General features: G+C 37.0%; 64 protein-coding genes (2 of these 64 only partly in view). 50 read left to right on the top strand and 14 right to left on the bottom strand.

Features of this window, described 5'->3' with window-relative positions:
• The 4 genes from MKL38_RS04005 to MKL38_RS03990 all read left to right on the top strand — a co-directional run.
• Positions 1–391, top strand: partial view of an acetaldehyde dehydrogenase (acetylating) gene (locus MKL38_RS04005; RefSeq protein ID WP_127492073.1) — the 3' end only. It extends 515 nt beyond the left edge of the window; the window shows 391 of its 906 coding nt (coding positions 516–906); its start codon lies off the left edge, out of view; its stop codon occupies positions 389–391.
• A gap of 11 nt (positions 392–402) precedes the next feature.
• Positions 403–1,422 carry a 4-hydroxy-2-oxovalerate aldolase gene (dmpG, locus tag MKL38_RS04000; protein ID WP_005305792.1) on the top strand — a complete coding sequence of 340 codons (1,020 nt, stop codon included), beginning with the start codon at positions 403–405 and terminating at the stop codon, positions 1,420–1,422.
• A gap of 417 nt (positions 1,423–1,839) precedes the next feature.
• The gene (locus MKL38_RS03995; RefSeq protein WP_270902568.1) at positions 1,840–3,150 is read left to right on the top strand and encodes an OprD family outer membrane porin; all 1,311 of its coding nucleotides are present in this window, start codon (positions 1,840–1,842) and stop codon (positions 3,148–3,150) included.
• 185 nt (positions 3,151–3,335) lie between these two features.
• Positions 3,336–4,196 (top strand): alpha/beta fold hydrolase, encoded by an 861-nt coding sequence (locus MKL38_RS03990; RefSeq protein ID WP_005046825.1) that lies wholly within the window; start codon positions 3,336–3,338, stop codon positions 4,194–4,196.
• A 116-nt stretch (positions 4,197–4,312) separates the two neighbouring features.
• On the opposite strand, the gene hcaR is transcribed toward MKL38_RS03990, so the two are convergent.
• Positions 4,313–5,212 (bottom strand): DNA-binding transcriptional regulator HcaR, encoded by a 900-nt coding sequence (gene hcaR / locus MKL38_RS03985; RefSeq protein ID WP_151743713.1) that lies wholly within the window; start codon positions 5,210–5,212, stop codon positions 4,313–4,315.
• Between the two features lie 264 nt (positions 5,213–5,476).
• On the opposite strand from hcaR, the gene hcaE reads away from it, so the two are divergent.
• From hcaE to MKL38_RS03940, 9 genes are all read left to right on the top strand, one after another.
• On the top strand, positions 5,477–6,880 hold the full coding sequence (gene hcaE / locus MKL38_RS03980; protein WP_270902567.1) for a 3-phenylpropionate/cinnamic acid dioxygenase subunit alpha: 1,404 nt from the start codon (positions 5,477–5,479) through the stop codon (positions 6,878–6,880).
• Positions 6,877–7,437, top strand: a complete 561-nt coding sequence (hcaF, locus tag MKL38_RS03975; protein WP_270902566.1) for a 3-phenylpropionate/cinnamic acid dioxygenase subunit beta — start codon at positions 6,877–6,879, stop codon at positions 7,435–7,437. The genes hcaE and hcaF overlap by 4 nt, the downstream gene beginning before the upstream one ends.
• Positions 7,437–7,763: a 3-phenylpropionate/cinnamic acid dioxygenase ferredoxin subunit gene (gene hcaC, locus MKL38_RS03970; RefSeq protein ID WP_005046830.1), complete on the top strand. Its 327-nt coding sequence runs from the start codon at positions 7,437–7,439 to the stop codon at positions 7,761–7,763. The genes hcaF and hcaC overlap by 1 nt, the downstream gene beginning before the upstream one ends.
• Before the next feature lie 2 nt (positions 7,764–7,765).
• The gene (gene hcaB / locus MKL38_RS03965; RefSeq protein ID WP_151743715.1) at positions 7,766–8,581 is read left to right on the top strand and encodes a 3-phenylpropionate-dihydrodiol/cinnamic acid-dihydrodiol dehydrogenase; all 816 of its coding nucleotides are present in this window, start codon (positions 7,766–7,768) and stop codon (positions 8,579–8,581) included.
• A 62-nt stretch (positions 8,582–8,643) separates the two neighbouring features.
• On the top strand, positions 8,644–9,600 hold the full coding sequence (locus MKL38_RS03960) for a 3-carboxyethylcatechol 2,3-dioxygenase (protein ID WP_270902565.1): 957 nt from the start codon (positions 8,644–8,646) through the stop codon (positions 9,598–9,600).
• Between the two features lie 11 nt (positions 9,601–9,611).
• On the top strand, positions 9,612–10,832 hold the full coding sequence (gene hcaD, locus MKL38_RS03955; RefSeq protein WP_270902564.1) for a 3-phenylpropionate/cinnamic acid dioxygenase ferredoxin--NAD(+) reductase subunit: 1,221 nt from the start codon (positions 9,612–9,614) through the stop codon (positions 10,830–10,832).
• A gap of 408 nt (positions 10,833–11,240) precedes the next feature.
• Positions 11,241–12,446: a 3-(3-hydroxy-phenyl)propionate transporter MhpT gene (gene mhpT, locus MKL38_RS03950; protein ID WP_270902563.1), complete on the top strand. Its 1,206-nt coding sequence runs from the start codon at positions 11,241–11,243 to the stop codon at positions 12,444–12,446.
• A 169-nt stretch (positions 12,447–12,615) separates the two neighbouring features.
• Positions 12,616–13,806, top strand: a complete 1,191-nt coding sequence (locus tag MKL38_RS03945) for an MFS transporter (protein ID WP_270902562.1) — start codon at positions 12,616–12,618, stop codon at positions 13,804–13,806.
• A 1-nt stretch (position 13,807) separates the two neighbouring features.
• Positions 13,808–14,701 (top strand): LysR substrate-binding domain-containing protein, encoded by an 894-nt coding sequence (locus MKL38_RS03940; protein WP_045431602.1) that lies wholly within the window; start codon positions 13,808–13,810, stop codon positions 14,699–14,701.
• Positions 14,702–14,738: 37 nt separating this feature from the next.
• Here the strand turns inward: MKL38_RS03940 and MKL38_RS03935 are convergent, their stop codons facing one another.
• Together MKL38_RS03935 and MKL38_RS03930 are read right to left on the bottom strand one after the other, a co-directional pair.
• Complete coding sequence (locus MKL38_RS03935; RefSeq protein ID WP_209830864.1) at positions 14,739–16,349, bottom strand: bifunctional 3-(3-hydroxy-phenyl)propionate/3-hydroxycinnamic acid hydroxylase; 1,611 nt, start codon at positions 16,347–16,349, stop codon at positions 14,739–14,741.
• Positions 16,350–16,715: 366 nt separating this feature from the next.
• Positions 16,716–17,036 carry a pyrimidine/purine nucleoside phosphorylase gene (locus tag MKL38_RS03930; RefSeq protein ID WP_270902561.1) on the bottom strand — a complete coding sequence of 107 codons (321 nt, stop codon included), beginning with the start codon at positions 17,034–17,036 and terminating at the stop codon, positions 16,716–16,718.
• Positions 17,037–17,674: 638 nt separating this feature from the next.
• Between MKL38_RS03930 and MKL38_RS03925 the strand changes: the two genes are divergently transcribed.
• Positions 17,675–18,505 (top strand): alpha/beta fold hydrolase, encoded by an 831-nt coding sequence (locus MKL38_RS03925; RefSeq protein ID WP_270902560.1) that lies wholly within the window; start codon positions 17,675–17,677, stop codon positions 18,503–18,505.
• A 153-nt stretch (positions 18,506–18,658) separates the two neighbouring features.
• Positions 18,659–19,351: a type 1 glutamine amidotransferase domain-containing protein gene (locus MKL38_RS03920; protein WP_270902559.1), complete on the top strand. Its 693-nt coding sequence runs from the start codon at positions 18,659–18,661 to the stop codon at positions 19,349–19,351.
• 87 nt (positions 19,352–19,438) lie between these two features.
• On the opposite strand, the gene MKL38_RS03915 is transcribed toward MKL38_RS03920, so the two are convergent.
• Complete coding sequence (locus MKL38_RS03915) at positions 19,439–20,644, bottom strand: NAD(P)/FAD-dependent oxidoreductase (protein ID WP_270902558.1); 1,206 nt, start codon at positions 20,642–20,644, stop codon at positions 19,439–19,441.
• 157 nt (positions 20,645–20,801) lie between these two features.
• Entirely contained in the window at positions 20,802–21,350 is a 549-nt protein-coding gene (locus tag MKL38_RS03910; RefSeq protein ID WP_270902557.1) for an RrF2 family transcriptional regulator, read from the bottom strand.
• A gap of 406 nt (positions 21,351–21,756) precedes the next feature.
• Between MKL38_RS03910 and MKL38_RS03905 the strand changes: the two genes are divergently transcribed.
• On the top strand, positions 21,757–22,125 hold the full coding sequence (locus tag MKL38_RS03905; RefSeq protein WP_080028277.1) for a hypothetical protein: 369 nt from the start codon (positions 21,757–21,759) through the stop codon (positions 22,123–22,125).
• 57 nt (positions 22,126–22,182) lie between these two features.
• On the opposite strand, the gene MKL38_RS03900 is transcribed toward MKL38_RS03905, so the two are convergent.
• Positions 22,183–23,202, bottom strand: a complete 1,020-nt coding sequence (locus MKL38_RS03900) for an MBL fold metallo-hydrolase (protein ID WP_270902556.1) — start codon at positions 23,200–23,202, stop codon at positions 22,183–22,185.
• A 139-nt stretch (positions 23,203–23,341) separates the two neighbouring features.
• The gene (locus tag MKL38_RS03895) at positions 23,342–23,911 is read right to left on the bottom strand and encodes a TetR/AcrR family transcriptional regulator (protein WP_035360958.1); all 570 of its coding nucleotides are present in this window, start codon (positions 23,909–23,911) and stop codon (positions 23,342–23,344) included.
• Positions 23,912–24,658: 747 nt separating this feature from the next.
• On the opposite strand from MKL38_RS03895, the gene MKL38_RS03890 reads away from it, so the two are divergent.
• Together MKL38_RS03890 and MKL38_RS03885 are read left to right on the top strand one after the other, a co-directional pair.
• Positions 24,659–25,213 carry a TetR/AcrR family transcriptional regulator gene (locus MKL38_RS03890; RefSeq protein ID WP_270902591.1) on the top strand — a complete coding sequence of 185 codons (555 nt, stop codon included), beginning with the start codon at positions 24,659–24,661 and terminating at the stop codon, positions 25,211–25,213.
• Between the two features lie 227 nt (positions 25,214–25,440).
• The gene (locus MKL38_RS03885) at positions 25,441–25,650 is read left to right on the top strand and encodes a hypothetical protein (protein WP_270902555.1); all 210 of its coding nucleotides are present in this window, start codon (positions 25,441–25,443) and stop codon (positions 25,648–25,650) included.
• Between the two features lie 275 nt (positions 25,651–25,925).
• Here the strand turns inward: MKL38_RS03885 and MKL38_RS03880 are convergent, their stop codons facing one another.
• The gene (locus MKL38_RS03880; RefSeq protein ID WP_270902554.1) at positions 25,926–26,930 is read right to left on the bottom strand and encodes an NADP-dependent oxidoreductase; all 1,005 of its coding nucleotides are present in this window, start codon (positions 26,928–26,930) and stop codon (positions 25,926–25,928) included.
• A gap of 55 nt (positions 26,931–26,985) precedes the next feature.
• A complete protein-coding gene (locus tag MKL38_RS03875; protein ID WP_198078217.1) occupies positions 26,986–27,789 on the bottom strand; it encodes an oxidoreductase in 804 nt (267 codons plus the stop codon).
• 374 nt (positions 27,790–28,163) lie between these two features.
• On the opposite strand from MKL38_RS03875, the gene MKL38_RS03870 reads away from it, so the two are divergent.
• Positions 28,164–28,358 (top strand): hypothetical protein, encoded by a 195-nt coding sequence (locus MKL38_RS03870; protein WP_270902553.1) that lies wholly within the window; start codon positions 28,164–28,166, stop codon positions 28,356–28,358.
• A gap of 49 nt (positions 28,359–28,407) precedes the next feature.
• Here the strand turns inward: MKL38_RS03870 and MKL38_RS03865 are convergent, their stop codons facing one another.
• Positions 28,408–29,106, bottom strand: coding sequence for a TetR/AcrR family transcriptional regulator (locus tag MKL38_RS03865; protein ID WP_231763222.1), 699 nt, complete (start codon positions 29,104–29,106; stop codon positions 28,408–28,410).
• A gap of 147 nt (positions 29,107–29,253) precedes the next feature.
• Between MKL38_RS03865 and MKL38_RS03860 the strand changes: the two genes are divergently transcribed.
• From MKL38_RS03860 to MKL38_RS03825, 8 genes are all read left to right on the top strand, one after another.
• A complete protein-coding gene (locus tag MKL38_RS03860; RefSeq protein WP_005040279.1) occupies positions 29,254–30,360 on the top strand; it encodes an enoyl-CoA hydratase/isomerase family protein in 1,107 nt (368 codons plus the stop codon).
• Positions 30,357–31,274, top strand: a complete 918-nt coding sequence (locus tag MKL38_RS03855) for an alpha/beta hydrolase (RefSeq protein WP_270902552.1) — start codon at positions 30,357–30,359, stop codon at positions 31,272–31,274. Before MKL38_RS03860 ends, MKL38_RS03855 begins: the two co-directional genes overlap by 4 nt.
• Positions 31,275–31,312: 38 nt before the next feature.
• Complete coding sequence (locus MKL38_RS03850) at positions 31,313–32,773, top strand: class I adenylate-forming enzyme family protein (protein WP_270902551.1); 1,461 nt, start codon at positions 31,313–31,315, stop codon at positions 32,771–32,773.
• 80 nt (positions 32,774–32,853) lie between these two features.
• The gene (locus MKL38_RS03845; protein WP_270902550.1) at positions 32,854–34,458 is read left to right on the top strand and encodes a GMC oxidoreductase; all 1,605 of its coding nucleotides are present in this window, start codon (positions 32,854–32,856) and stop codon (positions 34,456–34,458) included.
• Positions 34,459–34,733: 275 nt separating this feature from the next.
• A complete protein-coding gene (locus tag MKL38_RS03840; RefSeq protein ID WP_080027185.1) occupies positions 34,734–35,747 on the top strand; it encodes an alpha/beta fold hydrolase in 1,014 nt (337 codons plus the stop codon).
• 24 nt (positions 35,748–35,771) lie between these two features.
• Positions 35,772–36,635, top strand: coding sequence for an alpha/beta fold hydrolase (locus MKL38_RS03835; protein WP_151744923.1), 864 nt, complete (start codon positions 35,772–35,774; stop codon positions 36,633–36,635).
• A gap of 47 nt (positions 36,636–36,682) precedes the next feature.
• Entirely contained in the window at positions 36,683–37,069 is a 387-nt protein-coding gene (locus tag MKL38_RS03830) for a hypothetical protein (RefSeq protein WP_004642957.1), read from the top strand.
• An 8-nt stretch (positions 37,070–37,077) separates the two neighbouring features.
• On the top strand, positions 37,078–38,328 hold the full coding sequence (locus tag MKL38_RS03825) for an NADH:flavin oxidoreductase/NADH oxidase family protein (RefSeq protein WP_270902549.1): 1,251 nt from the start codon (positions 37,078–37,080) through the stop codon (positions 38,326–38,328).
• 61 nt (positions 38,329–38,389) lie between these two features.
• Here the strand turns inward: MKL38_RS03825 and MKL38_RS03820 are convergent, their stop codons facing one another.
• Together MKL38_RS03820 and MKL38_RS03815 are read right to left on the bottom strand one after the other, a co-directional pair.
• The gene (locus MKL38_RS03820; RefSeq protein ID WP_005040300.1) at positions 38,390–38,830 is read right to left on the bottom strand and encodes a winged helix-turn-helix transcriptional regulator; all 441 of its coding nucleotides are present in this window, start codon (positions 38,828–38,830) and stop codon (positions 38,390–38,392) included.
• Positions 38,831–38,936: 106 nt separating this feature from the next.
• Positions 38,937–39,296 carry a winged helix-turn-helix transcriptional regulator gene (locus MKL38_RS03815; protein ID WP_017390878.1) on the bottom strand — a complete coding sequence of 120 codons (360 nt, stop codon included), beginning with the start codon at positions 39,294–39,296 and terminating at the stop codon, positions 38,937–38,939.
• A gap of 127 nt (positions 39,297–39,423) precedes the next feature.
• On the opposite strand from MKL38_RS03815, the gene MKL38_RS03810 reads away from it, so the two are divergent.
• The gene (locus MKL38_RS03810) at positions 39,424–40,281 is read left to right on the top strand and encodes an SDR family oxidoreductase (RefSeq protein WP_270902548.1); all 858 of its coding nucleotides are present in this window, start codon (positions 39,424–39,426) and stop codon (positions 40,279–40,281) included.
• A 183-nt stretch (positions 40,282–40,464) separates the two neighbouring features.
• On the opposite strand, the gene MKL38_RS03805 is transcribed toward MKL38_RS03810, so the two are convergent.
• Positions 40,465–41,514 (bottom strand): AraC family transcriptional regulator, encoded by a 1,050-nt coding sequence (locus MKL38_RS03805; protein ID WP_270902547.1) that lies wholly within the window; start codon positions 41,512–41,514, stop codon positions 40,465–40,467.
• Positions 41,515–41,622: 108 nt separating this feature from the next.
• On the opposite strand from MKL38_RS03805, the gene MKL38_RS03800 reads away from it, so the two are divergent.
• The 17 genes from MKL38_RS03800 to MKL38_RS03720 all read left to right on the top strand — a co-directional run bounded on the left by MKL38_RS03800 (position 41,623) and on the right by MKL38_RS03720 (position 54,426).
• Positions 41,623–42,426 (top strand): SDR family NAD(P)-dependent oxidoreductase, encoded by an 804-nt coding sequence (locus MKL38_RS03800; RefSeq protein ID WP_205469162.1) that lies wholly within the window; start codon positions 41,623–41,625, stop codon positions 42,424–42,426.
• Positions 42,423–43,169, top strand: coding sequence for an acetoacetate decarboxylase family protein (locus tag MKL38_RS03795; protein ID WP_270902546.1), 747 nt, complete (start codon positions 42,423–42,425; stop codon positions 43,167–43,169). The genes MKL38_RS03800 and MKL38_RS03795 overlap by 4 nt, the downstream gene beginning before the upstream one ends.
• Before the next feature lie 13 nt (positions 43,170–43,182).
• Positions 43,183–44,052 carry a metal-dependent hydrolase gene (locus MKL38_RS03790; protein WP_270902545.1) on the top strand — a complete coding sequence of 290 codons (870 nt, stop codon included), beginning with the start codon at positions 43,183–43,185 and terminating at the stop codon, positions 44,050–44,052.
• Positions 44,053–44,109: 57 nt separating this feature from the next.
• Positions 44,110–45,339 (top strand): NADH:flavin oxidoreductase/NADH oxidase family protein, encoded by a 1,230-nt coding sequence (locus MKL38_RS03785; protein WP_270902544.1) that lies wholly within the window; start codon positions 44,110–44,112, stop codon positions 45,337–45,339.
• Positions 45,340–45,374: 35 nt separating this feature from the next.
• On the top strand, positions 45,375–46,241 hold the full coding sequence (locus MKL38_RS03780; RefSeq protein ID WP_270902543.1) for a metal-dependent hydrolase: 867 nt from the start codon (positions 45,375–45,377) through the stop codon (positions 46,239–46,241).
• 637 nt (positions 46,242–46,878) lie between these two features.
• The gene (locus MKL38_RS03775) at positions 46,879–47,424 is read left to right on the top strand and encodes a TetR/AcrR family transcriptional regulator (RefSeq protein WP_270902542.1); all 546 of its coding nucleotides are present in this window, start codon (positions 46,879–46,881) and stop codon (positions 47,422–47,424) included.
• A 105-nt stretch (positions 47,425–47,529) separates the two neighbouring features.
• Positions 47,530–47,820, top strand: a complete 291-nt coding sequence (locus MKL38_RS03770; protein WP_270902541.1) for a hypothetical protein — start codon at positions 47,530–47,532, stop codon at positions 47,818–47,820.
• 143 nt (positions 47,821–47,963) lie between these two features.
• Positions 47,964–48,479, top strand: a complete 516-nt coding sequence (locus tag MKL38_RS03765; protein WP_270902540.1) for a hypothetical protein — start codon at positions 47,964–47,966, stop codon at positions 48,477–48,479.
• A gap of 79 nt (positions 48,480–48,558) precedes the next feature.
• The gene (locus MKL38_RS03760) at positions 48,559–49,137 is read left to right on the top strand and encodes an SMI1/KNR4 family protein (RefSeq protein WP_270902539.1); all 579 of its coding nucleotides are present in this window, start codon (positions 48,559–48,561) and stop codon (positions 49,135–49,137) included.
• An 86-nt stretch (positions 49,138–49,223) separates the two neighbouring features.
• Entirely contained in the window at positions 49,224–50,066 is an 843-nt protein-coding gene (locus MKL38_RS03755) for a hypothetical protein (RefSeq protein ID WP_270902538.1), read from the top strand.
• Positions 50,067–50,204: 138 nt separating this feature from the next.
• Positions 50,205–50,924, top strand: a complete 720-nt coding sequence (locus MKL38_RS03750; RefSeq protein WP_437118785.1) for a hypothetical protein — start codon at positions 50,205–50,207, stop codon at positions 50,922–50,924.
• Positions 50,925–50,951: 27 nt separating this feature from the next.
• The gene (locus tag MKL38_RS03745; RefSeq protein ID WP_270902537.1) at positions 50,952–51,431 is read left to right on the top strand and encodes a hypothetical protein; all 480 of its coding nucleotides are present in this window, start codon (positions 50,952–50,954) and stop codon (positions 51,429–51,431) included.
• A gap of 89 nt (positions 51,432–51,520) precedes the next feature.
• On the top strand, positions 51,521–52,027 hold the full coding sequence (locus MKL38_RS03740) for a DUF2247 family protein (protein ID WP_270902536.1): 507 nt from the start codon (positions 51,521–51,523) through the stop codon (positions 52,025–52,027).
• 66 nt (positions 52,028–52,093) lie between these two features.
• On the top strand, positions 52,094–52,573 hold the full coding sequence (locus MKL38_RS03735; RefSeq protein WP_270902535.1) for an SMI1/KNR4 family protein: 480 nt from the start codon (positions 52,094–52,096) through the stop codon (positions 52,571–52,573).
• 115 nt (positions 52,574–52,688) lie between these two features.
• On the top strand, positions 52,689–53,150 hold the full coding sequence (locus tag MKL38_RS03730; RefSeq protein ID WP_270902534.1) for a hypothetical protein: 462 nt from the start codon (positions 52,689–52,691) through the stop codon (positions 53,148–53,150).
• A gap of 66 nt (positions 53,151–53,216) precedes the next feature.
• Positions 53,217–54,074, top strand: coding sequence for an Imm49 family immunity protein (locus tag MKL38_RS03725; RefSeq protein WP_270902533.1), 858 nt, complete (start codon positions 53,217–53,219; stop codon positions 54,072–54,074).
• 211 nt (positions 54,075–54,285) lie between these two features.
• Positions 54,286–54,426, top strand: a complete 141-nt coding sequence (locus MKL38_RS03720) for a hypothetical protein (protein WP_270902532.1) — start codon at positions 54,286–54,288, stop codon at positions 54,424–54,426.
• A gap of 97 nt (positions 54,427–54,523) precedes the next feature.
• On the opposite strand, the gene MKL38_RS03715 is transcribed toward MKL38_RS03720, so the two are convergent.
• On the bottom strand, positions 54,524–54,787 hold the full coding sequence (locus MKL38_RS03715; protein WP_270902531.1) for an Arc family DNA-binding protein: 264 nt from the start codon (positions 54,785–54,787) through the stop codon (positions 54,524–54,526).
• A 205-nt stretch (positions 54,788–54,992) separates the two neighbouring features.
• On the opposite strand from MKL38_RS03715, the gene MKL38_RS03710 reads away from it, so the two are divergent.
• The 5 genes from MKL38_RS03710 to MKL38_RS03690 all read left to right on the top strand — a co-directional run.
• Positions 54,993–55,289: a hypothetical protein gene (locus MKL38_RS03710; RefSeq protein ID WP_270902530.1), complete on the top strand. Its 297-nt coding sequence runs from the start codon at positions 54,993–54,995 to the stop codon at positions 55,287–55,289.
• A gap of 174 nt (positions 55,290–55,463) precedes the next feature.
• Positions 55,464–55,886: a hypothetical protein gene (locus tag MKL38_RS03705; RefSeq protein ID WP_205469182.1), complete on the top strand. Its 423-nt coding sequence runs from the start codon at positions 55,464–55,466 to the stop codon at positions 55,884–55,886.
• Between the two features lie 189 nt (positions 55,887–56,075).
• Positions 56,076–56,435, top strand: coding sequence for a hypothetical protein (locus MKL38_RS03700; RefSeq protein ID WP_333724259.1), 360 nt, complete (start codon positions 56,076–56,078; stop codon positions 56,433–56,435).
• 198 nt (positions 56,436–56,633) lie between these two features.
• Entirely contained in the window at positions 56,634–57,254 is a 621-nt protein-coding gene (locus MKL38_RS03695; RefSeq protein WP_270902528.1) for a hypothetical protein, read from the top strand.
• Between the two features lie 105 nt (positions 57,255–57,359).
• Positions 57,360–57,509, top strand: partial view of a hypothetical protein gene (locus MKL38_RS03690; protein WP_005046928.1) — the beginning only. Its footprint extends 159 nt past the window's final position; 150 of the gene's 309 nt are visible here — the first part of the coding sequence; it begins with the start codon at positions 57,360–57,362; the stop codon falls past the right edge of the window.

Genomic DNA, 57,509 nt, shown 5'->3' with positions numbered 1-57,509 from the left:
TGAATTTACCCGTACAACTGCTGGAGCAATTGAAAAAGTTGGTGGTGCCAAACAAGGTAAAGCCATCATTATTATTAACCCGGCTGAACCACCACTAATGATGCGCGACACAGTACATTGTTTAGTTGATGGAGAACCTGACCAAGTTGCAATTACGGAATCAGTCAATGCCATGATCAAAGAGGTACAAAAGTACGTACCCGGCTACAAACTGGTGAATGGACCTGTATTTGATGGTAATCGTGTTTCTATGTTTCTTGAAGTAGAAGGCCTAGGCGATTATTTACCGAAATATGCAGGTAATCTTGACATTATGACTGCGGCAGCTGCACGTACTGCAGAAATGTTTGCAGAACGCGTTTTATCTAATCAAAAAGCTGAAGTTGTTTAAGGAGAAACCGTATGTCTAAGATTATTGTGCATGATATGACTTTACGTGATGGTATGCATCCACAACGTCATCAAACTACAGTTGAGCAAATGATTGCCATTTCAACCGCGTTAGACGAAGCGGGTGTGCCATTAATTGAAGTGACTCATGGTGATGGCTTAGGGGGTAGTTCCGTTAATTACGGTTTCGCTGCTGCAACAGATGAAGAATATTTATCTGCTGTTGTGCCACGCATGAAAAATGCCAAAGTGTCAGCGTTGTTATTGCCTGGCATTGGAACAGTTGATCATTTGAAAATGGCACATGAGATTGGTGTTTCAACCATTCGTGTTGCAACACACTGTACAGAAGCAGACGTGTCTGAACAGCATATTACTGCCGCACGAAAATTGGGAATGGACACAGTTGGCTTTCTAATGTTGGCACATATGGCATCGCCACAACATTTGCTAGAAGAAGCAAAAAAAATGGTGTCTTACGGTGCTAACTGTATTTATGTCACTGACTCTGCTGGTTATATGTTGCCACAAGATGTTACCGATCGGGTTGGGTTACTTCGTCAAGAACTTGATAGCAGTATTGAGTTAGGTTTCCATGGTCACCATAACTTGGGTATGGGCGTTGCCAATACTGTTGCTGCGGTTGACGCTGGCGCAATTCGGGTCGACTTGGCGGCAGCTGGTCTAGGAGCTGGAGCAGGCAATACGCCGCTTGAATTATTTATTGCTGTTGCAAATCGTATGCAAATAGAAACAGGCGTAGACTTGTTTAAAGTACAGGATATTGCAGAAGATCTTGTGATTCCAATGATGCTAAACCCAATTCGTGCCGATCGTGATGCAGCAACGTTAGGTTATGCAGGTGTATATTCATCTTTCTTGTTGTTTGCAAAACGTGCCGAAGCTAAATATGGCGTCTCTGCACGTGAAATTTTATTAGAGCTTGGTCGCCGTGGTACGGTTGGGGGACAGGAGGATATGATTGAAGATCTTGCCTTGACCATGTCAAAAGCGAAAGTAATGAGCGCATAAGTTTTTTTAAAAATGAAAAAGAGCACTCCACGAGAGTGCTTTTTTATATCTAATGATTTGATCTAGATGAAATAACTTGGATATAAGCGTTATTTTCTATAAATGGATAGATATTATTTTTGATTGGATGTGTTTCTATTTAAATAAAAAAACGATTAGAAAATTAAAAATAGCGAATTAAAATAAAGCCATTTTAATAAAAAATAGATATATAACAAATGCTTATTCTGGTTTTTAGGAGATGATTAATCGTTTTTAGTGATCTGTTAAAAATCCTCATTACTGGAAAAGTAACATTTTTTTAAAGCATTGAGTTTAAAAAGAAAAATATCTTAATACTCTAGTCGAATTTTTCATAAAAATAGAGTTGAGCATGATAGGGCTTGGTTTCATGGATTGATTGAAAGGAAGTACGCAATGCGTCGTCAAACGTTATGGATCGCAATGGCTTGCGCAATAGCAACAATAGGGGCTACTGGCACACATGCTGGTTTTGTTGAAGATAGTCAGGTTCAGCTTAAATTTAAAAACTTCTATTTAGATCGTCAGTATGATGATACCCCTGCAAAAAATTGGGGGAGTTGGTCGCAAGCTGTGACACTGGATGCAAAATCGGGCTATGCAGAGTTTGGGGCGTTACAACTCGGTGTTGATGTGTTAGCACAGTACGCTGTGCGTCTGGATGGTCGTGACCGTAATGCCGATTGGGTTCTGCCGTATAGTGGAATTTCTGGTACAGGCGCAGGAAAACAAGAGCGCCAGTTTGGAAAAATAGGAGCAACTCTTAAAGCGAAAATCAGCCAAACTGAATTACGAATTGGTGAAATTTTACCTGTAACACCAGTAATTCATTTTGATCCATCACGTCAATTATTGACCACTTATAATGGGGTATGGCTAGAATCAAAAGATCTTAAAAACATCAAATTAACGTTAGGTTATTTGGATAGTATCAATGCCCGTTATGAAAATCAGCCAATGGATTTTGGTCTATGGCCTAAAGCATTAAATAATGATGGTAAAACTGATGGGATGTATGTTGCGGGCATAGATTACCAATTAAATAAAAACTGGTCTGCAAGTTACTTTTATGGCGATGTGACGAATATCTATCGTCAAAATTACTTGGGTGTGAACTATAAAAACAATTATGACAAGTTAAAAGTCGATTCACACATACGTTTTTTCGACAATGTAGAGTCGGGAGATGCCTTGTATGGTGATATTGATAATCAGGCATTGTCTATAGGCTCAACCTTAACTTATGGCTCACACAGCGTAGGTTTATCTTATCAGCAAATGTTTGGTGACCATGGTAGCAACCCGAGTGCAGCAACTGGCGCACCATATTTCCCATCCCTCGCAGGTTGGGTACCTCAGCCTTATTTGGATAACTGGTCAGTTGCGAGCTTTATCCGTAAAGATGAAAAATCGGTGGGTGTGGCTTATAGCTATGATTTTAGTGATCTTGGCATTAAAGGTTTAAAAACCACTGCAAAATATTGGCATGGTTGGGGCATTGATTCAGCTTATGAATCAAGTGCATTAACAGGCAAAGGAAAAGAAGATGAATTCAACTTTATTCTGAATTACGTAGTGCCAGAAGGGAAGTTAAAAGGCTTGGGTTTTCAGTGGATGTATATCGATGTGAACTTCGACAATATTGCAGGCCAAGCAAGCGATTTGCAGGAACATCGTATTGCAACGACATACACCTATAAATTTTAAATACTTTTAAATATTTGTTTAAATAACAAATGGTTATTAATATTTTTTTTGTATCATATCATCGTAAACAAGTATCAGTTTAGGCGCTGTGAACAGGTAAGATGGGTGAGTAAAACATTTAAAATTTGGCCTACTAAAAGCAGCTTAATCTTGAGTTGAGCTGTATAAATTGTAAGAGGAATGACATGGGCACAGTACAAATCCCCGAATATAAAACAGATCCATTTTTTGGTTTGGAAGACAAATGGATTGAAACAGCAGCAGGCGAGCTTACTCATTATCATGAGCTTGGAGAAGGTACTCCAATTTTATTTTTACATGGTTCGGGTACTGGTGTTTCAGCAGCAGCAAACTGGTGGTTGAACTTACCACAAATTGCTGAGCAGGCACGCTGTATTGCTATTGATTCGATTGGTTATGGACAAACTGTTGTTGCAGAAGGCACAGCTTACGGTATCCGTGCATGGGTAGATCATGCAGTCCGTGTATTAGATGCTTTAGGAATTGAAAAAACCTGGTTAGTAGGTAATTCTTTAGGTGGTTGGTTAGCATTCCAGTTTATATTGGATTACCCTGAGCGTGTACTGGGTATTGTATCAATGGGAACGGGTGGTGCTAAACAGACGGCAGCACTTAAAGCACATGCTAATCCTGAATTGACAGAAGCTGGTATCCGTAAAACTTTAGAAATGTTTGTGGTCGATAAGTCTTTAGTCACAGATGAATTGGTTAAAGTTCGTTTTGACTCAGCAAAAAATGACTACGCTTCGGATCGATTGATGGATGTTGTTGGTGCACGAGACCGTGACCGTTTTGAGTTCCCGCTTGATTTTGAAAAGATGAAAGAGATTCAAGTTCCTGTACTACTCATTCATGGTGTGCAAGATGTAGTTATTCCTGTATCTCGTACATGGGATATTTTGAATATTGTACCTTATGCTGATGCACATATTTTTAGTCAATGTGGTCATTGGTCGCAAGTTGAAAGAGCACAAGAATTTAACCAGATTATTAAACAATATTTAGCAGTACATGATGTTAAATAAAATATAAAAAATACAGGAAGGATAAATTATTATTCTTCCTGTATTTAAATTAAAAAATTTGGTTTTTTGCTGAGCCCTGTCATTTTATCTTAGACTTTTGTATTAAATAAGATAAGTTAGATCTGGTTAATATTTAAGTAAAAAACTTTACTTAATAAATCCATAAATTCTTTAACCCCAGAAGATTCTGCGTCTTTGCGATAGCTTACAAATAAATCTAAAAAAGGTAGATCGACATCAACAGGTCTAGTGACAATATTATTTAAAGTGAGCGGCTCTATATAGCTAGGCAAGATCCCGCAACCTAATCCCATCCCTATTGAATTAATGTTAAATAAAATATTATGAGCAGTTTGCACAATATTAAATTTAATTTTATGAAGTTCAGCAAAATTAAGAATTGTATTATGTAAAATCGACGACTGTTCTGACGATGGGATAATAAAATCAATATTATTTAAAAGCTTCACTGGAATACGCTCGTACTGAGCAAGTGGGTGATCTCGAGGAAGCAATAGCATCAGAGGTTCACGTAATACAAACTGACTCTGAATCTCATCGTTATTTAAGTTATCTCTCATAAAGGCAATGTCAATTTCACCTTTCTTTAAGGCTTCCATTTGTTCGGTATTATTCATGCTCCGTAATTCAATTTTTAAGTTTGGATTTTGTATGCGTAAACTCGGAAGAACACACGGGAAAACTTTCATTTCTACTACTGGAACAAAACCAATGGTCAGTTGTTGTTTTTTAAATTTTGAAACTTGACGAGCCATTGCAATTGCTTTGTCCGCCTGAGCTAAAGTCAGACGGGCTTGTTCAAGAAATACACTACCTTCTTCAGTGAGTTCAACTTTACGTTTAGTGCGATGTAGTAATGTAACGCCAACCTCATCCTCAAGGTCTTTAATTTGTTGACTTAATGATGGTTGAGCTGTGTAGAGGCGAAGTGCAGCTTTACTAAAGTTGAGTTCTTCAGCCACCATTACAAAGTAGCGTAAATGACGTAATTCCATATCAGTTGTGATCCCAAAATCCTATTATTAACGTTGGATAGTTAATAAAATATGCTAAATGCTTGAAAACCATAAATCCGTTTATAAAACCACTGATCAGTATCAGTCGAACTTAATTTTAATATTTAAAATCTATAATGAATAATTCATAAAAAGTCTAATTTGAAACAAATAAAATATTTCACTTAAAACAGTTAAAAAATCATTATCCATTCAAATTGAATTTTATGTTGTGCGTTTTTGGCGGCAGCAGGAGTGCTTCTCATGAATGGAAAAATTGAAGTGTGTGAAATCGATGCTTTAGTCGATGCACAAAATGGACGTATCTCGCCAACTATCTATACAGATCCACAATTATACGAACTAGAGTTAGAGCGTGTTTTTGGACGTTGTTGGTTATTTCTTTGTCACGAAAGCCAGATTCCAAAATCAGGCGACTTTTTCAATACGTATATGGGTGAGGACCCAATTATTGTTACGCGTCAAAAAGACGGTTCTATTAAAGCATTATTAAATCAATGTCGTCACCGTTCTATGCGGGTTAGCTATGCTGACTGTGGTAATACGCGTGCGTTTACCTGCCCATATCATGGCTGGTCCTATGGTATTGATGGTTCTCTTAAAGATATTCCATTGGAAGGTATCGCTTTTCCACATGGGGCTTGTAAAGAACAATGGGGGTTGCAAGAGGTTCCGCGTGTTGCAAGCTATAAAGGTTTGGTTTTTGGTTGTTGGGCAGATGACACACCCGAATTACTTGATTATATGGGTGATATTGCTTGGTATCTCGATGCAATGATTGACCGCCGTGAAGGTGGCTCGGAAGTCATTGGTGGCATTCATAAATGGGAAATTAACTGCAACTGGAAATTTGCAGCAGAACAGTTTGCTTCTGATCAATACCACGCGCCGTACTCGCATGCCTCTGCAGTACAAGTTTTAGGTGGTAAACCAAATGATGATGCTTCTAAAGCATTAGGTACAGCACAAACGGCACGTCCAGTTTGGGAAACAGCAGAAAGTTGTGTGCAATATGGTCAACGTGGTCATGGTTCAGGTTTCTTTCTGACCGAAAAACCAGATGCTAATTTCTGGGTTGATGGTCAAGTAGCAGATTACTTCCGCGAAACCTATGAAGAAACCAAAGAGCGTTTGGGTGACACTCGTGCTTTACGTTTGGCAGGCCATAACACCATGTTCCCAACTTTGTCTTGGCTGAATGGTATGACGACGATGCGCATTTGGCATCCACGTGGACCAGATAAAACTGAAGTTTGGGCATTCTGTATCACGGACAAAGCAGCGCCGCAGCACATCAAAGAAGCGATGGAGTTGAATGCTTGCCGAGCATTTGGCCCAGCTGGTTTTGCTGAAGCAGACGATGGTGAAAACTGGATTGAGATCCAGAAAGTGTTACGTGGTTATAAAGCGCGAAAAAGCAAACTCATTATGGAAATGGGCCTTGGTAATGAAAAATACCGTGAAGATGGTATCCCCGGTATTACTAACCATGTTTTTTCTGAAACAGCTGCACGTGGCATGTATCGTCATTGGGCAAACCTGTTGATGCATGAAAAATGGGAAGACGTACAACGGGCAGATGAGGCTTATGAGCAAGAGCTTTTGAACAAAGCGGCTAAAAAGGATGAGAAGGAGCTTGTGAAATGAACCAGATCATTAACTCATTAAAACCACAGCCAGTATGGCGTTCTATTGGATTGGAACTTCACCACGACATTAGTCAGTTTCTATATGCAGAAGCACAGTTGTTAGATGACTGGAAATTCCGTGATTGGTTGGACATCTTAAGCGAAGATATTTTATATACGCTCAAAACGACGACAAATGCGCAAACACGTGATCGTCGTAAATGTATTGCACCACCATCAACATGGATTTATCACGACGACAAATTTGTACTAGAGCGTCGCGTAGCAAAATTAGAAACAGGGATGTCGTGGTCCGAAGAACCGCCATCACGTACTCGTCACTTGATTACTAATATTCGGGTCGAAGCAACTGCGCAAGCAAATGAATATCAAGTTTTTAGTAATTATTTGCTTTATCGCTCGCAAAAAGAAAAAGACGTATTGACCTATGTTGGTAAACGAGTTGATCTGATTCGAAAAGATGATAGCAGTAGTTTAGGTTGGAAAATTGCTAAACGCGATATCACCCTCGATCAAGCGACTTTGATTTCTCACAATATTACGGTGTTTTTCTAATGAATAAGATTTTCGTTTGTCAGATTGATGAGTTGGATGAAGGCGAAGCGCTGAAAGTAGATTGTAATGTAGGTGATATTGCTGCACTCGCTGTATTCAATTTCAATGGTGAATTTTTTGCCATGAATGATAAATGCAGTCATGGTAATGCTTCTATGTCAGAAGGCTACTTGGAAGATGATGGCACGGTTGAATGTCCACTTCATGCATCACGTTTTTGTTTGAAAACTGGCGTACCACAATGTGTACCAGCGACTGATCCGATTCAGACATTCTCTGTCGTGATTGAAGATGGTGCACTCTATGTAGAAATGGCAGGAGCGTAATGATGGGCTGGCTAGAGGGTGAAGTTGCACTAATTACTGGTGGTGGTTCGGGACTAGGGCTTGCGTTGGTTGAGCGCTTTTTGCAAGAGGGTGCACATGTTGGTGTGTTGCAACGGTCTCAAGCAAAAATAGATGAATTGATTGCACGCTATGGTGACAAAATTGTTGCGATTAATGGAGATGTGGCTAATTTTCAGGATAACGTTCGTGCTGTGCAGGCCACAGTAGAACGTTTTGGAAAACTGGACTGTTTTATTGGTAACGCTGGTATTTGGGATCATTATGCCGACATCGTTAACATGAGTGGCGAACAGTTAGATAAAGCCTTTGATGAAATCATGAGTATTAACACGAAGGGTTATTTGCTTGGTGCAAAAGCAGCTTTAGATGAGTTACTCAAAACTGAAGGCTCGATGATTTTTACCTTATCTAACTCAGCGTTTTATTCATCTGGTGGTGGTCCAATTTATACCGCATCAAAACATGCTGGTGTAGGTTTAGTGCGTGAACTGGCCTATGAGCTGGCACCGAAAGTGCGTGTGAATGCGGTTGCTCCATCTGGCATGAATGTCAATGTAAAAGGTGCCGCATCCCTTGGGCAGGAAAATCTAGGATTACTTGATGCACGCGATCCCCAAAAAATTGGGCAAGGTATGCCATTGAGATTCTTACCAGAACCAGAAGACATGACTGGTTCTTATGTATTGCTTGCATCTCGTCAAAATAACCGTCCATTATCTGGCGTTTTTATAAATGCTGACTGTGGTTTGGGAATTCGTGGCTTACGCCAAGCGAACGCTGGTTTTTTTGATGCTTAATTTTAATCCGATATTAATGGACTAATAAGACAGCTAAAAACTGTCTTATTTCGGAGCTAATCATGACTGTTAAACTTATTTGTGCTTCTCATAGCCCGCTAATGGAATTTGCATCTCCGGCAGAAAAACAACAAGAACAAACGGTGCGTCATACTTTTGAAAAACTGGCAGCAGAGGTCAAAGCATACGACCCCACTTTAATTATTGCTTTTGGGCCCGATCATTTTAACGGCTTCTTTTATGACCTGATGCCGAGTTTTTGCGTGGGTGTACGTGCGACGGCGGCAGGTGATTGGAATTATGGTCCGGGTGAGCTCAATGTGCCAGAAAACACAGCATTAGGTTTAATTCGACGTGTACTTGATGAAGGTGTGGATGTTGCATATTCATATCGTATGCAAGCAGATCATGGCGTAACCCAACCGCTGCATTTTTTATGTGATGGTCAACTTAATCGCTACCCAACCATTCCAATATTTATTAATGGTGCTGCTGCACCAATGCCTACGACAAAACGAACTATTGCTTTAGGACGAGCGGTTGGGGCTTTCATCAACTCAATTAATCTAGAAAATGAACGTATATTGATTTTGGGCACAGGTGGACTTTCACACGATCCACCAACCCCTCAAATGGGCTCTGCACCACCAGAAGTTGAAGAGTTTCTCATTGCCGGACGTAACCCAACTGTTGAAGCTCGTAATACGCGTCAGGCCAAAATCATTTCAGTGGGACAGCGTTTGGCAGCAGGTGACAAGAGCGTATCTGTTCCGCTTAATCCTGAATGGGATGAACAGTTATTGGAAAAATTAAAAAATGCAGACTTTGCTGCGCTTGAAAATATGACTGAAGATGAAATTCGCCGTGAAGGTGGGCGTGGTGGGCAAGAAGTTCGTACATGGATGGCTGCTTTTGCGGCATTAGAAGCTGTTGGCGATTATGAGATGACCTTACATTGCTATGAACCTATCAGTGAATGGATTGCTGGTTTTGGCATTGTATCTGCCGAGCTGAAATAAAGGATAAAACGATGAATATTCAAACTATTGTCATCATCGGTGCTGGACAGGCAGGTGCAAGTGCTATTCTGGAACTACGTAATAACAAATACGACGGTAAAATCATTTTGATTGGAGATGAATCACATCTGCCTTATGAGCGTCCTCCTTTATCTAAAGATATGATTTTAAGGCCTGAACAGACCAAAATTGAAATTCTGTCACAACAAAAATTGAAAGATTTAGGTGTCGAAGCCATTCAAGGCAATGCGGTTGTACGCATTGAGCCTGAACAATATCAAGTGATTTTGAAAAATGGTGAAAGTATTCACTATGACAAGTTATTACTCGCGACAGGTGGGGCTCCTCGTCGTCTTCCAATTTTAGATGCAGTTGGTAAACATGTTTATACCCTGCGAAATTTGGAGGATTCACAAGCTTTGGTTCCAGTCTTTCAAGCAGGGAAGCGCATTTTGCTTGTAGGTGGTGGGGTTATTGGTCTTGAATTAGCATCAAGTGCTCGGTTTAAAGATTGTCAGGTGACCTTAATTGAACAAAGTCCAATGATTATGGGGCGTTCACCAGCAATTATTAGCCAATTTTTACTTGATGAACACCGCAATCGAGGGGTAGATATTCACTTAAATGTGCAAATTGCCAATGTTTCCTTACGTGGAGAAGAGATAGTTGTAATATTGGAAAGTGGTGAAGAGCTGATTGCCGACGCTGTTGTTTATGGCATTGGGATTGTACCGAATGCTCAATTGGCCATAGATGCTGGTTTAGACGTCGACTTTGCCATTAAAGTGAATGAAAACTGCCAAACTTCTCATCCAGATATTTATGCTGCTGGTGATGTAGCAACTCAGTTGCGTGCAGATGGTAATTATGCCCGTATTGAAACTTGGGAAAATGCCAATAATCAAGCAGGCACTTTTGCTCGTCATGTCATGGGATTAGCGCAACCTAAAGCTAATCCATCATGGTTCTGGACAGATCAATATGATATTAACTTTCAATTCGTTGGCGATATGTCTGCAAAAGAATGGCATATACGAGGCAATATGAATCCGCAAGAAGACAAAAATGTTGGATTCACCTTATTTGGCTTAGACCAAGGTATTGTTGTAGCGGGTATTGCAGTCAATCAGGCGCGTGATGTTAGGCATTTAAAAAAATTGGTTTCTAGTTCTAGCGCCTTTGATAAAGAAAAGTTGCTAGATGTGTCTATTGAATTACGCAAATTAATTTAATTAGGGTTGTTATACTAAAAGCCTATTTAATATTGAAAATAAAAACCGTCATGATTATATGGCGGTTTTTTTTATGGTTAATCATAAATATTTTCCATAAGTGGATGTTATTAATACTTAATTTGAACTGCATTATAATTTTTAGCTATTAATAGATTTGATTTTTGTTGAGTGATTAATATGTTTTTTGGATTTTAAATTTTACTTTTGTGATTTAAATAATTGAAATATATGTTTATTTTAATTTTATTATAGGTTGTTTCTATAAGACTAAAGTATTTAAGTGAAATGTAGTAAATATTTTTTAATTTTTTTATGAAACTATAGAACTTAAGGCTAATTTAGAAATAAAAGCAGTTAAGAAATGATGGTGAATGATTTTTTAAACTAGTAGAAAAGGATTTTTCTATGGACCGTGCAGGAAATAAGCACTCTATTATTACGATCGTCATTTGTTTTTTAATTGCTGTGATTGAAGGGATTGATATTCAGGCAGCAGGTATCGCTGCTGTAGGTATTCGAGAATCTTTTGGTCTGGATAGCTCTCAACTCGGTATTTTTTTTAGTGTCGGAATATTGGGGTTATTACCCGGTGCATTAATTGGTGGACGTTATGCAGACCGCATTGGCCGTAAGATGGTGTTAATCGGGGCTGTCGCTATTTTTGCAGTATTTACCCTTTGCACCGTTTGGGTAAATAGTTTCTATATGTTGCTGTTGGTACGTTTTTTAGCAGGAGCTGGATTAGGGGCTGCAATGCCAAATTTAATTGCTCTAGTTTCAGAAGCTGTTTCTAGTGAAAATCGTGGGCGTGCTGTAGGTTTGATGTATTGTGGTATGCCAATAGGAGCCATATTGGTGTCATTACTAGCAGCCTACGATGTAAGTGGACATTGGCAAACAATTTTTTATGTTGGTGGAATCGTTCCTCTTCTTGTACTTCCACTTATGATCAAATTTTTACCAGAGTCACGGGAGTTTTTACAAACTAGATTTCAAGATAAATCTATTACACGCATAGAAAGCTCTTTTAAAAATCTATTTAGAAATAACTATGCAGGGCAGACACTATTACTTTGGGCAAGCTATTTTTTTACCTTGATGGTTGTATACATCATGTTGAGTTGGTTGCCATCTCTCTTTATGGAGTTGGGATTCTCTCGTCAACAAGGTAGTTTAGCTCAAGTCTTTTTCCAAATGGGAGCTGCAATAGGTACGGTTGTTTTGGGTATTTTGATTGATCGCTGGAATAAAGCTTATGTCATTATATTGATGTACATAGGTATTTTAGCTGGTTTATTTAGTTTGAATGGAGCCGATAGTCTTACTGCGATGTATGCAGCGGCAGCATTAATGGGAACATTTACAATTGGTGGGCAAGGCGTTTTATATGCATTCGGTAGCATTGTATATCCAACAGAGATTCGGGCAACTGGTGTAGGCAGTGCCGCAGCAGTTGGGCGTATTGGTGCAATGTTAGGCCCTGCGATTGCTGGACAATTACTCGCGATGGGAAGCGGTGCTACAGGCGTAATTTCTGCTGCCATCCCTGGAATTATCATTTCGGCATTACTGATGCTTTTAGTGATTCGCAAATTACATCAGGCCCAATAATTTCAATACCACAATGAAAAAAGCTCATATTTAGGAGCTTTTTTCATATTTGGCATTATTTGAGTGAAATTTCAAATTTGATCATCCGAATGTTTTAGTAAGTTCATAACTATATCGAGCATATGAGTCGAATTACGGTTTTACTAATCATCTATATTGAGTAAGAAAAATGTATTCAGTTACCAAGGAAAAGCTTTGGAATCGTTCATTTATTCTGTGTGTATTGAACAATCTTTTTTTATTCATTTATTACTATGCATTACTCACAATATTGCCACTTTATATTTTAAAAGAATTATCCGGTTCAATCAGTCAGGCTGGTTTGGCGTTAACCTTATTTTTGGTTTCATCTATTATCACTCGTCCTTTTTCTGGCTTAATTATTGATCGGTTAGGTAAAAAATATGCCTTACGAGGTTCGGCATTATTATTTGCACTTCTGGCATTAAGTTATCTATGGGCAAATCAGTTATGGCTTTTATTGTTTATTCGTTGTGTGCATGGGATCTGGTTTAGCATTTTGACGACAGTAATAGTGCCTATAGTGAATGATTTTATACCTGAGCATAGAAAGGGCGAGGGTATGGGATATTTCGTAATGTCTACGAATCTGGCTGTTGTTTTTGGGCCAATGATTGCATTAGCTACGATACGTTACACAAGCTTTTATAATTTATTTGCCTTTTTAGCATTCATTGTTTGTTTAGGTTTAATTTTTTGTTTTCTTATTCCCGTTTCTTCCTTAAAAGATAAGGAGATCATCTCTGCAAAGCGGAGTATTACATTTGACGATATCTTTGAAAAAAGGGTGATCTCTATCGGCGTTATTGCTTTATTTACTGCAATGTCTTATTCAAGCATTATGAGCTTTATTAGTGTCTATAGTGAAACAAAAGGCTTATTAGCGGCGACCAGCATATTTTTTATTATCTTTGCAATATCAATGATTATAGTACGCCCTTGGGTAGGTTACTCTTATGATAAAAGAGGGGCTAATTCCGTGGTTTACCCTTCATTTATCCTTTTTTCAATAGGCTTATTTTTAGTTAGTTGGATGCAAACTCAGTGGGGTTATTGGTTGGCGGCAGTATTCATAGGAATGGGATACGGATCCCTTTTCCCTATTTTTCAAACCATGGCAATACAATCGGTTGAGAAAAAGAGAATAGGGCATGCTGTTTCAACCTTTTTTACTTTATTTGATTTCGGAATGGCCATTGGTTCAGTTTTGGTAGGATTAATTATTGCCCAAATAGGCTATGAGAAAACTTACCAGTTGTGTGCATTCCTTACGATAATGACTTTGTTTTTATATCGTTGGATATGTAATAAAGATGGAAAGACAATAATTAGGATATGACATGGAATTACGTCACTTACGCTACTTTGTTGCGGTTGCTGAAGAGCTGAATTTTACTAAGGCAGCAATGCGTATGCATACGGTGCAACCTTCTCTTAGTCAGCAGATTAAAGATTTAGAAGAAGAGGTAGGAGTTCAGCTTTTTATACGAAGTAAGCGAAAAGTTGAACTGACCAAAGCAGGAGAAGTCTTTTTTAAAGAAGCTCTAATCATTTTAGAACATACAGAAAAAGCAATTAGTTTGGCTCAACAAACTGCTAAAGTTGAACAAGAACAATTAAATATTGGTTTTGTTCCAGCGGCAGAAATGAAAATCTTCCCCTATATCATGCCCAATATAAGAGCGCATTTCCCAGAATTAACAATTGATTTTCATAGCCTTACGGATGATGAACAACTAGTAGCGCTTAGAAAAGGCGAAATAGATATCGCTTTTACTCGCTACGGAACTGATTCAGATGAACTGGTTTCGATTCAGGTATTTCAAGAGCCACTTACCTTAATTATTCCCAAAAATTCGCCAGAGGCTCAGCAGGAACGCATTAGTATAAAAAGTTTTGAACAACATGATTTTGTGATTTGCAATGAAGAGTCATCGCCAGAACTTTATCGAATTATTCATAACTTCTTTAAAAAAACTAAGCTTAACGTCACTGTTGTACAGCACTCAACTAATATCTTACTTAACGTTAATTTAGTCGGAATGGAAATTGGTTGGAGCTTGGTACCACAGTATGTGATTCCTCTATTAGGAGATAAAATTATAGTTAAAAAGACGATAGAACCATTACCGATGATAGGTTTGTATGTTTCTTATCGAAAAGATCATGTTAATAAAGCTATAGATTTGATTTTAGATGTACTTAAAAAACAATTTTATCTGGACTTTAGCTAATATAAAAAAGCCATTCAAAAGAATGGCTTAAAAAACTTTAGTTAATTAAATGCATTTTTTCAAAAAGTTCTTCACTTATACTATTCACCGTTTGGGGAATAGCAAGACCTGCTATAAAACGGTCAGGTCGTAATATCACCATAGATTGATTTGTTTGACCAAACCAAGTGCGGATTTCACTATCTGCATCACCGATTGTAATGAAATCTGTATTAGAAGTTTGATTGGGTGCATCTAATTGCACGTTAGGGACGACTTGAATAAATTTAATGCCTAATTTAATCCATTTTTTCATAATATTGGGTGAGATGCCCCAAGTTGGATTGACTCCCCAAGCGAGAATGGCAAAGTTATTTCCAATGACATCATCTAATAAAATTTTGTCTTTATTTCCAAACTGGACATGAGGCTGTATGAACATCTTTCCAACAGGTGTATTTTTTCCTGAAAATGGCGCCAATATTCCCTCATTATATTTTGGCATTGGCTTGAAACGCATTTCTAGTAAATAGCGTTTTATGGGTTGTATGTAGTTCAATGCATAAGAAATACTATCGCGAACAACACCTTGCCATTTTTTCGGTGGGGCAAGTACATGACCCGCTAGAACGGATAAATTAATCATTGCTTGCGCGTGGTCTTTCCTTTCTAGTTGATAGCTATCAAGAATTTCAGGGCTTGCCACTTTTTTAATGACCAAAGCCATTTTCCAAGCAAGATTAAATGCATCACGCATACCACTATTGTAACCTTGGCCCTGCCACACAGGCATAATATGTGCAGCATCACCTGCCAATAAAATACGGTCTACGCGGAAACGATCTGCAATACGTGCATTATGTGTATATACACGTTGGCGTATGACTTCAATATTATCGGTATGAGGTAAAACTTTTCCTAATAGACGATTAATGTTCTCAGGTTTACTAAGTTCTTCTTGGGTCTCTCCCGGCATTACCATAAATTCAAAACGTCGGATGCCGTGTGGTAAAGCTGCTGATACGTAAGGACGAACTGGATCACAGCATAAATATACATGAGGAGTAGCTAATGGATCGTTTGCAAGATCAATAACAATCCATTGGTTAGGTGCTGTTTTTCCTTCAAAATTAATGTTCAGATTACGACGTACAAATGAATTTCCGCCGTCACAAGCAATAAGGTACTGTGCTTGAATAATTTCTTGTTTTTTGTCTTTTGTAGTGAGGTTTAAAGTTACGTGATCTTTGTCTTGAGTAAAACTATTTAAGTGGCGCGAAAAAAATACCTGTGTTGTTGGGTATAACGCTAAACCTTCAAGTAAAACACGGTCAACTTGAGGTTGAATAAATGCGTTACGACGTGGCCAACCAAATTCGCGAGTCATGGGTTGGATATCTGCAAAGCAACGTCCTTTAGGAGTTAAAAAGCGCATCGCATGATTTGGGGTGGTATGCGGTAAAACTTGTTTAATTAATCCTAAAGATTGGATTGTTCTTAATGATTCATCATCAATACCAATGGCTCTTGGATAATCAATAAGTTGATCTAATTGTTCAATAACAGTAACTTGTACACCTTGCTTACTTAAGTAATTTGCAATTGTTAATCCAACAGGTCCTGCCCCTAAAATTGCAACTTCCGTGGTGTGATGTTGAGTTTGATTCACAGTAAATATCCCTTACTATCAAGTTTTCTTATTAATATCAAACTTGAAAGAAGGTTGAATTTAATCAATAGTTTAATAAGTGAATTTTAAAAAGCAGGATGTATATTTAATTTTTTTTAATATATTGTATTTAAAAGAGTTTTTATATTCTTGCAATAGTTTTTTTAAATCCAATCATTGTTTTAAATTATAATTGAAGGATGTCGCTTTTAGAGCTAAAAATTTATTCATTGTAAAAATAATAAAACTTTTATTATCAATAATTTAATTTGATGTAAATACTAATATTATAAACTTTTATAATGAGTAACAGTTATACAATGCCAAATAAGTTGCCATGATGGAAAATAGTATTTCTGTCACAAATCACTCTAAATGGCAGACATAATCAATCACTTCATTTGTCATAATTTTAAATTTACTATTTTCAGGAACATAAAAAGATTCACCGCTAGAATAAATTGTAGCTTCTGGTTCATCGCCAATTTGAACAGTGCATTTCCCAGAAATAATTTCGATGCGCTCTGGCACATGAGTTTTAAATGTTAAAGCCTTATCTGATGGAAGAATAACTCCAAGAGTCTTTTTTGTTCCATCAGTTAGTTCAATTACGTGACTAATAGAATGCCCCTCATAGTAGACATTAGCTTTTTTTGTTATAGAAACAGAATCAAATTGATTTGGCATTTCTTGTATCTCTTTATTGTACTAAATATTATTAAGATAATAATAAAAGTTCCTCTGAATCTTCAAGCTATAAAATTACATTTTAGGTAAGCAATAAAAGTAACTTTTCTCTCAAGTAGATCACTAACGAGAAATTAGTAAATATCAATTAAATGATTCAAAAATAAAAAGCCCAAGGTGAGAGCTTTCTAATCTATGAAATACTTAATATTAGGATCTTGAGCAAAATGTAAGCTAAATAAGGCAATTGCACGCAAGATAAACTGATGACTAAAGTCTGGTTGGTAGATTTACTACCTGAGCATCTTCAACGACATCTAGTCGAGGCACCTAGTTCATTTAGCAACTTTGTTAAAGGTCCATCGATTTTTTAGTTGAACTTTTTTAGAAACTATAAGGTTGAACTTAACTTGAAATTCAAGGCTTTAATTTTGGTATGTAAAATCTTTGAAATTAAAAAGAAATAAAATAAAAACAATTAAAGATTAAAAAGATACAAAGTTAATTAGAGTCTTCATATAAATTTTATTTTTAAAAGACAATTAAGATGATTGGCCTTAAAGTTAACTTTAAGCTTGATATAAATATTCAAACCTTAATAACGAACCTATAAGCAGATTTTCAGCAGGAGAACAAAGATGGGATATGTAACCACAAAAGATGGCGTAGACATTTTCTATAAAGATTGGGGACCACAAGATGCCCAAGTTTTATTTTTTCATCACGGTTGGCCTTTAAGTTCAGATGATTGGGACACACAACTACTTTTCTTTTTAGGACAAGGTTATCGTGTTGTAGCTCATGATAGACGGGGACATGGGCGTTCGAGTCAGGTGTGGGATGGTCATGATATGGACCACTATGCAGACGATGTTGCAGAGGTGGTTAAACATCTCAACATTAAAAATGCAATTCATATTGGTCACTCAACAGGCGGCGGCGAAGTGGTTCACTATATCGCTCGTCATGGTGAAGGAAATGTTGCAAAAGCTGTGCTTGTCAGCGCAGTACCACCATTGATGGTTCAAACTGAAAATAATCCCGAAGGTTTACCAAAAGAAGTTTTTGATGACTTACAAAATCAGGTTCTCACAAACCGTGCGCAATTTTTCCGTGACCTTCCATCTGGGCCGTTCTATGGTTTTAACCGACCAGATGCGAAACCATCTGATGGGATAATTTCCAACTGGTGGCGTCAGGGTATGACAGGCAGTGCAAAAGCACATTACGACGGTATTGTGGCGTTCTCACAAACTGACTTTACCGAAGATTTAAAGAAAATCACGATTCCTGTTTTGGTATTGCATGGTGATGATGACCAGATTGTGCCTTATAAAACCTCTGGGGTGAAATCGGCAGAGTTGCTTCAAAATAGCCAACTCAAAATCTACCCAGGTTTCTCGCATGGCATGTTAACGGTGAACCATGAAATTATTAATGCCGATTTATTAGCCTTTATCCGTGAATAATTAAAAATAAAGACATCAGATTTTGAAAAGAGGCATGCTGAATGCCTCTTTTTTTAGTTCATAACTTTACTAAGCACACACTTTCAGTAACAGGTTTCTATGCTTTGATAAATCAATGAACAGAATTATAAATATGAAAAATGAGGTGAAAAGATGTCTAAACGCATATTACATGTCGTGACCAATGTTTCACGTTATAAAGATGTAGATGAGCCCACAGGTCTATGGTTAGGTGAACTTACCCACGCCTATGATGAGTTTGAAAAACAAGGTTATATTCAGGATATTGTCAGCCCGAATGGCGGGAAAACACCTATTGAACCAAAGTCACTGGGTGCATTGGTTGCCGATAAATCGGTAAAAGCGAGAGAAGATGATCAGGCATTTATGACCTTGCTGGCCAACACTCATAAACCGTTAGATATTCATTGGGAAGATTATGACGTGATCTATTACACGGGTGGTCATGGGGTAATGTGGGATTTTCTCGATAACCCTGAACTTCAAGAAATCACCAAAAATATTTATGAAAAAGGCGGTATTGTTTCAAGTGTTTGTCATGGCTACTGTGGCTTACTTAATGTAAGGCTTTCCAATGGTAAACGGCTTATAGAAGGGAAGAAGTTAACTGGTTTTGCATGGAGTGAAGAAATTTTAGCAGGGGTAGCAAAAAAGGTGCCTTACAATGCCGAAGAGTTAGCAAAAGAGTACGGTGCAGACTATGAAAAGGCTTTAATTCCATTTGCACCACATGTGGTTCAAGATGGAAATTTAATTACAGGCCAAAATCCATTTTCTGCTAAAAAAACGGCTTTAGAAATTATAGAAGCTTTAGAAAAGACCTAGGTTTTATATATTAAAAAATAATCCCCAAAAGAGAAGTCAATCATGACTTACAACTTTTGGGGATTGTTCTATTTTGAAAAGCTAACTTTAAGGAACAATAACAAAATCAGGATTTGCTATCGCAAACACAGCATCGCGGTCTGCCGCAGGTGGATAAATCCAGACAGTATTAATTTCCTGCTTAATTTTTTTGGCTTCTTCGCGAACAAATTGAACCTGACGGTCCCAACCTTCGCTATAGAGAGCGCCCCACGGGCCTAAATCAACACAAGTCACATACTTTGGCTGACTATATGCATGTAACGGTAAATCAACCAATTCTGCCGCAGCATTGTAACCCGCCACACGGCCTAGGCTCATGGCATGTTGGCAAGACATCACGTTAAAATTACCTAAATCATCGGTTGGAACTTTTACAGTATCTCCCGTCACAAAAACATTTTTTACTTCAGGTGCATGTAAATAAGCATCCCCAATCAAACGGCCTAAATTGTCTTTTTCACCTGCTATTTGAGAGGTGAGCGAGTTAGCACGTATGCCCGCAGTCCAAATCGCGGTTTCTGTTTCAATTTTTTCGCCATTAGAAAGTGTTACCCCTGATGCATCGAGTGCTGTAACTCGTAGGCCAGCTTTACCTTCAACACCTAGCTCGCTAAGAGCTTCACGAATAACTGTAGCAGCTTGGTCACCCATTGCTGCACCAATTTCTGTTGAGGAATCAACTAAAACTACATGCACATCAGTTTCACCTAAAATACTACGCAGACGTTCAGGCATTTCAGTGACAGTTTCTAGCCCAGTAAGCCCACCACCTGCAACCACCACGGTATTACGCGCTGCATTTGAAGGTTTATTGGCTAAGTTTTTAAGATGTTGATCTAGTTTTTCAGCCTCTTCTAGGGTACTTACGCTAAAGCCATATTCTGTAAGGCCTGGTATAGGTGGCATAAACGTAGTACTTCCAGTTGCCAGAATAAAACGGTCATAGCTTAAGGTTTGTTTGTTGCCATCGGTGGTTGAAACCTCAATAGTCTGTTGGTCGCCATCAATTTGATTTACCCAACCTGCTAGATATTTAACCCCAACCACGCCTAGTAACTCCGAAATATCAGGGTTCATGTTTTCTAGTACAGCTTCATAAAGACGAGGGCGAATACCAACATTCGGGCTAGGGGAAATCATCACTACTTCAATGTTTTGTTCTTGCGAAGCTAGGTGAATTGCTCTTTGTGCAGCAAGTGCAGCCCATAAACCAGCAAAGCCAGAACCTGCAATAATAATACGCTTACTCATTTGATTATCCTTTTGATCGATTTTTCGGACAACAAATTCCAGCTCATCGCAAAATTTAGGGTGAGCGAATCCTTTCTCTGATTGTCCGAAAAATCTGAGAAGGCGTTTAAAACGATTAGGGGTGTTTTACTTTAGGGTTTGAGACCCTATCAGCTCGTTAGTCGGGGGTGTCCCGCGATATTTTATTTTTCCGCATTTTTGCTGTTCTTCCTTCGATGCGTTCATTGATCCAGCCATTTACATCACTAAAAAATACGTCGGGTGCATAACGGCCAAAACGGTCTGCAATATCGCCAAGTGTATGAGCACCTAGCGCATCTCGCATGGCTTTTTCGGCCTGTAACATCACGGCGTGCACTGCACACACACCACTGGTTGCCCAATCTGGCGGGGCCTGATTAAAGACTGCACATTTCCCACGGACTTCTTGGCACTCAAAAAGCGGTTTTTCACCTTCGATTGCATTCACGATATCTAAAAAACTGATTTCATGAGCGGATCGAGCGAGTAAATACCCACCACGAACACCTTCTTGAGCAATAACGAGACCTGCCTTTTCAAGTTTAGGAAAAATCTTGGCCATAAAACTTGGAGAGACTCCTTGTAATTCAGCCAGATCCTTACTACTCAAAGGTTTATCTTCATTGTTCACAAGAAAAAGAAGACAGTGAATCGCATACTCGACGCTACTAGTGATATAAGCCATTTAATTTCATAATTGATCAATTACAAACACAGACTAACTCGGTCTGTGTTTGTAGTCAACAATAAAACTAAGACAAAGTTAGTCCTAGTTTTAAATAAGCTCTATTAAAGTGTGAATTATTAATTTATCTATTTGAATAATTTAAGTTTTAATAAATAAAAAAGATTTCAATAATTTATAAAAAATTTATTTAGTTCTCTTGAGCGTAGAAATGTCTAATAGATGTTTAATGAGGTGGTTCACAACTTATAAGTAAGATAGAGAAAAGGGGATAGGCATTTATCATTTATTTATGGAGTCTTTTAAATTATATTTATGTATATTGTTTCAATTAAAATATTGAATAGCTTTATCTGAATAAAAATATTTTTTTTACATAGCATGATGAATGAATAAGAGAGTTGTTTTGAAAACTGAATTTATTATTAGATGTATTTATGCACTTTGTCTTATCGGTGCAGGGCTCAACCATTTACAAACAGTTCTAATGCACGGTTTGTTTTGGGACTATAACAATGCACCACTATTTACCTGTATTTATTGGACATCTTTAACGTTTATTGATCCACTTGCAGCAATTCTTCTATTTTATAGACCTCGTATCGGCTTAATTCTAACTTTTCTTATTATATTTAGTGATGTCATTCACAACACTTGGATTACATTAAAAGTGGGGCGAGACTTGCTCAACTATATGTATATTTCCCAATTTTTATTTCTGGTTTTTGTTTTGTGCACAATTAAGTTTCCTTGGAAGGCACATAAGACAAGTTAAAATTTAAAGATTGGAGAGCAAAAGCATTCTTTTACTCTCCAAATAATTTCTTCAAACTTACGAACGCCACCAATAATTTTCGACATTTGGCTCGTTTAGATTGAGTACTTCCCCCATTTGTGGTGTGCTAATGCCTAGATCTTTTTGCTTAGCCAAATCTACAATTCGTTCAAACGGGTCGTCCCACGCATGAAGTGCTAAATCAAAAGTACCGTTATGCACAGGTAACAAATGACGTCCTTTTAGATCGATATGTGCTTGTAACGTTTGCTCGGGCTGCATATGTACATCTGGCCATTCTGGGTCATAAGCTCCAGTTTCAAGCATTGTAAGATCGAAGGGCCCATATCGATTTCCGATTTCTTTAAAGCCATCAAAATATCCCGTGTCACCACTAAAAAATACACGTAGATCATTATCAATAATTACCCACGATGCCCAAAGCGTTGCATTACTGTCACTCAAGCTTCGGCCTGAAAAATGATGTGCAGGGGTGGCAACCAGTTCTAAACCATCAATATGTGTGGTGTCCCACCAGTCGAGTTGTTGAACTTTTTCTGCTGCAATGCCCCATTTAATCAGAGCGTCACCCACACCAAGCGGTGTTATGAAATGCTCAACTTTGTCTTTAAGTTGCATTACTGCGTGGTAGTCCAAGTGGTCGTAGTGGTTATGCGACAAAATCACGCCTTTAATTGGCGGTAGTTCGGCAATGCTGATTGGCGGTTGGTGAAAACGTTTTGGCCCAATCCATTGAAAAGGTGATGCACGCTCCGAAAAAACAGGGTCTGTTAGCCAAAACTCATCGCGCAATTTTAACAAAATGGTCGAGTGCCCCAGACGAAAGAGAGAGCGGTCAGGCGCACTAAGAAGTTGTTCTTTCGACAAGCTTAAAACTGGAATTTGTTTGTTTGGAACCGTATCTTTCGGTTTGTTAAATAGAAACTTCCACATCAACTGAAGCGACTTACCAAAAGAGGGCTTGTGCTGGTTCGGACGTGTATTTCTAAATTTGCCGTCGTGTTGCTGTGACGGCATTAAGGGAGAAGGCAAGTCTGTTGTGTTTGAAATAGTCATCTTGTTTTTCCTTTAGTGGAATAAACCTATATTTGCAAATAAGAACTTTAAGAGTACTTATTAATATCTATATAAATGAGTATTTACTCACTCATTAATTGGTTCAAAAATAAGGACGCCGTAGGTCCTTATCTTTTATTTATATTGAAACTGCATGCCAAAATGCTTCAAAACCCGATTTGCGATAACGCTCGGTTTGAGAAGGGTCTTGGGCAATAAAATTCAGTGTGACTTCCGCAAGTGCCCCCAAAATTGAAGCAATAAATAACGGTGGGTAGTCACGTAGTGTTCCACCATTAATATGTTCTTGAATATTTTGGGTCAGATCGCAAAAGGTTTGCATACCAATTTGTTTGCTTTGTTCGGTAATTTGTTCAGAGGTTGAAAGCTGTGCCATTACTTTGCGTTTGAGTGGAGCTTCTAAACTCCAGTCCAAATAGCTTTGCCAAATATGAGACATTTGTGTTTGCAAATCGGAGTGATCAGGGTAATTGAGTATCATGACCTGACGTAATTCAGCCTTCAGTGAAAGATAGAGCTGATTAAGCAACTCTTCTTTGCTACTAAAATAGGTAAATAAAGTGCCTTCTGCCACGCCAGCGACTTTAGCAATTTTTGAGGTAGACGCACGTTCGCCAAGCTCTGCCAATGTTTCTATAGCAGCACTTAAAATTGCATTACGTTTATCTTCACTACGAGGACGAGCCATACACAAATATATTAATTGAGTGATTACTCAATCATACATAAAAATAGCTAGAGTGCAAGAAATGTTTTGTAGAGGAGGTCAAATTTACGAACACGCCAATAAGCTCAGAATTTTAAAAAGATTATAGATTTATTTTATATTGTTAAGCTTAAATTTAAGGTTTTCCTTAAATATGTAATTAAATGAAAAACAATAATTAATTAAATATTTTCTAGCCAATTTCACATTGACACCTTAAATATTGCAGATTACCATTTGCGGGCTGGCCTACATTGCCAGTCGGTTTTGACGGACCGATATTTGAACCACATCAGGACTATTTCTTCTGAGGAACAGTCTTGTGTGCACACCTCGTTCCCTCCCGTAGCGGTAGGACGGGAGTGGGACACTTTCGAGTGTGCTGGAGTTCAAACCAGTCCGTCAACCTGCTTCCGTTCTGCCACCATAATTTATAATGTTTCGGCAGAACTCCATACTTGAAGGAGTTGGCTTTGCACATTCATTATTTCTTGGCAGCCTTTGCCAAAAGCTATATTGACACAACTTAACCCATCTTTAAATGGTTTGATGGCCTTTAGGCTTGTCGAACTTTAAATCATTTCGTTTAAAAACTTAGCAACAATAAAACTTGAGATGTGCCAAGCACAGTCTTTATGGCTTTGCTATGCCTTTTTTACCCTTAATAGGGTCAAGGCTTTTTATATCTCATTTATATACAACAAAAATTTATTTTATAACGGTAAAACTATGCCACATTCAGATCTTCCCTTTCGTGCTTTAAGTGTGCTTCATTCTGCAAGATATCTTTTTAATAAACATGGCTTTCACAATGTCGGGGTAGACCGAATTATTGAAGCAGCAAAAATCCCGAAAGCCACGTTTTATAATTATTTTCACTCAAAAGAACGTCTTATCGAAATGAGTCTGACCTTTCAAAAAGATGGGCTTAAACAAGAGGTAATTTCAATTATTTATGTTCAAAAAGACTTAACGCTAGTTGAAAAACTTAGAAAAATATACTTTTTACATGCCGATTTAGAAGGGCTTTATCATTTGTCGTTTAAAGCTATTTTTGAAATTGCGAAAACACATCCAAAAGCGTATCAGGTCGTAATTGACTATCGAAACTGGTTGATCAAGGAAATTTATAATCTGCTTTTAACAACTAACGCAAATGCTTCAAAACAAGATGCGCACATATTTTTGTTTGTGATTGATGGAGCAATGGTTCAGCTTTTAGACCCGAGTAAACCAGATGAACGGGAGAGGTTGCTTGAGTATTTTTTGTTGGGGTTGGGGTGAAAGAAAAGCATTTTAATCTATGAATCTAAAATAAAATTTGTTTTATCAAGTAGTCAATGTAATTTCTATTTTTAGGAAATTCAAATAACTGCATCTTTATTAGTCATATATTTTTATCTTCAATCATAAAATTTACAATGAAAGGAAATGTCACATGAAGGAGGTAGCCTTATAATGATAAGTATGTAAATGTAAAAATGAATCATATTAAAGAATGGACAATTAATATGGCTAATCAAAAAAATGATCAACACCGGCAACAAGAGATTGATCAAGATCGCCAAAATAAACAGCAAGAACAACAATTCGAGCAAAACCAACAGGATCAACAACAGCAACAAAACCACCAATACCAACACCATATACCAAATCAACAGCGGCAACAAAACGTGAAAGATCAGAAAGATATACAGCGGCAAAAAGATCAGCAAAACTGATAAAACTATCGCAAATGTATAAAAAAACCTCAATATCTCATTGAGGTTTTTTCATACGTATTTAAGCCTATTTCTTGTAGCAGAAAGCATCCTATAAATATCATGATTTTTTATTTAAGGAATATTTTTGTCCTCATTGGCATAGTCATTTAAGAATACCAATGAAGAAATAGACTAGAACTTACTTCTGATTTTATAAAGCTACTACGAATGGTCGGGTAATTAAGATCTTTAATGATTTGACCATTCGTAGTGTTTTTTATTTAAATAAATGCTCAAAGTTCAGCAATATTATTTAAAACAACTTTCCCTTTTGCTCGTCCAGTATTTACATATTGGAGCGCTTCTTTAATTTGAATAAAGTCATAGGTTTGGTCAACTACGGGTTTAATTTTTCCAGCTTCTACCAGTTCAGTAATTTTTGACAGGTGTTGACCATTGGGTTGCATAAATAAAAATGAGTAAGTAATGCCGAGTTTTTTTGCTTTATGTCGAATTGACCAGCTTAACATCGGTATAACACATTTTAGGAACCAGTTCGGATTAATTGCCTCTGCAAAAGCGTGATCGGGAGGTCCTGAAATACTGATAAGACGTCCACCACGTTTAAGAACATGTAGTGATTTTTCTAAAGTTTTTCCGCCTTGTGTATCTAGAACCACGTCATAGTCTTTAAGTTCTTGCTCAAAGTTCATTGTTTTATAGTCAATGATGATGTCGGCACCTAGCTCTTTCACCCAACCACTGTTTTTGGCACTAGTTGTGGTCGCAACCGTAGCGCCAAGTGATTTGGCAAGTTGAATTGCAATTGAACCTACACCACCTGAACCTGCATGAATAAGCACTTTTTGACCAGCTTTAACTTTTGCAATTTCAACTAGTGCTTGCCATGAAGTTAAGGCAACTAATGGTAGGGCTGCCGCCTGCTCCATAGAAAGATTTTGAGGTTTAAGTGCAAGTGAAGACTGTTGAACCACAGTATATTCAGCAAAAGCGCCGTTTAAATCTGTCTTGGCATAGACTTCATCTCCAGCTTTAAACTGGGTAACGTTCGATCCAACTTCTACGACTGTACCTGCAAAATCATTGCCTAATATGAAAGGAAACTTCACTGGGAGAATTGCTTTAAATTCACCCTCTAAAACTCTTAGGTCGAGAGGGTTAATGCTGGCTGCATGAACTTTAACAAGCACAGCGTCTGCTGTCAGTGGTGGTTGAGATTGTTCATTGAGCTGTACGTCATCAATGTTGCCATAACGGCTAATGTAGGCTGCTTTCATTTGAAACCTCTATTTCTCGAAATTATTTTTAAAGTTTTATAGGCTTAAGTGTGCTCTAAACTTTCAAGCTGCGGTGAATTAATTTGTCAAAGATCTTTGCAGGTGCAAATCGTCTTAACGCTTTTAAGCTTTTTGCAGTTTTTCCTGCTGTGTAGCGTGGTACGACCTGTTGGCTTTGAATAACGGTTAAAATTGTATTGGCAACTACACTCGGGTCATCTGACTTATTAATTGAATTAATCATTTGTTTATGTAGCTTTTCACGCGTTTGATCGTAAAAAGAAATTTTATTGTCTGCTTCGAGTAAGTTTACTCCCAAAGACGTATTGGTGTAAGCAGGTTCAATAAGTGATACACGAATACCTTGAGATCTTAATTCGTGATCTAAAGATTCAGAGTAACCTTCAAGTGCATGTTTTGAAGCAGCATATAGTGCGCCAAAAGGCAGAGGTAAAAGCCCAAGAATTGAACTGATATTTAAGATCAATCCTGATTTTTTCTGGCGCATATGTGGTATCACTGCACGAGTCATTCGAACCGCACCAAAAAAATTGGTATCAAAAATAGCCTGTGCTTGTTGCATTGAGCTTTCTTCGGCACCAGCAGGCGCTATTGCAAACCCAGCATTATTAATTAAGACATCAATTTTTCCTTCAGTCGCTATTACTTTCTCAACGGCTTGTGCAACTGAATTGTCTTGATTTACGTCTAACTCAATAAGATGGAATTTGTATTTTGATGAATCTTTTGCTTGTCGGCTTGTGCCATAAACAATAAATCCAGCCTCATGTAAAAGGTTTGCTGTTGCTAAACCAATACCAGAAGATGCGCCTGTAATGAGAACTACTTTACCAGTCATACCATTTTTTCCAATTTGAAGGTGTTCGCTATTCAGTTTCACCTTGATATTTTCATCATAATCTAAAAACAAAATAGTTACTACTAAAATGATAGTAACTTTTATCGAATTTATTTCTAGTTTTTATTGGCTCATACGATTTTCAAACCAATTTCAAAATTAATGGAGAAAGAAATTGCATACAAAAAATAAAAGCTCTGCAAATCATTCACCAACCTTAAAGCTCAATGTCGATGGAACTTTATTTACTTATCGTGAATTTGGAAAAAAAGAAGGCACACCAATTATTCTGCTAAATCATTTTAGTGCTGTAATTGATGATTGGGATCCTAGAGCCATTGATGGGATTGCTAAAGAAAAGTGGAGCATCATCTTTGACAATCGGGGGTGTTGGCGGTTCACAAGGAAAAAATCCAGCTACTGTTCAAGTAATGGCTGATGATGCGATTGAATTTGAAACGCGTGGTTTAGTTTTATTAATTATTTACCCAGACGCGGGTCATGGAAGTATTTTTCAATTTCATCAAGACTTTGTGGGAAAGGTAATTCAGTTTTTTAGAATAACTTGAATATTGTATAAAATGATGCCTCGGTTGACATCATTTTATATAGCTAGCTTTATACGATATTCTTTGAATTCCAGATGGTTAGAGCTTTATTTGCCGCATTTTCTGCTATTTGTGCTTCTGCGCCTAATCCAACTATTAGATTAATACACATTGGAATTAGAATTTCGGTGGTGGGATTAGGGCAACTAGTAAAATGTTGCCCAAGCTCTAACATAATAAATCCATGCAGTGCACTCCATAACTGTGCTGCCATCACATCAGGGTCAATGTCTCGAATATATTTTGCTTCTATCAGATTGACACATTCTTGACGCAAGTGTGAATAAGAATTTTTAAATGCTTCTGTACTTTCATTGGCTGAAGCTTCACTTCTCCGAAGTGGTGTATATCGTCCCTGAATAGACAAGCCAAACATCAAATCATAAAGATGCGGATTAGCCATAGCAAAATTTCGGCATTCTAAAGCCATTAAACACAAGTTTGTCATTGGCTCGTCTGTATTTTCTATACTTTTAAATAAACGAGCTTGTTGGGTAAATCCTTCGTCAGCTATGGCTTGCAGCAGCTCAGGCACCCCGCCAAAGTGAGTATAAACACCCATAGTGGACTGACCTGCTTCTAAAGCAACAGTTCTCGCTTTAATTTGAGAAGGACCTTGGTTTTCGATTATTCGCATTGCTGCTTCTAATAAACGTGTACGAGGACTTTTTTTTTCCATAACAAAGTTATTGCGCAATAAAAATAACATTGTTATATTAAACCATAACAATGTTATTGTTAATGCTTAGTAGCTACTAATTTCATATTTTTAAATAAAAGTTAAGCAAAGCTGAACGGATTCTTCTAGCGAGATATCGAGCTTAGAGACATAAAATGTGGTGACTAGGATTGCATCATGAAGATACTTAAAAGTGCTGTTTTGTCAGCAGTAGCAATAAGTTTAGCGGCCTGTAGTCATTATTCTCAGTCGTTAAATACAAGTAATAGCAAGGCTAATGTTAGTCAAATAAAGAAGGGTTCTGAAATGATTAATAGTGAAATACAGAGAAAGCACATTAAATTGGAAACTCATGACAATGTGCTCATTGCTCACTTAGATGGTGGTCCTTATCAGTTAATGGGACTAGATATGGCTGAAGAGTTATCTGAACTATTAGATGACCTTGAAAAAAAGCATACCTCTGTTGAGGCAGTAATTTTTACTGGGGATCATCCAGATTATTTTATTGCCCATGCTGATGTCCGTTGGTTGCAAGAAGGTGGAGCTAGTATTCCAAAGCTGGGGCTAAAAACTTCTTCTTTGGTTGCACGTACATCTAAAAGTATTCGAGGAGTTCCAGGCTTAGAGCAGTTAGCGGAACTTACCCCTTTAGATGGTGGTATGCAATTAGATAAATTGCATGAAACTTTTTTACGAATGAATAGAAGTGGTGTGATTTTTATCGCAGCATTAAATGGCTCTGCTCTGGGTTTGGGTAGCGAGTTTGCACAAGCCTGTGACATCAGAATTATGGCTGATGGCAATTATGTGATTGGCCAACCTGAAGTCTTACTGGGTATTAATCCAGGAGGTGGTGGGACTCAGCGATTAACGAGATTAGTGGGAACTCATCGAGCGTTAATGATGATGCTTGAAGGAAAACCTGTATCTCCAAAGGTTGCGTTAGAAATTGGCTATGTAGATGAAGTCGTGCCTAAAGATCAGTTGATAGATAAAGCTTTAGAGCGAGCAATTTATTTGAGTAAACGTCCTAAAACAGCACGAGCTGCAATTAAGCGTGCGGCATATTTTGGTGGGTCGGAAACATTAGAAGAAGGTCTGCATAGAGAGCGAACTGAATTTATTCATATATCCCCAACAGAGACAGCACAAAAGCTCATGAAAGGCTATTTAGAGCAAACCGATCAACGTAAAAAATTACCTTTCTATGATGCTGAAGTATTTCAAGAAACTTTAAAAAGTGGCTCACTTCCATTAGCGTCTGAAGGAAATAAAAAATGAATAAAAATCAAGTAAATGTTTCTAAATATCAGGTTATTAAAGAAGATATTCGTTTTGATTCAGGTGAAACTTATTGTTCTGCATGGCTATTTTTACCTAAAGGGGTAACCAAACCTCCTGTAGTTGTGCTTGGGCATGGCATCGGTGCAATCCGAGAAATGAGATTAGATGCTTTTGCAGAACGTTTTGCCCAAGCGGGTATTGCTGCTTTAGCCTTTACCTATCGATATCTTGGCGACAGTGGTGGTGAACCTCGCCAACTCATGTCTGTAAATCGCCAATTAGATGATTGGGAAGCAGCTTTAAAATTTGTAAAAAGCTATCCGTCGCTTGATGGTGAACGTGTAGGAATTTGGGGAAGTTCTTTCGGTGGAGGGCATGCAATTACTATTGCGAGCAGACATCCAGAACTTAAAGCCGCAATTGCACAGTGTCCGTTCACAGATGGTTTAGCTTCAGCGTCTGCACTAGGCTTAAAAGATACCTTAAGAGTAATTCCAGTAGTAACCAAAGATTTATTTGCAAAATTATTTGGATTACCGCCAGTCATGGTGCCAATTGCAGCTCCTCCGGGGCAGCCCGCTCTTATGAACGCTCATGATGCGTTAGAGGGGTATCTAGCATTAATGCCGGAAGGCGTCGAATTCGTAAATTACTTAACCGCAAGAATTATTCCAGAAATTCTAAGATATCGACCTGGATTAGTCGCCTCTAAAATCCAAAGCCCAATACTATTTTGTGTTAGTGATACCGATACGGTTACACCAGCAGGTCAGACTTTAAAACTCGTTAAAGATGCTCCACGTGGTGTTATTAAGCGTTATGAAGCTGGGCATTTTGATTTTTATACAGGTGAGGCTTTTGAGCAATTGGTTAACGATCAAACTCAATTCCTTAAGCAAAATTTCAATTAACTTGCTGTGATTTCATCTAGATTTGTAAAGGAACTACTATGCAATTTACTATGCTTTCTAAATTAAGGGCAGAGGAAGCCCCAAATGCTCACTGCATTTCTGACTCGAACATTTCTTTAACTAATTATGAGTTTCATAAAGCTGTTCTTCGAGCAGCTGGCACAATGGATAGCCAAGGTATTTGTGAGGGTGACGTTGTCGCACTTATGCTACCAAATCAAGTTGAATTTGTTGTTGCCATGTTTGCCGCATGGTATTTAGGAGCGGCTATAACTCCAATTAATCCTATGCTTACGCATAAAGAAGCAAATCATCAGTTAAAGGATTCAGGAGCAAAACTACTCATCAATTTAACAGGTGAGAAAATCGATAATAATGTCTCTTCAATAGCTGTGACTATGCTCAAGCATGGTGATGAGTTTCAACATGCTCCAGTTGTTAATCCTGAGGCATTGGCTTTATTAATATATACAAGTGGTACAACGGGTTTACCAAAAGGAGTCATGTTAGATCATTCTAATATTATAGCGATGACTGAAATGGGGCGTGAGGGATTACAAATATCTGAAAAAGACCACTGCCTTTTGATTTTACCTTTATTCCACGTCAATGGAATTGTTGTGAGTATTCTTGTTCCTCTTGCTTCTGGTGGCCGTGTAACGATACGTCAAAGATTTGATATAGAAACTTTCTTTTCTGATATAGAGCATTTGCAACCGACTTATTTTTCAGCAGTGCCTACTATTTACGCAATGTTATATGCATTACCTAAACAGATTGCACCAAACGTATCAAGTTTACGTTATGGAGTTTGTGGTGCGGCGCCTGCTTCAGCTGATTTACTCGTTAATTTTGAAAAGCGATATGGTTTTCCAATAGTAGAGGCATATGGCTTATCGGAAGGTACGTGTGGCTCTACATTAAATCCAGTGAATGGTATCAGAAAAGCTGGAACGGTAGGGCTGCCATTACCCGGTCAAAAAATAGCTATAGCTGATTTTAATGGAAGACATTTATCTGTAGGTGAAATCGGGGAAGTGTTGATTCAAGGTAAAAACGTTATGCGGGGTTATCTGAATAAACCAGAAGAAACAGCCAAAACGGTTGTAAATGGTTGGCTACACACAGGTGATATAGGTCGAATTGACGATGAGGGATATCTTTCAATCGTTGGGCGATTAAAAGAAATGATTATTCGCGGGGGCGAAAATATTTATCCAAAAGAAATTGAAGATACATTACTTGAGGTATCCGAAGTTTTTGAAGCGGCTGTGATTGGTGTTTCTGATGAAAAATGGGGGGAAGTAGTTTGGGCGTTTATATCCCTTAAGCCTAATGCCGAATGTTCAATTGATCAAATAAATCAGTATTGTAAGCAGCATTTGACTCGTTATAAGCAACCAGAAAAAGTGATTGTTCTTCCAACTCTTCCTAAAAATGCAGTTGGTAAAATTGATAAACCTAAGCTTCGTGGGCTATATCAAGTTCAGGGAGCATAAAATGTCGAAATTACTAAATATCGTCATGCATCTAAAAAATGGGTTGTCCAAAAGATAACAAGCTAGAGTGAGGAATTATTATGCGAAACACTTCTTCTGACAGCCCATTATTTGATTACGACTGGGTAGTTATAGGTTCTGGTTTTGGTGGTAGCGTTTCTGCCTTACGCTTAGCTGAAAAAGGCTATCGAGTTGCCGTATTAGAGCGTGGAAAACGCTATAAAGATGAGGACTTGCCTAAATCGACTTGGCAACTCAGTAAATTTTTATGGGTACCTTCAATTGGATGGAAAGGGATCATGCGAATGAAGATTTTTCGCCATGTTTTTTTTCCTAGTCAATCTGCTGTTGGTGGCGGTAGTACGGTTTATGGTGGAGTTCTCTATCGGGCTAGGCCAGAGTTCTTTAAAAATCCTCAGTGGAATCATCTTAGGGATGATTGGCAACAGGTCTTAACGCCATTTTACGATAAAGCCGAATATATGCTGGGCGTAGAGACAATTAAATTTGATTCCACAAATCAAAATATTGCAAAAGAAATGGCAGCTCATTTTGGTTGTAGTGATGGATTTAAGCGTGCACCGACAGGTATTTTCTTTGGGGAACCAGACAAAAAAGTGCCTGATCCTTATTTTGGAGGTGAAGGTCCAGAGCGTACAGGATGTATTCGCTGTGGAGCATGTATGGTTGGTTGTCGAGTCGGAGCAGTAAACTCATTAAGTAAAAACTATTTATGGTTTGCTGAAAAGAAAGGTGTTCAAATTTTACCAGAACATCAAGTCACTGATATTAAACCTTTAAATGCATCAGATGGAAGTGATGGCTATCGCATTACAGTTCAAACAAAAGGGCTGTTCTTTACTAAAAAAATTACGTTTACGACTAAAGGTGTCGTGTTTGCAGGAGGCGCACTGGGAACCAATGAATTATTAGCCAATTGTAAATTGAATGGTTCACTACCGAATATCAGCAATAAATTGGGACAATTAGTGCGTACCAATAGTGAATCTGTGCTTAATGTAAGATTGCCCAAAGATCTAAAAACGTGGAATGACGTCACTGCAAGTAGCAGCGTACATATTGATCAAAACACACATATTGAGTTTTTGACCTATGGGCGACATGCGGACTTTATGAGTTTGATGTATACCGTTTTAGTGGGTAACGGAAATCGATTAACACGGCCACTCAAATGGTTGTGGCAAATTGTGCGGCATCCGGCACAATGGCTGAAAACAGTGTCACCTATTGGGTGGAGTCAGCACATGATTACGTTGTTGGTAATGCAATCTCTAGATAACTCAATCCAATTTTTACCTAAAAAGCGTTGGTTTGGTTCTGGATATAAATTAATTACTAAGCAGAATAGTGATAAGCCAAATCCAACATACATTGATATTGCCAATCAGGCTGCACAGTGGGTAGCTGATTATACAGGTGGTGTTGCGCAGAGTAATATTTTAGAAGCAATAGCTGATATCCCGACGACAGCACATGTTTTAGGTGGGGCTGTCATTGGAAAAGATGCTGCTCACGGTGTGATTGATCATAATTTACAAATATTTGGATATAAAAACTTATTGGTTTGTGACGGATCAGCAATGCCAGCAAATCCTGGGGTAAATCCAGCTTTAACAATTACTGCTTTAGCTGAATATGCAATGTCTAAAGTAATAGAACCCTAGAGATATCCAACCTTTAAGTCTTGAACTGATGATCAGTAATTTTAAGGGCTGTTTTGTGTATCAACACGAAGCAGTCCTTTTTTATTTCATTTAATTTTTACAAGAAATTCAAGTAAATAATAGTTAGTACTAAAAAGATAGTGACAAAGGGAATTTATCAATATATAGTTAATATTAAATCGATACCTACTCTGTTTTTATCTTTTCTCTCTTTGAAAGATCACTCATAAAAACAGATGAATCAGATCAATGAATTAAATTTGAGGATCAGAGAAATGAATTTTTTATTAAATACAGTTGCTATGAGTTTGACGGCGATATCTATTTTTAGTGCTCCCTTAACTCAGGCCGAGACTGTGGAATCACTCTCTTTTAGCACCCCCTTAACTAAGGCGAATGAAGTGTCAAAAAACAGTGTTATCAATCAGCAAGCCGGTCAAAATCCCCAACTCAATACAAATTGGACAAATGTCCCAACTCAATTTATTAGTGCAGGTGGCGTTAACTTCGCTTACCGAGAATATGGTCAACAAAATGGTGGAACACCTGTCATTTTCTTAAACCATTTAGCTGCTGTACTAGATAACTGGGATCCACGAATTATTGATGGAATTGCGGCTAAACATCATGTTGTTGTGTTTGATAATCGCGGCGTTGGTGCTTCGACTGGTGAACCAGCAAAGTCAATTGAACAAATGGCAGATGATGCGATTACTTTCATTCAAGCAAAAGGCTTTAAGCAGGTTGATTTATTCGGCTTCTCGATGGGCGGCATGATTTCACAAGAGATTGTGCTAAAACAGCCGAATTTGGTTCGAAAAATGATTTTATCGGGAACTGGCCCTGCGGGCGGTACTGGAATTAGTACAGTCGGGCGAGTTTCTAATTGGGATTTAGTTCGTGGAATGGTGACTGGTCAAGACCCTAAGGTTTATCTTTTCTTCACTCGTACAGAAAATGGTAAAGCTTCTGCAAAAGCCTTTATTCAACGTATTAATGAACGTACTGAAAACCGTGATAAAGAAATTACCATTTCTGCCTATCGTGCCCAGCTCAAAGCATTAAAAAAATGGGGAAGTAAAAAACCTGCTGACCTTTCTGTGATTCAACAACCTGTTCTTGTTGCCAATGGTGATCATGACCGAATGGTGCCAACAGTAAATACTTATGATTTAGCAAAGCGCTTACCGAATAGCTCACTTGTTATCTATCCAGATGCAGGTCATGGGGGAATATTTCAGTTTAATGAAGATTTTGTAAAACAATCACTTACATTCTTAGCTAAATAAGAACTTAAATTTAGGACTATGACCATGACAACAATTACCCACCAAACAGCCGAGACCCAATTCATTGAAGTAGATGGAGCAAATTTTGCCTATCGTCGATGGGGTAATGCAAATACAGAGCAACCACCGCTATTTTTTCTTCAGCATTTCCGAGGTGGTTTAGACAATTGGGATCCACTGATTACTGATGGTTTAGCGCAAGGGCGTGAAGTCATTTTGTTTAACGGTCGCGGCATTGCTTCATCTACTGGCCAGCCCCGTACTCGCATTGAAGATATGGCAGACGACGCGGCAGCAGTCATTCGTGCATTAGGTTTAAAGCAGGTTGACCTATTAGGCTTTTCACTGGGCGGGTTTCAGGCACAAGATTTAGTACGTCGCCATCCTGAACTCGTCAGAAAACTCATGCTTTTAGGTACGGGACCAAGAGGCGGTAAACCACGTGGAGATGATCCAGAAGTAGCTGCATTGGTATTGAAGCATGCAACAACTGCTGTGCCTTCTGAAGAAAACTTCCTCTTTTTATTTTTTGGCCGATCTGAAGCTGCTATTCAGGCGGGTCATGAATTTTGGCAACGTCGCCATGAGCGTAAAAACCAAGATCCAGCAAGTTCAGTTGAAGTCATGCAGGCACAAATAGAAGCCAATATGCATTTTTTACCTAAACTTGATGAACAAGACCCATTTGCACATTTACGTGAGATTAAACAACCTACTTTCATTTTAAATGGTGTCGATGATGTGATGATTCCGACCATCAATGCATATCACATGGCACTTAACATTCCAAACGCTCAGCTATTTATTTATCCCGATGCAGGACATGGTGCCCAATTTCAGTACCCTGAACGCTTCGTAAAACATGCAATCCAGTTTTTAGATGAATAATGCCCATGAGTTCAGTCCATTCAATTTGATGAATCAAGAAGATAAAAATGATGAAATTTAAATTATTGCTGTGGATGCTGACCAAGCTCATGCAGCGTGCTGTAAAAAAGAACCCGAAATGCGCAGCTTATGTGAAAGATAAAAATGTCATCTTTCAGATTCAAACAGCAAGTGGTGAAGGCCGCTATTTCGAAGTGAAAAATGGCAAGATTAACTCTTATTCAGGCCTAACCAAGTCACCAAGTTTTACCTTTACGTTTAAAACGGGTAGCAAAGGGTTTGCCGTGTTGTCAGCGAAAGACAGTGTAAACACTTTTTTAACTGCACTTAAAACACAAGACCTTGTCATTACCGGAAATTTTGTGGATGTGATGTGGTTTCAAAGTTTAGTGGACTTTATTCAACCCCATTCAAAACCCTCTTTAACTGTGTGAGATAAGCCATGACTCATCTGCAATTAAAAACGAATCTTTTGAATCAGCCTTTAACTTTACCGAATGGTGTCATCATTCCAAACCGGTTAGCGAAGGCTGCAACCAGTGAAACTTTAGCCAGCTATTCAAATAATCCAAACGAAAAACATGTTCGGCTATATCAGCGTTGGGCCGCATCAGGGATTGGGATGATCATAACTGGCAACATTATGATTGACCGCAAAGCCTTAGGTGAGGCTGGTAATGTGGTGGTTGAGGATGAGCGTGATTTTGCAATTTTACAGAAATGGGCAAAAACCGTGACCGAACAAGGTTCTCAATTGTGGGCACAGTTAAATCATCCGGGAAAACAATCACCCAAAGGATTAAATGTACGTAATATTTCTGCATCAGTAGTGCCATTTGGTGCAGAAATGCAGTCTTTATTTGCAACACCTGATGAAGCAACACACGAAGAGATTTTAGAAATTATTCAGCGTTTTGGTCGTAGCGCTGCGATATGTAAAAAGGCTGGATTTAGTGGAGTCGAGATTCACGCTGCGCATGGTTATCTAATTAACCAGTTTTTGTCACCTTTGCACAATTTAAGAAATGATGAGTGGGGTGGTACACCAGAAAAACGTCGCCGTTTCTTAATGGAAGTTTATGCAGAGATCCGAAAACAAGTCGGTAAAGAGTTTCCTATTGCGATTAAGCTTAACTCGGCAGACTTTCAAAAAGGCGGGTTTACCGAGCAAGACTCGTTAGAAACCATTCAGGCATTAGCGAATGCAGGCATTGACCTGATTGAAATATCGGGTGGTACTTACGAATCTGGTGTAGCCAAAGCTCCACAAAAAGCATCGACAATCGCACGCGAAGCTTTCTTTATTGATTTCGCAGAAAAAGTGAGAACACTTGTTAAAACGCCGTTGATGGTAACAGGTGGATTCCGAACTGTAGAAGGTATGGATCAAGCTTTGCAGTCCCATGCATGTGATGTCATTGGAATTGCAAGACTTATGGCAATTGAACCTGATGTACCCAAATCTTTACTGGCAGGAAAAAATGGTTTTCAGTCAGTGAAACCCATCAAAACTGGTATCAAAAAAATTGATAGTCTGGGGATTATGGAAGTACTTTGGTATACCCAACAACTCAAACGGATTGGAAAAGGTAAAGAGCCGAAACCTAAGGAAAGTGGGTTATGGGCATTTATTAAATCAGTTTTACTCAGTGGTTGGGGAACTTATGCAACCCAACGTAGCCGAGCAAAATAACCAATTTACTTTACATCAGGCCAATAAAAAGCACTCTAATTGAGTGCTTTTTATCTTTATATTATTCGCTTTTCAGGCGAATAGGACGAGTGCCAATTTCAGCCCCGGTCATTTGGTCTAACACAATAGGTTTGATTTCAGTACCTTGTTCTGCATCAAGGAAAGTCACCATTTTTTCAGGCTGTTCATAAGGTTTGTATTTTCGACCCCATGCGCCAATCACAAATAGAACAGGTAAGAAGTCTTTACCTGCTTGAGTTAATACATACTCTTCACGCGGTGGGTGTTCAGAATATTGTCTTTTTTCAAGTAAGCCTTCATCTACCAACACAGACAAACGTTTTGTTAGCATTGTAGGTGCAATACCTAAACTTTTACGAAACTGATCAAAACGAGTGAAACCCGCATGAGCATCTCGTAATATCAACATGCTCCACGCATCACCTAGTACAGAAAGGCTTCTGGCGATTGGGCAGACTTCTAGATTGCTATTTTTACTCATATCGAATTAATAAACTCAATAGTAACTACTAAAACAATACTAACACAAAGTAGCGAATTAAGCGAGTTTGAATGCTAAATATACAATAATAACTCTATGTCCCGAGTCAATTTTGAACTATGTCTGCACTAGGCTGACTTTCTAATAACTTGGATAAATTATTTTCAAGCCAAGTAGTTAAATCAAAAAGTCGTTCGGAAGCCTCGCGTCCAAAGTCTGTTAATTGATAATCTACGCGAGGTGGTATTTCTGCATAATCCTGACGTACGATAAAACCATCGTGCTCAAGCGTTTTTAGGGTTTGTGCCAACATCTTTTCACTAATGCCATCAATTAGTTTCTTTAACTCATTAAAACGCAGACGTTGATCTCGAAGTGCAACTAAAATCAAGACACTCCAACGGCTCGTGAGAGTTAATAAAATTTTTCGAGAGGGGCAATCTGCTGCAAAAACATATCCTTTCATCGCGTACCACCTTTATTACAAAAGTTTACATTTGTTTCTAAACTTACTTTTAGGTAAGTACTTACTTTTAGTAAGTTAAGGTACTACGATGATTGGAATATATCAACTACATCAGATGGAGATCATCATGCGTATTGCAGTTACTGGTGCATCAGGTCAACTCGGCCAATTGGTTATTTCTCAATTACTCGAACGTACTGAGGCAAAAAATATTGTCGCATTAGTTCGCAATCCAGAAAAAGCATCAGATTTAAGCTCAAAAGGGATCGAAGTGTGTGCTTTTGATTACGGTCATGACGCAGATAAACTTTCGGTTCAATTGGCTGGTATTGATAAGCTTTTATTAATCTCATCGAGTGAAGTTGGTCAACGTACAGTACAACACCAAAATGTGATTAATGCGGCAAAACTTGCAGACGTAAAATTTATTGTTTACACAAGTTTATTAAACGCAGATACATCACCACTTCTATTAGCACAAGAACATGTTGAAACTGAACAATATTTAAAAAAATCGGATATTCCACATACACTATTACGTAATAACTGGTACAGCGAAAACTATGCAATGGGCCTTGCACAAGCAGTTGAGCATGGCAAAATTTTTGGGGCAACCCATCACGGCAAAATTGCTTCTGCTTCACGCTTAGACTATGCGACTGCTGCCGCTGTGGTATTAACGCAAGACGGGCATGAAAATAAAGTTTATGAACTAGCAGGTGATACCAGTTATACACTTGATGATGTTGCAAAATGGGCAAGTGAAATTAGCAAAAAAGAAGTCATTTACCAAGACCTACCAGAAGAGGAATATAAAGCGCTCTTGGTACAATTGGGTATAGCAGAAGGGTTTGCTGGCATCTTGGCAGATTCAGATGAAGGCGTATCTAAAGGCGGCTTGTATAGTGATAGCAAAGATCTGCACCAGTTAATTGGTCGCGCCACTACAAGTATGCAAGAGACGATTAAAGAATTCTTATCTTAAGTTAACGCTATACTCTTATCTAAAAACAAAAGGCTTAAATTGTTCGGATTTAGGCCTTTTGTATATTTGAATGAATACGACTTTCATAAAGTCGGGGTAGACCAAATTATTGAGTCAGTAAATAACAACCAAACCAAATGCTTTAAAGCAAGATGCACACGTTTGTTTGTGATAGTTTAGTTTTTATATTTCTTTCTTTCGAAATTGGATTGGCGTCATTCCTGTCCATTTCTTAAAGGCACGTGTGAAATTTGTAGGCTGTATATAGCCTAGATAAAGCGCAATCTCTTGTATTTCCATATCACTATTAAGTAATAAGTTTTCAGCTTCTTTTTGTTGTGCTTCTTCTAATAATTGCGCATATGAAGAACCGACTTGGCTTAAGTGTCGTCTCAGTGTGCGACTAGACATATTTAAGCGATTCGCAATTTCATCAAAAGTGGGATAACCGAGTTGTGGTTTTAAATTTAACTCTGCTTTTACGGTCAGGCATATATCTTTAATTTGTTCGGAAAAGCGGAGTTGCTCAGCTTCACATTGGGCTAAAGCTTGTTTGAAAGCAATCGGATCTGCCATTTTAATGGGTAAATCTAGAAGCTGTTTTTTATACCGAATTTGATTAGTCGGTTGATTAAAATGAATAGTAGGTAATAAATGTTGATAAGCTTTGTGATAGCTAGGTTCTGACCAGTCAACAGATAATTCAATATCAGCTAAATCATGTTCTCTTAAAAATTGACCAGCTTGAATCACGCCAATCATCAAACATTCATAAAAAAACCGTCTTAGCGTTTCTGCTTGAGCGGCTTGATTGCTGACAACAGGGTGAGTTTCTTTAATTTCAATAATAGAAAATTCATGATCGTCTAGCAGAGTAATACGATAATCTTTTAATCGCATGTTAAAGAATTGCGTTGAAACCTCAATGGCTTGACGTAAATTCGGGCTGCTCATTAAGGCGTATCCCATCGGGCCATGAGCAGTTAAACGCAGTTTTATTCCATATTCATATCCCAAGCCAGAATCTTTCGACAATAACAAGCTTTCCCATGCCAGTTTAGACCATTGAATAGGGGTAATTCGGGCGTCTAATTGGTCTAAAAGTGTTAAGGGAATTTTACTTTTTTTCAAAATTTCAAGCGCAGAAAACCCTTTGTCTACCATAATTTCTAATAATAAATGAGCATAAGAAATAGGAATGCTGGCTTTGGATAGCCCATAAGGATCCTTCATATTCTTTTTTTGTTGTGGCCGAAAATGATTATCAGTATGTCTGATCTACATCTCACGCTCAAGTTAAAACTTCGGAATAATCAATTTATTCTATTTTGAGTAAGAATTATGAGCCTACCTATTCCACGAGCCTCATCTCGCGTTGTGATTACAGGTGCTTCATCTGGTATTGGAGAGGAGTTAGCAAAACAGTTCGCTTTACGAGGCTATTCCTTAGTTTTAGTCGCTCGCCGTGTCGAAAAATTAGAAGCACTGGCTGAAAAACTAAAAGCTGAATATCAAATATCTGTAGATTTATATCCATGTGATTTGGGAGATAGACAAGCTAGAGCTAAGTTTCGTCAGTATTTAGAAGGTATTGAGGTTTCAATTCTTTGTAATAACGCAGGTTTTGCAACTTTTGGACGACTTCAAGAGTTAGATGCAGATCGAGAGCGTGAAGAAGTCGAAGTCAATAGTGTGGCAATTCACGACCTGACTTTAGCTGTGTTGCCACAAATGCTCAAAAGAAAATCCGGAGCAATACTGATAGTAGGCTCTACTTCTGGTCATCAACCCACTCCGGCAAATGCCACATATGCGGCAACTAAAGCATTTGCAAACTCATTTGCAGAGTCTTTACATAGCGAACTAAGTGGTACAGGGGTGACCTGTACTTTACTTGCTCCGGGTCCTACTAAAACAGGTTTTAATGAAGTTGCTGGAATTACCAAAATTGATGGAGTCGGTGGCAATTTTGTTTGGGTCACAGCAGAACGAGTAGCTAAAGAAGCGATTCAAGGCATGGATTGCAATCGCCGTATCGTGATTCCCGGTTTTATTGCGCAGGCGCAAACTTTTGGGGGACGTTATACCCCGCGCATCATCTTGCTCCCAATTCTGAAACAAGTATTTTCGAGATTAAAATCATGAGACAACTCATCAATGATTTAAGTGTTCCAGTGGGCTTAGCCAATCTTGGCAATAAGCTGTACCACAATGCGCAGTATTTGACGGCTGTTGTTGAAGTGGATGAAAAAGCGATGGCTCGTTGGTTACCGTCTGGAATGACACTGGTTCAACCTGCCAGAGCTGATTTGTTCTGTGCTTATTTCCCAGAAAATGTCTATACGGGTGCTTACCATGAAGCGGGTTTATTCGTTCATATTAAAGTAGGCAATAAAACAGGAATCTTTTGCCCTTGGATGATTTTGGACGATGATCGCGCCATGATTATTGGACGTGAGTTGCTGGGCTACCCTAAAAAGATGGGTGAGATTAGCTGGGAAAATGACGGAAAACGTATTGTTAGCAATGCCTCACGCCGCGGTACAACACTCATTGAAATGGAAGCTAAGCTTGGTGAAGTCATTGATGATGCACCTCCAATTTTAGGATTACCACATCGTAATATCACAGGTGGATTGGGGATTGGTTTACCTCGTGAAGTTCGATTTACCCCGAAAGAACACCCACTTGAAATCCGTCGTGTAGAAATGAACTTACGTTTTACGGGTACTGAAAATGACCCTTTACATGAGATGGGACTAGGTAATGTCATTGAAGCAAGACTGCATCGAGTTGATTTATCGGGTGGGTTAATTCCTCCAATTCAAATACCTCGTTTACGTACGCCATTATTTTTATTGCGTCAGTTTAATCCTCGTGTTTTATAACTGGAGAATAAATATGAATGCGCTCTTTCAATCAAAAAAAATACAAGATTTTTCTAAAATCTCAGCTTCAATTGATATTCCTGTAAGAACAATGGATTTTACTTTTCCAGATGAAATTCCTGAGTTCTGGTTTGATAACAATGCCTTACTTACGATGTTGTTGACTGCATTATCGAGCGCATTTCCAGATGGTGAACGTCAATTTATTCATAGTGTGCGTAATTATCAGGCAAAAATTGAAGATCCTGTTCTGCTTAAACAAGTCCGTGCCTTTATTGGTCAAGAAGCACATCACGGTAAAGAACATGACGTGCTCAATGCTGTCATGCTGAAAAAGGGTTATCCCGTAGACCGAATTTATAAGCGCTTTAAAAAGATGAATCGCTTGATGCAAGAGCAATTCTCTACAGCTCATCAGCTTGCATGTACCGTATGTATGGAACACCTCACAGCAATTCTAGCTGACTATTTTATTAGTACAGCACCTCAAGATTTAGAGTTGTTTAATACTCATGTCAGAAAAATCTGGGCATGGCATGCGATTGAGGAAACAGAACATAAAGCGGTAGCTTTTGATGTATATCAGTCTTTGGTCAATAGACCTTATTTCTTACGATTGGTCATGATAGAAACCACGCTTTCTTTTCTTATCATTACCACTAGAGGAACAACCGAACTGTTACGAGCTTCTGGCAAACAACGAGACTTAAAAGAACTTTATCAAGGTTTTCGTTATTTGTTTGGAAAACAAGGTTTAGTCAGACGGATTGGTAGACATTATCTCGACTTTTTCTCCGCAGATTTTCACCCTTGGCAGCATGACAATCGGGACATGGTGAACTTATTAAAAAAACAATATTTCAATGAAGAGCTGCTGAAATAATCAAAAGTTGATGCTTGTGCAGTACTCACAGAACAAACAATTTTAGGAATAATTATCATGGCACAGTCTACATCTACAAATTCTCCGTTACAGCAACCATTAAAATTGGCATGTGGCATAACCATACCCAACCGTATTGCAAAGTCGGCCATGAGTGAACAATTGGCTGATCGACACGGCTCACCCACCACAGACTTACAACAACTCTATGCAGCATGGGCAAGGGGTGGAACTGGGTTGTTAGTTACGGGCAATGTGATGATTGACCATCGTGCTTTTGTTGAGCCACGAAATGTCGTTTTGCAAGATGAGCAATTTTTACAAGCAAATAAGTTATGGGCTCAGGCTGCTAAGGCCAATGGCAGCAAAATTATTATGCAGATTAACCATCCGGGCCGTGTTGCGGTTTTGCCACTTTTGAAAAAGCCGATCGCGCCCTCAGCAGTCGGGCTTGATTTACCTGCTATGAATATTATTCGTATTCCACGAGCAATGACTGAAGCAGATATTTTAGAGCAAATTAAACGCTTTGCTACAACCGCAGAGCTTGCTGTTAAAGCAGGGTTTGATGGCGTGCAGGTACATGCAGCGCATGGCTATTTACTCTCGCAATTTTTATCACCTTTGGCTAACGTTCGGACAGATGGGTGGGGAGGAAGTCCTGAAAATCGACGCCGTATGTTGATTGAAACGGTTCGAGCTGTACGAGTTGCAATAGGCAAAGACAAAATATTAAGTGTAAAACTCAACTCTGCCGATTTCCAAAAGGGCGGCTTAAGTCAGGAAGAGTCTCTACAAATTGCATTAGCTTTAGAAGCAGAAGGGATCGACCTATTAGAGATTTCAGGCGGGAATTATGAATCTCCTGCACAGTTAGGCTATGCACCAGATCGTTCTGCTCAGCGTGATGCATATTTTATTGACTATGCCACCGCACTTCGCAAACAAAGCAAATTACCACTGATGTTAACAGGTGGGCTGAGAGATGTAGATTTTATGAATCATATTGTTGCTAATGGTACGGTCGACTTGGTTGGATTGGCTCGGCCTTTTGCAGTACAGCCAGATTTAGCAAAACAACTGTTAGCCGGAAAATCGGTATTAAAACCTGCAAAAATTCCAGCCATTGGATACAAACCCGTTGATGCCTATTTACAACTCGCTTGGCATGCTTCGCAATTTCGCCGTATTAGCAGTGGGCAACAACCCAAAGCGATTAAGGGCTTAGTGCGAACATTGATTGCCTTTGGTCCACGTATGGGCTTTAACATTCTGACTCAGGATTAATGCTAAGCGCTTTTGATATATAAGGATTTATTATCATGAATAGTTTAATCAGACAAAACCATGTCATTGTTCCACGGCGTCCTGTATTTAATTTTACTGAAACGCCAACGCATTGGATTTATGACGATCCAATAGTTTCGCAAATATTAAATTCAATTAACCCGATTACACCTGCACCAGAACGTTGGTTTTGTCAGACGTTTAGAGATGCATTGCCTTACATTAAAGATGAAAAACTTAAAGAGGCAGCAATTGCTTTCATTAAACAAGAGGGCGCTCATAGTTATGGGCACACTCTCGGAACACGGCACATAGAGGCCTTAGGGATTGATTTAAGTCGTTATACCAAGATGACGAATTGGATATTTAATGACATGATTGGCCCGAAACCATTAGGCTATGAATTGAAGCATCCACGCTTAAAGTCGATGTGGTTAACGACCCGATTGGCAATGGTGGCTGCTGCCGAACATCTGACTGGAGTGTTAGGACATTGGGTTCTTAATGCAGAGGGACTACAACAAGCACCTGTCGATGTAGAAATGTTACGTTTATTGCAATGGCACGGAGCTGAAGAGGTAGAACACCGTGAAGTAGCCGATGCAATGTTTAGATATTTTAGCAATAGCAATGTACTTCGGGTTGGGGCGGCAGCTTTCACGTTCCCGCTATTTATTGTTTTGGCTTATATTGCTGTCGAAAATCTAGTAGAACAGGATGCGCAATTACCACATCGTTTTCGTTTCAAAGATTATTTCCGAGCAGCTCGACAAGACCGTGTGCCTAAGGTTGACGATATAATACGTGCCTGTTTGCGGTACTTTAATCCCAATCATAATCCCTTAAATGAGGGATCGACTGAGCAAGCATTGGCATTTTTAAATGACGGCAACTACAAATAGGCCAGTTAACTGGCTGTTGTAAAAGTAAATTGTTAAGCCAATATTTAAGGTTTTTCTTAATTGTGTAATTAAATGAAAAACAATAATTAATTAAATAATTTCTAGCCAATTTCACATTGACACCTTAATTTTTGAAGATTACCATTTGCGGGCTGGCCTACATTGCCAGCTGGTTTTGACAGACCATGTAGTAAGACCGCATCAGACTTGTTCCTTTCTGAGGGATAGTTTTATGTGTGCACACCCGTTCCCTCCCGTAGCGGTAGGACGGGAGTGGGACACCTTCGGGTGTGCTGGAGTCTTACCCAGTCTGTCAACCTGCTTCCGTTCTGCCACCATAATTTATAATGTTTCGGCAGAACTCCCAAAAGAAGGAGTTGGCCCATGCACATTCATAAATTATTGGCACTCACTGTCAAAATCTATCTCGACACAACTTAAATCAATTTAAAGCAGTTTGATCGCCATTAGGCTTTTCAGGCTTTAATTCGTCACGACCAAAAAACTTAGCAACCAATAAAACTTGAGATGTGCCAAGCACAGTCTTTACGGCTTTGCTGTGCCTTTTTTTCTCCCAGAATAGGCACAGGCTTTTTAATCTCTTTTAGAAACAACAAGAATTTATAACGGTAAAACTATGCCAACTTTAGAAACATCTTCCAAAAAATTACAGGTAATTCACACCGCAATAGAGCTGTTTAATATCTATGGATTCCACAATACGGGCGTGGACTTAATTGCCAAAGAATCCAAAATTCCTAAAGCTACTTTTTACAACTACTTTCACTCAAAAGAACGCCTCATTGAAAAGTGCATATCTTTTCAAAAAAGCCGACTGAAAGAAGAAGTTCTGGCAATTATTTACTCAAGCCGTTACCGAACCTCAAGCGATAAACTCAAAGAGATTATTGTTTTACATGTCAATTTTAATAGTCTGTACTATCTATTGCTTAAAGCCATTTTTGAAATTAAACAGATTTACTCTCCGGCCTACCACATGGCAATTGAATATAGAAAATGGCTGCTTCGAGAACTTTTTGATTTAGTTTTTAGTTTGGAAAACTGCCCACTAAAACCTGATGCTAATATGGTTTTAAACTTAATTGATGGGTTGATGTTCCAGATTTTAAGCTCAAATCGTTTGGATGAAAGGGATGTGGTGGTGGGGAGGTTTTTTGGGTAATATTTGACAATGCTTAATTCTAAATTTTACTAACTAAAGGTTAGAGATTAATTTAAAGTTATAACTGTAGATCATTAAAACTAAACAAATAATGAGGGGATTTTAATGCAAGATGTGAGGACTAGCTTATTAATACTTGAAAATAAAGAAGTCGAAAATATTGCTGAAGTCTATTCTTTGGAACAAATTAGAGAAATACTTATTTTTGCTCTATCTGATAGTACTCCAGAATATTGGACAATATTAGCTCTAAACTTGTTGAATAAAAAAACTGAGTATATTTCTGATGAAATAATATTAATACTTAAAGAAATAGTAGACATGCCAAAAAAATATACACAAAAAAATAGGCATGAGGCATTGAAAATATTTAAAAAACAAAAGGTGAAATACTAATTAGGGGATTTATATGAATTGAATTTTTTAAAGAATATAGTAGTTTATTTAATATAGGCGTGGCTATGTATAGATTGGATATGCCGCAGTAAAAATTATGAATGAAAACTACGTTAATATTTTCATAGTGTTGGAGTTTTATTGTGCAAAATATTAAAATGAAAGATGATTCATGTCATTTTTTAACTGAACAAGATATTAGTACTAAACAAATTATTAAAGTTTGCTTTGACATATCTGATTTTGATGAACTTCAACAAGTTTATGATTTTTTTGGCGAGAGAATATATGGAAATAATCGAGAGCATTTGAATGACATTCATGCAAATACAAAACATTTTGGAAGTAACTTGTCTGCATTTCATGACTATTTAAGAGGATATCTCATTGGTGTTTTTCTAGAAAAAAGAGATGAAATTTTATCAGTAATTATAACCAATAAAAACAATAAAAATATTGATGAGGATTGGTTGGCTTTTTTTAATATAATAGTGCAAACTTTTTTTGATTCGCATAGAGATATAAAATATGGGCTTTATATGACATTGGATTTTTCAAGAAGTATCATGGTTAATATGATGGATTATTTTAGTTTTTTAATTTCTGATTATCATAATAGACCAAAAGATGAACTAGATGAGAATGGTAATTATGTGTAAAAGTTTTTTAATTTGGTATGCTAAGTTTTGAATGTTTATAGAACTATTTTAAGGCTTCCCAATCTAAAAGGTACTTTATATGAGTAATTTGGTGACTATGCTTTCTTCTATTAAAGCTGAAAAAAATTATTTTATTGAAAAATTAGAAAAGGTTAATGGATATTCAGAACGAGAAATCGCTGAAATTGAGAAATTAAATAATATTTCTATACATGGGCAGTTAAAAGAGTTTTTAATAACAATGGGGAAGTGCTCTGGAGGCTTATTTTTAGGTGATGATTTTTACATATATAGATATTATAGAAATGCTGGATTTAATATACAAAGGCAAAAAAATTTAATGGCTGATGAAGAACTTGCTATCAATTATAGAGAGAATGGTGAGAAATTAGATTTAGCTGAAGAACAATATTTTGAGATTTGTGGTGAGAATGAACATGCTAATATTTTCTTCATGTATACAAAGGATGATAATGATTATGTTTATGAGTGGAATGAAAATACTAATACAGTAAAAAGATTTGGAACACTGTTTAATTACTTAATTCGATATAGGAAGAGTTTAGGTTCATATTCAACTCAAGGAACAATTCGAGGTGATGAAGATTCAGCTTTATTCGATGAATTAACAACAGGAAGATTGTTGCTTTCTAACTAAATTTATGAAAAGTGTTGTAACCTATATATTAAAACTATCTTATAATTTTTAAATTATTTTATCGTAAAAACTATTGAGGTTTTCTGATGAAATCAATAAGAGAACTAAATAAATTATTAAAAGCTTATAAAAGATATAGTATTGAAAATTTAGCATATTCGTTAAAATTTGATGAAAAACATATACTATATGCTTTAGATGGGAAAGATATACTTTTTCCTCATCATATAGTGGGTATGTCTATATCTTATGCCCAATTGGCATTCTTAAAAATTGAAAATAATAATGCAGATATAGATGCTTTGAATAGTTTAAATCTTGCCTTGATGTATGCAGAAGTGGGAAGAGAATTACAATTAAAAGATTTTAAAAGAAAACCTCTAGATAAAATGAATGTACATGAGTTAAAGAAATATTTTTCAGAATTTTCTGCACTAATTTTTTGGGCGATTCTATTAAATAATAAAAATTTAGCAAAGAAATTAGCACGCCAAGTGGAGTTTTGCTTACAACAACAATTTCTATCTGACTTTCCTTTAAGTTATAACTATTTTTCATTATGGGCTTATTACAAATGGATTAATGAAGAATTTACATTAGAAGCAAAAATAGGCGGAAAATTTAAAGATTTGATAGATAATTGGTCATGTGACTCAGTATTTTTAGAACCATTACTCATAGATATAGCAAATTTACACTGCGAAGAATTAATAAATAATGATTTACGTAAGTATCCTCCAAAATTTATTCGCCCTCCGTTTACTTTATTGCCACTTGAAATTCATGTGATTAATAAATTAAGAGCATTGGATGAATTAGAGGAAATATCTTTAAATCATCCTTTAATGAACACTCATTCAGCAAAAATTAAAGACTTCGAAGTGATAAGTGATGATTTGCTTGAAATGATACAGATAAGTTTTTTGTAGCTGAATGAACCTACTCAAAAGTATATTTGCAAACAGCTGGGGTACAGGAGGATACAATGGCATGAATTTATATATCTACCGAATATATTGATAAATTTGAATTAATTATAGTCATTACTTAGAAATGGCTATGTATAGATGGGGTATACAGCAGTGCAAATTATGATTGAGCCCTCAGTTCTTAGAACCAAATCTCCATTTTTTATTATTACTAAAAATTTCTTTATTTTTGGATTGCTTTGGATTTTATCTTCATTCTTGTATGGTGTTTTTGACTATGAGTCATATTCTTCCATATTTATTTATCTAATTAGTTTCTATGCTACTTATTTTTTTGGATATTTAATATCTAAACCTATTGTTTTAGACCTTGACTCTAACACTCTTAATCGAGTTAAGTTTTTAAGCCTTATGTTTTTTGCTCTTTATTATGTAATAATACTTCTACGGTTCTTTCTATTTGATATTAATAATGATTTATATGGTTTTAGACTTGGATTTGGATTCATTTATCCATTTTGGATACTAACCCCAATTTTTATCACTAATCTGAAGAATAAGTTTTATATTTATTTATGTGTCTTGCTATGTGCTCTAGAAGTAATTTTTTGGGTAATGTTTTTTAAAATGAGTGAGTCTGAATTTTACAAGAGACCTTCATCTGTTGCTATGTTCACAAGTTCTCTTGTATTCGCCTTAACTTTTCCTTGGTATTTATCTTGGCTAAGAGAAATAGACATCAATAAATGGGTTTTACCATTCTTTTTTAAAGAAGATAGATTTATATCTAAACTAATATCATGGGTAGTAATAGGACTTGGTAGTTTATTTATGTTTTTATTCTATCTTTTCTTTTAAAAAAGAATTCTAAAAAAAGGTGTATCTATGAGATCTTTACATCAGGTAGCAGCTAGTCAATTGGGTATAGAAGTATGGTACCAGAAAGGATTTGAACAAAATGGTATTTTGTTTATTCGACCAAATCATTACCACCCATCGGAGGCTATGGGGGTGCAATGTGCAAATTGTAATACGATTGTGTGGATAACTGGACGTAATGATCCTATTTTAAATGAGGAGTTGCCAGAATATGCTGTTAATGGTGGTTCTCTTTATCGTAATTATATTGAGAATAATAGTAAAAGGTTTTTAAACTCTTTACCTTCATGTCCATATTGCTATCAACAAGTCTATGATTTATTTATAAATAGTACAATTATGCCGAGATATCAAAATGGGGACTACTATTCATTAGAAAGTGATCTAGGTCCTAATGAAGAAATATCAGCTAAAGTCAAAGATATACCAGTCTGGTGGTATGGTGATCAAGCTGAAGCTAAAAGACAGAGTTTGAAATTTTTATAATATTTTTTGATAATCAATAAACTATTACTTTTGAAGATTTTGCACATACTGGAATTAAAGGTTTTTTGTAAAACCAGAGGCACAATGACATGAATTTGTATCCAATACCCGCTGATTTTATTAATGAAAAGGTGAACCTTTCATGGTGTGATATCAAATGGGGCTATGAAAATAATCTTCTCACTTCAGAAATACCAATAAAAAAAGCAGAGAATAGTTTATTAACGGAAAACTATACTAATGCTGAACTTGAATTGTCATTCCTTATCCCGAGTGAATCAAATGACATCACTCTTTTTATTAATGAACTATGTCCTAACTTTAAAGAAGATGAATATGAGAACATCAGTCAAAAATGGTTATATGTAATTCTTAGTTGGCTCTGGATTAATAGAGAAAACTTTGAAGATCCATTAGATGAGGTGGAAAGTATTTATACAGATTTTGATTGTCCAGCCGAAATGGATAGTTTTATTAAATATATGCCTCCTACTGATGGATACGATCCCTCGTTGTATTCTTATGCAGAAAATATTAATCGCTTAATGAAGAATTGGGAGAGCTATTTGCAAAAGAGTGCTGAAAAGTATAAGTGAAGCACTATGCGATCTATGAAGCTTAAGAATATTAAGCAAATTTTTTAAATACTGGAGTACCATCAAATGCTACAAGATATTGGGAATCAGTATCCAAATGGCGCAATTAATAAAGAAATTATTGAAAATTTTGCAGCTACCTTAGAAGTTACATTTCCACCAGAATATGTTGAACTTATTTCTCAACATGATGGAATTTATCCTGAAATTTCTAGCTTTGATTATGTTGACACTGATGGTGAACTAAATATCAGTACAGTTGAATTAGGGGGATACTCGCATGAGCCCCGTATAGAAGGGATGCAATTTCCTGAAGGCGATGATGATTATGCTGGAAAATTGATAGGATTTGGATCGACACCTGGTGGAAATTTTATTTGTTTTGATTACCGATTTCCTTGGATAAAAGATCAACCTAAGATTGTGCTTGTTTTACACGATGAATTCTATGATTTTGGAATGAATGAGGGTAAAAGAAAGATTCTGTACCTAGCAGATAATTTTGTACACTTTATAAATTCATTACATGAATTTATTGAGTATTAGCAATCTACTATAGTTTTTTGATTTTTAAATAATACTTTATTTAACAGTGCTCAATAGTTGAAAAATAGCAGTTTGGAGACAGAGCGATTGGTAAATTAAATATTAAAGGTTACTAATGATTTTATATGTTTGTAGTTATGTAGTAAGAACCCCATTTTTTTCAGAGAAAAGAATAGATTTAAAAGAAATGGGTTGGGAAAAATTATCAAATATAATTAAGAACATTTTTTCTTTTGGAGGTAATGTCATTATTCATAAGACAGACGCAGATTATTCTGAAGAGTTTGAGCGACTAGCATATAGTGATATTGATAGCTACAGCATGGTTTGTGACTCTAGATATGGTTATTTATTTGGATGCAGTATTAGTGAAAATGAGGAATATCCGGCGGGTACGTATTTACGTCTTATAAACAGAAAAGCTAAAAATCCTGATGAGATTTATATTTTTGAGCCCCATGAAGATGAATGGAAAGCAAAATATGTTAACCACGATTTAGAATTAGCATTAAATTTTTTTAAAGATATTTATGAGTATGGCGATTTATTAAAAGAGTCAAAAATTATGCTTGAGTAGTTAATTAGAGTTTTAGTCAATATTTAATTTTAAGAAAATTAGCTTCTTCATGGAAAATCAGCCGTTATGAATAGTATTAAAAATAAGGAAGAATATCAAAAAGCATTGGCACATGTAATTCAACATGCTGAATCTAATGAAAATACAGTTAATTTGATTGACTACATTACAAATAACAAAGGTGATGTACCATTTTGTATAGGAATGTTAGGGAGTTATGCTGAAGCTAACGCAATGGTATCTTGGTTTAGGGATAGTGATTTAATTGCTTTTAAACAGTGGTGTTTTATTGCGGCTAAACTGAATCGTATGGTGTTTCAGTTTGATGCTATAGAATGGTTCCCTACCTATAAACATTTATATGCTTTATTATCAGATAATGAGGAAATCATTTCTTGGTATAGCCAGCACCGAGTATCGTATGATCGAGTAGGCTCACTTAAAGACCGTGATAATCCACGTAAGCCCGATTTTCATGGGTACCAGTTGATCTTAGCTCTTAATCATGAGTGGGATAAATTACGTGAACGTTGTGAACTCATTTTGCAAACTGATTTAAAAAAGGATAAAAAGTATTTAATTGACCATCGTTTTTATCTTGCCTTATCCAATGGTGATAAGAGTGAAATGGAAAATATTTTGACTGAATTAACTAGTCCAAAAATTGCCAAAGTTCGTAATTTTGAATTTGCATTTACTTTTACTGAGCATTTTATTGCTACTCATGCTGTAATTTATAGCAAATTAGCATGGAGAAATGGATATCAGTTAAATATAGATACTCCTTGGATACCTAAAGAATGGTTGCCTGTAAAGCCTTTACCTGAATATCCCGAGCCTTGGGAATTTATGCGCGAATTTGATATTTTCACTCCTTTTGAAGGTGAATGGAAAGATTGGTCAACCAAAAGGAACACTAAATAAGTTCTGAAAATTTGGCTATGTCCAAGATAAATAGTGGGCTGACAATCAGTAAATTGCACTACTTTTGGCATTAAAGAAGGCTCTCAAAGTTGCGGACTTTTTTATTACACATTGCTTAAAATATACACAGAAACCTCGCTAAAACGAGTTGGAAGGCTACAAAGGCGAATGATACTTTAAGTTTCACTCTTCCCAATAAGTAATGTGAGCAATGAAATTGTTAGCTTTGTTCAGTATGGGAGTTGCAGCGAGTTATTGGTATGAAACTATAAAAAATAGCAAGCCAACTCTTCTGAAACCAACTTTTGATGAAATAGTAAAAAACTTTGTATTAGCAGAATTTAAAGCCTAATGCATTTAATAATTTTAATTAAATAAAAAGCTCATCGGAAGGTGGGCTTTTTGTACATAGGATATATGTGACTTTGCATAAACGTATTTTCATACTTTTATTCTGTATCTTTTTTATTTAACTCCTCAAACATTTTATATTGCTCTTCAAATATTTTTTCATGGTTCTTCACTGTCTGTAAGTACTTAACACACTCAGGGCACTTTTCTAAAATTAATGATTGTTCAAGTCTTATAATTATTTCTTTGTTTAGTGAGTGGGAGTTGTTCTTTGCTGCATTTGTAAGTTTTTCGCGAAGTTCTATAGGTAAGCGTAAGCTATATTGAGACGATATAGGTTCGCTATCATTGATATTTGTCATAGTTATCCCATCCCTGTAATAGATTTTTGTTATAAAGTAAGACTTAAAGATAATTGTAGGACAATTTGAACTAAAAAACAGTACCTAGTACTTTTTACTGAATAAAAGATTTCTTAAATGCTGGGATTTTTTGAGATGAATATCTGAAATGGGATGTAAATAAACAAGAGTATTAAATATAGAAATGAATCCCAAGGGGGAGGTTATGAAAAAAATTCTATTAAATTGCTTAATTATTTTTGGTGTGGTTGGGTGTGCAACCAATGAACCTAAAGAAACCCCATTAGAAGTAAAGCCTAAAGATACTTATTGCAATCCTAATGAGGCTCAAAAGCTTATAGGACAGTCTGTTCCTAGTGAGGCAGAGTTAAAGAAAATAACTAATGCAGGTGTTGTGAGGATTTCTCGTAAAGGTCAATCTGTGAGAGCAAACTTACATTATGATCGACTGAGTATTGTGATTGATAACGAATCGAAGATCATCTATTCAAACTGTAGTTAAGTTGATAAATAGAATCAAAGTATTCAATTAAATTTCATAAATGAGATAGCATTTTTTTGGATACAGTTGAATGCAGAATAGTCTGTATATTAAGTTCTGCTAAATATCGATTATTGGTGGGGCTTTTTATTTTTTATTTGGTATATTTGAGATTCAACATCTTGAGTAATTATTATGACGATTAGAATTGATTTAGTTCAAGGCAGGACAAGCTATCATGATCGTTATGATAGAAATCCTGATTTACTGTTTATCAGTTTACAGACTTACGAAGATATCTTGCATGACCCAAACACCGATTTAAGCAAAGACTTTAATAATTTTTATGGTTGTGAAGTCATTACAGTGAACTCTTTAAATATTGATTATATATTTTTTGAGAAAACCGATTTGGATGCTGCGCTTGAAAAGTATATAAGCCAAAGAACCCAATTGATAACTATTCCAAAGCATTTGCCTTCACATAGTACATCAGCTCCTACAAACTCCAAACTACGGTCTATTGAAGATGATTTTACTTTAGAAAATTTACAAATTGAAGAGAAGATAATCGTTGCTTACCGGCAGTCTCAAGAAAGTAAAAAATTAGATTTTTAAGAGCCGAAAGGCTCTTTTTTAATGGAAATAATGTACGTCTTCTATGTCCTATATCTTAACTATAAGTACCAGTATTGAACATGTTTTTGCAGAGAAAGCCTCGCTAAATATCGATTATTGGCGGGACTTTCTATATTTTTAACTCATGATATATTTGTATCAATTGAATAATTAATAAAGTTAATAAGTATGAAAAGATATATTTTTATAGGGCTCGTGATGAGCGTGCTTTCAGCTTGTTCAAATAATGTATTAAACCCTGAAGCTTCTAAACAAGTTCAAGCGCAACCACCAGAGAAAAAAGTCAAGCCTCCAGTCCTTGGCACAAGTAATGAATGGGACTCATCTTTTGACTGTGATCCAATCAAAGTTAGAAATCTTATAGGTAAAACTGGCTTAACAGAAAAACAGGTTCTATCGATGACCAATGCTCGAATTTATCGAAGTGCTTATCCAGGAGAAGCGCTTACTGAAGACCTCCGCCCAGATCGAGTGACTGTAGTAATTGATCCAAAAACAAAACGAATAGTAGTTAGTGCGTGTGGCTAACTTAAACAAAAAATAATCGTTCATAATATTTTGTTTTATAAATTGTAATTTTCTAATTTTTCCTTAGAAATATTATATTTAATGTTGAATTGTTAAAGAAAATCTTAAAGATATGCTGCTCATGATTAAATTTTGGTTGTTTTTTCTATAAATAATATATCTTTATATTTTAACCTTATTTCTGATTAGAAGGTAAAAGTGAAAAAAATATTAGCACTAACAATTTTAATTTCATCATCTTATACATCTGCTGTATCAAATGAAGTATTTGAGCAGGACATCCGTAGTTATTCTTTATTGCATGGCGTAAGTACAGCAGAAGCAAATAAAGCATTATTTTTAGAAGCTAACCGAGACTCTGCACTCGACGCTATTGAAAAGGAGTTCAAGGGGAGGATAGCTGGTATTTATGTTGAAAACTCACCTACATATAAAATTGTGGTTAGGATCAAAGGGTATGGCCAGAATGAGAAACGCAATATAGGAGTAGGAAATACAATTTCTAAAAGTAAATTGCCTATTGATATTCAATATGGGGCAAAAGAAACTAGAGAGGTTGCTAAAGGACAGATAAATAAAGCACAAAAACTAGTAAAAATTTATTTTAATACCCTTCAAACTGTTAGCTACAATGAAAAAAATGGGAATATTGTGGTTGAAGTCAAAGGAAAAAGTACTGCTGAAAATTTAAATAAGGTTGATCAGGTCAAAGCTGCTTGGAATAATCCGAATCCACCATTAGAAATTAATTTAGTTAATTGGTCTGTAAAGCCTCTTGTAGATGCTAATGGCGGGGCTTTTTCTTTTATAGAGTTTTAAATTTTTTAATTTCACAATAAAAGTAAATATAGATTAGATAAATTATTGACTGTTAGAATTTAAAAATATAGTTTGTCTTTTTTTATTTCAACGCACTAAGAAATTATGAATAAATATCTACTATTAATACTTGCAACATCTACTCTTTCTTTGACGGGTTGCGCACAAATGATTCCAGCTCAAGCTACTAAACTTGAAAATGGAAATTATATGATTCAGACCACTTCTAATATTTTGGGTTCTAATGAAGCAATG

This window comes from Acinetobacter sp. AOR14_HL, assembly GCF_027855175.1.
GTDB lineage: Bacteria > Pseudomonadota > Gammaproteobacteria > Pseudomonadales > Moraxellaceae > Acinetobacter > Acinetobacter calcoaceticus.
Note: the sequence above shows the minus strand (reverse complement) of the source record. Positions and strands in the feature narration are given on the sequence as shown.

Coding starts and splice junctions, on each gene's coding strand:
- dmpG (WP_005305792.1), top strand. CDS start 403: ATGTCTAAGATTATTGTGCATGATATGACTTTACGTGATGGTATGCAT.
- MKL38_RS03995 (WP_270902568.1), top strand. CDS start 1,840: ATGCGTCGTCAAACGTTATGGATCGCAATGGCTTGCGCAATAGCAACA.
- MKL38_RS03990 (WP_005046825.1), top strand. CDS start 3,336: ATGGGCACAGTACAAATCCCCGAATATAAAACAGATCCATTTTTTGGT.
- hcaR (WP_151743713.1), bottom strand. CDS start 5,212: ATGGAATTACGTCATTTACGCTACTTTGTAATGGTGGCTGAAGAACTC.
- hcaE (WP_270902567.1), top strand. CDS start 5,477: ATGAATGGAAAAATTGAAGTGTGTGAAATCGATGCTTTAGTCGATGCA.
- hcaF (WP_270902566.1), top strand. CDS start 6,877: ATGAACCAGATCATTAACTCATTAAAACCACAGCCAGTATGGCGTTCT.
- hcaC (WP_005046830.1), top strand. CDS start 7,437: ATGAATAAGATTTTCGTTTGTCAGATTGATGAGTTGGATGAAGGCGAA.
- hcaB (WP_151743715.1), top strand. CDS start 7,766: ATGGGCTGGCTAGAGGGTGAAGTTGCACTAATTACTGGTGGTGGTTCG.
- MKL38_RS03960 (WP_270902565.1), top strand. CDS start 8,644: ATGACTGTTAAACTTATTTGTGCTTCTCATAGCCCGCTAATGGAATTT.
- hcaD (WP_270902564.1), top strand. CDS start 9,612: ATGAATATTCAAACTATTGTCATCATCGGTGCTGGACAGGCAGGTGCA.
- mhpT (WP_270902563.1), top strand. CDS start 11,241: ATGGACCGTGCAGGAAATAAGCACTCTATTATTACGATCGTCATTTGT.
- MKL38_RS03945 (WP_270902562.1), top strand. CDS start 12,616: ATGTATTCAGTTACCAAGGAAAAGCTTTGGAATCGTTCATTTATTCTG.
- MKL38_RS03940 (WP_045431602.1), top strand. CDS start 13,808: ATGGAATTACGTCACTTACGCTACTTTGTTGCGGTTGCTGAAGAGCTG.
- MKL38_RS03930 (WP_270902561.1), bottom strand. CDS start 17,036: ATGCCAAATCAATTTGATTCTGTTTCTATAACAAAAAAAGCTAATGTC.
- MKL38_RS03925 (WP_270902560.1), top strand. CDS start 17,675: ATGGGATATGTAACCACAAAAGATGGCGTAGACATTTTCTATAAAGAT.
- MKL38_RS03920 (WP_270902559.1), top strand. CDS start 18,659: ATGTCTAAACGCATATTACATGTCGTGACCAATGTTTCACGTTATAAA.
- MKL38_RS03915 (WP_270902558.1), bottom strand. CDS start 20,644: ATGAGTAAGCGTATTATTATTGCAGGTTCTGGCTTTGCTGGTTTATGG.
- MKL38_RS03910 (WP_270902557.1), bottom strand. CDS start 21,350: ATGGCTTATATCACTAGTAGCGTCGAGTATGCGATTCACTGTCTTCTT.
- MKL38_RS03900 (WP_270902556.1), bottom strand. CDS start 23,202: ATGACTATTTCAAACACAACAGACTTGCCTTCTCCCTTAATGCCGTCA.
- MKL38_RS03895 (WP_035360958.1), bottom strand. CDS start 23,911: ATGGCTCGTCCTCGTAGTGAAGATAAACGTAATGCAATTTTAAGTGCT.
- MKL38_RS03890 (WP_270902591.1), top strand. CDS start 24,659: ATGCCACATTCAGATCTTCCCTTTCGTGCTTTAAGTGTGCTTCATTCT.
- MKL38_RS03885 (WP_270902555.1), top strand. CDS start 25,441: ATGGCTAATCAAAAAAATGATCAACACCGGCAACAAGAGATTGATCAA.
- MKL38_RS03880 (WP_270902554.1), bottom strand. CDS start 26,930: ATGAAAGCAGCCTACATTAGCCGTTATGGCAACATTGATGACGTACAG.
- MKL38_RS03875 (WP_198078217.1), bottom strand. CDS start 27,789: ATGACTGGTAAAGTAGTTCTCATTACAGGCGCATCTTCTGGTATTGGT.
- MKL38_RS03865 (WP_231763222.1), bottom strand. CDS start 29,106: ATGTTATTTTTATTGCGCAATAACTTTGTTATGGAAAAAAAAAGTCCT.
- MKL38_RS03860 (WP_005040279.1), top strand. CDS start 29,254: ATGAAGATACTTAAAAGTGCTGTTTTGTCAGCAGTAGCAATAAGTTTA.
- MKL38_RS03855 (WP_270902552.1), top strand. CDS start 30,357: ATGAATAAAAATCAAGTAAATGTTTCTAAATATCAGGTTATTAAAGAA.
- MKL38_RS03850 (WP_270902551.1), top strand. CDS start 31,313: ATGCAATTTACTATGCTTTCTAAATTAAGGGCAGAGGAAGCCCCAAAT.
- MKL38_RS03845 (WP_270902550.1), top strand. CDS start 32,854: ATGCGAAACACTTCTTCTGACAGCCCATTATTTGATTACGACTGGGTA.
- MKL38_RS03840 (WP_080027185.1), top strand. CDS start 34,734: ATGAATTTTTTATTAAATACAGTTGCTATGAGTTTGACGGCGATATCT.
- MKL38_RS03835 (WP_151744923.1), top strand. CDS start 35,772: ATGACAACAATTACCCACCAAACAGCCGAGACCCAATTCATTGAAGTA.
- MKL38_RS03830 (WP_004642957.1), top strand. CDS start 36,683: ATGATGAAATTTAAATTATTGCTGTGGATGCTGACCAAGCTCATGCAG.
- MKL38_RS03825 (WP_270902549.1), top strand. CDS start 37,078: ATGACTCATCTGCAATTAAAAACGAATCTTTTGAATCAGCCTTTAACT.
- MKL38_RS03820 (WP_005040300.1), bottom strand. CDS start 38,830: ATGAGTAAAAATAGCAATCTAGAAGTCTGCCCAATCGCCAGAAGCCTT.
- MKL38_RS03815 (WP_017390878.1), bottom strand. CDS start 39,296: ATGAAAGGATATGTTTTTGCAGCAGATTGCCCCTCTCGAAAAATTTTA.
- MKL38_RS03810 (WP_270902548.1), top strand. CDS start 39,424: ATGCGTATTGCAGTTACTGGTGCATCAGGTCAACTCGGCCAATTGGTT.
- MKL38_RS03805 (WP_270902547.1), bottom strand. CDS start 41,514: ATGAAGGATCCTTATGGGCTATCCAAAGCCAGCATTCCTATTTCTTAT.
- MKL38_RS03800 (WP_205469162.1), top strand. CDS start 41,623: ATGAGCCTACCTATTCCACGAGCCTCATCTCGCGTTGTGATTACAGGT.
- MKL38_RS03795 (WP_270902546.1), top strand. CDS start 42,423: ATGAGACAACTCATCAATGATTTAAGTGTTCCAGTGGGCTTAGCCAAT.
- MKL38_RS03790 (WP_270902545.1), top strand. CDS start 43,183: ATGAATGCGCTCTTTCAATCAAAAAAAATACAAGATTTTTCTAAAATC.
- MKL38_RS03785 (WP_270902544.1), top strand. CDS start 44,110: ATGGCACAGTCTACATCTACAAATTCTCCGTTACAGCAACCATTAAAA.
- MKL38_RS03780 (WP_270902543.1), top strand. CDS start 45,375: ATGAATAGTTTAATCAGACAAAACCATGTCATTGTTCCACGGCGTCCT.
- MKL38_RS03775 (WP_270902542.1), top strand. CDS start 46,879: ATGCCAACTTTAGAAACATCTTCCAAAAAATTACAGGTAATTCACACC.
- MKL38_RS03770 (WP_270902541.1), top strand. CDS start 47,530: ATGCAAGATGTGAGGACTAGCTTATTAATACTTGAAAATAAAGAAGTC.
- MKL38_RS03760 (WP_270902539.1), top strand. CDS start 48,559: ATGAGTAATTTGGTGACTATGCTTTCTTCTATTAAAGCTGAAAAAAAT.
- MKL38_RS03755 (WP_270902538.1), top strand. CDS start 49,224: ATGAAATCAATAAGAGAACTAAATAAATTATTAAAAGCTTATAAAAGA.
- MKL38_RS03750 (WP_437118785.1), top strand. CDS start 50,205: ATGGGGTATACAGCAGTGCAAATTATGATTGAGCCCTCAGTTCTTAGA.
- MKL38_RS03745 (WP_270902537.1), top strand. CDS start 50,952: ATGAGATCTTTACATCAGGTAGCAGCTAGTCAATTGGGTATAGAAGTA.
- MKL38_RS03740 (WP_270902536.1), top strand. CDS start 51,521: ATGAATTTGTATCCAATACCCGCTGATTTTATTAATGAAAAGGTGAAC.
- MKL38_RS03735 (WP_270902535.1), top strand. CDS start 52,094: ATGCTACAAGATATTGGGAATCAGTATCCAAATGGCGCAATTAATAAA.
- MKL38_RS03730 (WP_270902534.1), top strand. CDS start 52,689: ATGATTTTATATGTTTGTAGTTATGTAGTAAGAACCCCATTTTTTTCA.
- MKL38_RS03725 (WP_270902533.1), top strand. CDS start 53,217: ATGAATAGTATTAAAAATAAGGAAGAATATCAAAAAGCATTGGCACAT.
- MKL38_RS03720 (WP_270902532.1), top strand. CDS start 54,286: ATGAAATTGTTAGCTTTGTTCAGTATGGGAGTTGCAGCGAGTTATTGG.
- MKL38_RS03715 (WP_270902531.1), bottom strand. CDS start 54,787: ATGACAAATATCAATGATAGCGAACCTATATCGTCTCAATATAGCTTA.
- MKL38_RS03710 (WP_270902530.1), top strand. CDS start 54,993: ATGAAAAAAATTCTATTAAATTGCTTAATTATTTTTGGTGTGGTTGGG.
- MKL38_RS03705 (WP_205469182.1), top strand. CDS start 55,464: ATGACGATTAGAATTGATTTAGTTCAAGGCAGGACAAGCTATCATGAT.
- MKL38_RS03700 (WP_333724259.1), top strand. CDS start 56,076: ATGAAAAGATATATTTTTATAGGGCTCGTGATGAGCGTGCTTTCAGCT.